This window comes from Xanthomonas sp. BRIP62418, assembly GCF_003993495.1.
Classification (GTDB): domain Bacteria; phylum Pseudomonadota; class Gammaproteobacteria; order Xanthomonadales; family Xanthomonadaceae; genus Xanthomonas; species Xanthomonas euroxanthea.
Genome location: NZ_QEZG01000039.1, coordinates 115343 through 159965, shown reverse-complemented (window position 1 = coordinate 159965; position 44623 = coordinate 115343). Strand labels below are relative to the sequence as shown.

44 protein-coding genes (1 of these 44 only partly in view) are annotated in these 44623 nt (G+C 64.4%); 21 read left to right on the top strand and 23 right to left on the bottom strand.

The annotated features are described in order from the left end of the window. Nucleotides 1-215: 215 nt before the first annotated feature. Both EO174_RS12945 and speD read right to left on the bottom strand, forming a co-directional pair. On the bottom strand, nt 216-530 hold the full coding sequence (locus EO174_RS12945) for a multidrug efflux SMR transporter (protein ID WP_003483069.1): 315 nt from the start codon (nt 528-530) through the stop codon (nt 216-218). Nucleotides 531-692: 162 nt separating this feature from the next. Beyond that, a complete protein-coding gene (gene speD / locus EO174_RS12940; protein WP_005990692.1) occupies nt 693-1487 on the bottom strand; it encodes an adenosylmethionine decarboxylase in 795 nt (264 codons plus the stop codon). A gap of 137 nt (nt 1488-1624) precedes the next feature. Here speD and crp point away from each other — a divergent pair, with 137 nt between their 5' ends. Continuing rightward, nucleotides 1625-2317 (top strand): cAMP-activated global transcriptional regulator CRP, encoded by a 693-nt coding sequence (gene crp / locus EO174_RS12935; RefSeq protein WP_024938194.1) that lies wholly within the window; start codon nt 1625-1627, stop codon nt 2315-2317. 221 nt (nt 2318-2538) lie between these two features. Here crp and EO174_RS12930 read toward each other — a convergent pair whose 3' ends face one another. From EO174_RS12930 to EO174_RS12910, 5 genes are all read right to left on the bottom strand, one after another. Then, nucleotides 2539-3255, bottom strand: a complete 717-nt coding sequence (locus EO174_RS12930; RefSeq protein ID WP_104583522.1) for a haloacid dehalogenase-like hydrolase — start codon at nt 3253-3255, stop codon at nt 2539-2541. Continuing rightward, a complete protein-coding gene (gene trpC, locus EO174_RS12925) occupies nt 3248-4045 on the bottom strand; it encodes an indole-3-glycerol phosphate synthase TrpC (protein WP_104583521.1) in 798 nt (265 codons plus the stop codon). Before trpC ends, EO174_RS12930 begins: the two co-directional genes overlap by 8 nt. 131 nt (nt 4046-4176) lie before the next feature. Further along, nucleotides 4177-5214, bottom strand: coding sequence for an anthranilate phosphoribosyltransferase (trpD, locus tag EO174_RS12920; protein ID WP_126944814.1), 1038 nt, complete (start codon nt 5212-5214; stop codon nt 4177-4179). 116 nt (nt 5215-5330) lie between these two features. Continuing rightward, nucleotides 5331-5963 (bottom strand): flavin reductase family protein, encoded by a 633-nt coding sequence (locus EO174_RS12915; RefSeq protein ID WP_126944811.1) that lies wholly within the window; start codon nt 5961-5963, stop codon nt 5331-5333. 175 nt (nt 5964-6138) lie between these two features. Continuing rightward, on the bottom strand, nt 6139-6717 hold the full coding sequence (locus tag EO174_RS12910) for an aminodeoxychorismate/anthranilate synthase component II (RefSeq protein ID WP_104583518.1): 579 nt from the start codon (nt 6715-6717) through the stop codon (nt 6139-6141). A 453-nt stretch (nt 6718-7170) separates the two neighbouring features. Here EO174_RS12910 and EO174_RS12905 point away from each other — a divergent pair, with 453 nt between their 5' ends. Continuing rightward, nucleotides 7171-8751, top strand: coding sequence for a thioredoxin family protein (locus EO174_RS12905; RefSeq protein WP_126944809.1), 1581 nt, complete (start codon nt 7171-7173; stop codon nt 8749-8751). Nucleotides 8752-8847: 96 nt separating this feature from the next. Here the strand turns inward: EO174_RS12905 and EO174_RS12900 are convergent, their stop codons facing one another. After that, entirely contained in the window at nt 8848-10011 is a 1164-nt protein-coding gene (locus EO174_RS12900) for a mandelate racemase/muconate lactonizing enzyme family protein (protein WP_104583517.1), read from the bottom strand. A gap of 28 nt (nt 10012-10039) precedes the next feature. Then, a complete protein-coding gene (gene dctA / locus EO174_RS12895) occupies nt 10040-11512 on the bottom strand; it encodes a C4-dicarboxylate transporter DctA (RefSeq protein ID WP_241240008.1) in 1473 nt (490 codons plus the stop codon). Here dctA and EO174_RS12890 point away from each other — a divergent pair. Beyond that, nucleotides 11511-12428: a LysR family transcriptional regulator gene (locus EO174_RS12890; protein WP_104583516.1), complete on the top strand. Its 918-nt coding sequence runs from the start codon at nt 11511-11513 to the stop codon at nt 12426-12428. The two genes, dctA and EO174_RS12890, sit on opposite strands and share 2 nt — an antisense overlap. A gap of 52 nt (nt 12429-12480) precedes the next feature. On the opposite strand, the gene EO174_RS12885 is transcribed toward EO174_RS12890, so the two are convergent. Beyond that, nucleotides 12481-13059, bottom strand: a complete 579-nt coding sequence (locus EO174_RS12885) for a TetR/AcrR family transcriptional regulator (protein WP_126944806.1) — start codon at nt 13057-13059, stop codon at nt 12481-12483. 111 nt (nt 13060-13170) lie between these two features. Here EO174_RS12885 and EO174_RS12880 point away from each other — a divergent pair, with 111 nt between their 5' ends. Continuing rightward, a complete protein-coding gene (locus EO174_RS12880) occupies nt 13171-13920 on the top strand; it encodes an SDR family NAD(P)-dependent oxidoreductase (protein WP_126944803.1) in 750 nt (249 codons plus the stop codon). A gap of 265 nt (nt 13921-14185) precedes the next feature. Here the strand turns inward: EO174_RS12880 and EO174_RS12875 are convergent, their stop codons facing one another. Both EO174_RS12875 and EO174_RS12870 read right to left on the bottom strand, forming a co-directional pair. Continuing rightward, nucleotides 14186-14926, bottom strand: a complete 741-nt coding sequence (locus tag EO174_RS12875) for an NAD(P)-binding domain-containing protein (RefSeq protein WP_126944800.1) — start codon at nt 14924-14926, stop codon at nt 14186-14188. Nucleotides 14927-14993: 67 nt separating this feature from the next. Then, complete coding sequence (locus tag EO174_RS12870; protein WP_104583513.1) at nt 14994-15737, bottom strand: NAD(P)-binding domain-containing protein; 744 nt, start codon at nt 15735-15737, stop codon at nt 14994-14996. A gap of 39 nt (nt 15738-15776) precedes the next feature. Here EO174_RS12870 and EO174_RS12865 point away from each other — a divergent pair, with 39 nt between their 5' ends. The 3 genes from EO174_RS12865 to EO174_RS12855 all read left to right on the top strand — a co-directional run bounded on the left by EO174_RS12865 (nt 15777) and on the right by EO174_RS12855 (nt 20966). Beyond that, nucleotides 15777-16220 carry a helix-turn-helix domain-containing protein gene (locus EO174_RS12865; protein ID WP_241240007.1) on the top strand — a complete coding sequence of 148 codons (444 nt, stop codon included), beginning with the start codon at nt 15777-15779 and terminating at the stop codon, nt 16218-16220. 406 nt (nt 16221-16626) lie between these two features. After that, nucleotides 16627-18873, top strand: coding sequence for a methyl-accepting chemotaxis protein (locus EO174_RS12860; protein ID WP_126944797.1), 2247 nt, complete (start codon nt 16627-16629; stop codon nt 18871-18873). A gap of 509 nt (nt 18874-19382) precedes the next feature. Further along, nucleotides 19383-20966, top strand: coding sequence for a thioredoxin family protein (locus tag EO174_RS12855; protein ID WP_126944794.1), 1584 nt, complete (start codon nt 19383-19385; stop codon nt 20964-20966). A gap of 224 nt (nt 20967-21190) precedes the next feature. Here EO174_RS12855 and EO174_RS12850 read toward each other — a convergent pair whose 3' ends face one another. Continuing rightward, a complete protein-coding gene (locus EO174_RS12850) occupies nt 21191-23476 on the bottom strand; it encodes a glycoside hydrolase family 3 N-terminal domain-containing protein (RefSeq protein WP_126944792.1) in 2286 nt (761 codons plus the stop codon). 807 nt (nt 23477-24283) lie between these two features. On the opposite strand from EO174_RS12850, the gene EO174_RS22955 reads away from it, so the two are divergent. Further along, the gene (locus EO174_RS22955; protein WP_206515069.1) at nt 24284-25873 is read left to right on the top strand and encodes a hypothetical protein; all 1590 of its coding nucleotides are present in this window, start codon (nt 24284-24286) and stop codon (nt 25871-25873) included. Between the two features lie 126 nt (nt 25874-25999). Here the strand turns inward: EO174_RS22955 and EO174_RS12830 are convergent, their stop codons facing one another. Next, a complete protein-coding gene (locus EO174_RS12830) occupies nt 26000-26482 on the bottom strand; it encodes a lytic transglycosylase domain-containing protein (RefSeq protein ID WP_241235895.1) in 483 nt (160 codons plus the stop codon). 467 nt (nt 26483-26949) lie between these two features. Between EO174_RS12830 and xopA the strand changes: the two genes are divergently transcribed. Continuing rightward, nucleotides 26950-27342, top strand: a complete 393-nt coding sequence (gene xopA, locus EO174_RS12825) for a XopA/Hpa1 family type III secretion system protein (protein WP_104583507.1) — start codon at nt 26950-26952, stop codon at nt 27340-27342. A 78-nt stretch (nt 27343-27420) separates the two neighbouring features. On the opposite strand, the gene sctC is transcribed toward xopA, so the two are convergent. The 9 genes from sctC to EO174_RS12780 form a co-directional block, all read right to left on the bottom strand. Then, the gene (gene sctC, locus EO174_RS12820) at nt 27421-29244 is read right to left on the bottom strand and encodes a type III secretion system outer membrane ring subunit SctC (protein WP_126944787.1); all 1824 of its coding nucleotides are present in this window, start codon (nt 29242-29244) and stop codon (nt 27421-27423) included. 175 nt (nt 29245-29419) lie between these two features. Beyond that, nucleotides 29420-30250: a type III secretion system export apparatus subunit SctT gene (sctT, locus tag EO174_RS12815; RefSeq protein ID WP_126944785.1), complete on the bottom strand. Its 831-nt coding sequence runs from the start codon at nt 30248-30250 to the stop codon at nt 29420-29422. Further along, entirely contained in the window at nt 30247-30756 is a 510-nt protein-coding gene (locus EO174_RS12810) for a type III secretion protein HrpB7 (RefSeq protein WP_126944783.1), read from the bottom strand. Before EO174_RS12810 ends, sctT begins: the two co-directional genes overlap by 4 nt. Then, nucleotides 30749-32077, bottom strand: coding sequence for a type III secretion system ATPase SctN (gene sctN, locus EO174_RS12805; protein WP_126944781.1), 1329 nt, complete (start codon nt 32075-32077; stop codon nt 30749-30751). Before sctN ends, EO174_RS12810 begins: the two co-directional genes overlap by 8 nt. Next, nucleotides 32067-32768 (bottom strand): type III secretion system stator protein SctL, encoded by a 702-nt coding sequence (sctL, locus tag EO174_RS12800; RefSeq protein ID WP_126944779.1) that lies wholly within the window; start codon nt 32766-32768, stop codon nt 32067-32069. The genes sctN and sctL overlap by 11 nt, the downstream gene beginning before the upstream one ends. Then, a complete protein-coding gene (locus EO174_RS12795) occupies nt 32753-33382 on the bottom strand; it encodes a type III secretion protein HrpB4 (RefSeq protein WP_126944777.1) in 630 nt (209 codons plus the stop codon). Before EO174_RS12795 ends, sctL begins: the two co-directional genes overlap by 16 nt. Before the next feature lie 9 nt (nt 33383-33391). Further along, a complete protein-coding gene (gene sctJ, locus EO174_RS12790; RefSeq protein ID WP_104583500.1) occupies nt 33392-34156 on the bottom strand; it encodes a type III secretion inner membrane ring lipoprotein SctJ in 765 nt (254 codons plus the stop codon). Between the two features lies 1 nt (nt 34157). After that, nucleotides 34158-34547 carry a type III secretion protein HrpB2 gene (locus EO174_RS12785; protein WP_126944775.1) on the bottom strand — a complete coding sequence of 130 codons (390 nt, stop codon included), beginning with the start codon at nt 34545-34547 and terminating at the stop codon, nt 34158-34160. Nucleotides 34548-34578: 31 nt separating this feature from the next. Continuing rightward, the gene (locus EO174_RS12780) at nt 34579-35034 is read right to left on the bottom strand and encodes an HrpB1 family type III secretion system apparatus protein (RefSeq protein ID WP_126944772.1); all 456 of its coding nucleotides are present in this window, start codon (nt 35032-35034) and stop codon (nt 34579-34581) included. Nucleotides 35035-35246: 212 nt separating this feature from the next. Between EO174_RS12780 and sctU the strand changes: the two genes are divergently transcribed. The 12 genes from sctU to EO174_RS12720 form a co-directional block, all read left to right on the top strand. Then, nucleotides 35247-36320 carry a type III secretion system export apparatus subunit SctU gene (gene sctU / locus EO174_RS12775; protein ID WP_126944769.1) on the top strand — a complete coding sequence of 358 codons (1074 nt, stop codon included), beginning with the start codon at nt 35247-35249 and terminating at the stop codon, nt 36318-36320. A gap of 8 nt (nt 36321-36328) precedes the next feature. Further along, on the top strand, nt 36329-38251 hold the full coding sequence (locus EO174_RS12770) for an FHIPEP family type III secretion protein (RefSeq protein ID WP_126944766.1): 1923 nt from the start codon (nt 36329-36331) through the stop codon (nt 38249-38251). After that, entirely contained in the window at nt 38251-38886 is a 636-nt protein-coding gene (sctP, locus tag EO174_RS12765) for a type III secretion system protein SctP (protein ID WP_164740190.1), read from the top strand. Before EO174_RS12770 ends, sctP begins: the two co-directional genes overlap by 1 nt. A 90-nt stretch (nt 38887-38976) precedes the next feature. After that, nucleotides 38977-39930, top strand: coding sequence for a type III secretion system cytoplasmic ring protein SctQ (sctQ, locus tag EO174_RS12760; protein ID WP_164740193.1), 954 nt, complete (start codon nt 38977-38979; stop codon nt 39928-39930). After that, nucleotides 39917-40561 (top strand): type III secretion system export apparatus subunit SctR, encoded by a 645-nt coding sequence (sctR, locus tag EO174_RS12755; protein ID WP_126944763.1) that lies wholly within the window; start codon nt 39917-39919, stop codon nt 40559-40561. Before sctQ ends, sctR begins: the two co-directional genes overlap by 14 nt. A 4-nt stretch (nt 40562-40565) precedes the next feature. Next, nucleotides 40566-40826 (top strand): type III secretion system export apparatus subunit SctS, encoded by a 261-nt coding sequence (gene sctS / locus EO174_RS12750; RefSeq protein ID WP_002802878.1) that lies wholly within the window; start codon nt 40566-40568, stop codon nt 40824-40826. Further along, on the top strand, nt 40823-41638 hold the full coding sequence (locus EO174_RS12745; protein WP_126944760.1) for a 4-hydroxyphenylacetate catabolism regulator HpaA: 816 nt from the start codon (nt 40823-40825) through the stop codon (nt 41636-41638). The genes sctS and EO174_RS12745 overlap by 4 nt, the downstream gene beginning before the upstream one ends. Further along, nucleotides 41635-42582, top strand: a complete 948-nt coding sequence (gene hrpD5 / locus EO174_RS12740; RefSeq protein WP_126944757.1) for an HrpD5 family protein — start codon at nt 41635-41637, stop codon at nt 42580-42582. Before EO174_RS12745 ends, hrpD5 begins: the two co-directional genes overlap by 4 nt. A 10-nt stretch (nt 42583-42592) precedes the next feature. Further along, the gene (hrpD6, locus tag EO174_RS12735; RefSeq protein WP_126944754.1) at nt 42593-42835 is read left to right on the top strand and encodes an HrpD6 family protein; all 243 of its coding nucleotides are present in this window, start codon (nt 42593-42595) and stop codon (nt 42833-42835) included. An 86-nt stretch (nt 42836-42921) separates the two neighbouring features. Then, complete coding sequence (hrpE, locus tag EO174_RS12730) at nt 42922-43194, top strand: HrpE family protein (RefSeq protein WP_104583492.1); 273 nt, start codon at nt 42922-42924, stop codon at nt 43192-43194. A 55-nt stretch (nt 43195-43249) separates the two neighbouring features. After that, nucleotides 43250-43732, top strand: coding sequence for a CesT family type III secretion system chaperone (locus EO174_RS12725; protein ID WP_126944838.1), 483 nt, complete (start codon nt 43250-43252; stop codon nt 43730-43732). Between the two features lie 174 nt (nt 43733-43906). Then, a protein-coding gene (locus EO174_RS12720) for a pectate lyase (RefSeq protein WP_164740189.1) crosses the window boundary here: on the top strand, nt 43907-44623 show its 5' portion. It continues 396 nt past the right edge of the window; only the first 717 of its 1113 coding nucleotides appear in the window; it begins with the start codon at nt 43907-43909; its stop codon lies beyond the right edge, outside the window.

The following is a 44623-nucleotide window of genomic DNA, read 5'->3' as shown; positions in this document are numbered from 1 at the left end:
CACCTCGCAATACCCACCTAGAGCAGAGCCCCCTTTGTTAAGGGGGCGCGCCGAAGGCGCGGGGATAGGATGCTACGGAGTGGGGTCCGAGGTTTGCGTAGCAAACCTTGTGGGGGCAGGCCCACGCAGTGGGACTGACTACGCGTGGGGCCCGAGGTTTGCGCAGCAAATCTTGGGGGGGGGGGGGCAGGCCTGCGAAGCAGGACTGACCACGCCTACCCCACCAGCTTCAGCCCGATCACGCCGGCCACGATCAAGCCGATGCAGGCCAGACGCGACCACGACGCGCTGTCGCCGAACAGCGCGATGCCGGCGATGGTCACGCCCAGCGCGCCGATCCCGGTCCAGATCGCATAACCGGTGCCTACCGGGATGGTCTTCAGCGCCTGGGTCAGAAACCACAGGCTGATGCCCGCCAGACCGATGGTCAGCACCGTCGGCCACAGGCGCGTGAAGCCGTCGCTGTACTTCAGGCCCATGGCAAATCCGATTTCGAACAGGCCGGCCAGCAGCAGGTAGATCCAGGGCATCGCAGTACTCCTCAGTTGAAAACGCACAAAAAAAAAGCGACCCAGTGTTTGCACACTGGGCCGCCGTCGGCTGTGGAACGCGAGGTCATCGCGTGGCGGGCCGTCCCGCCTTGGTTCTTTCGCGCGCCTGCAGGCAGCCGCGCAACAGCTCGCTCGCTGCGCTTACTCGCTCAGGTTGCGCCCGTGGAACAGCTCTTCGATCTCGCGCTTGAGCAGCGTTTCGATCTTCATGCGCTCCTTGAACGAGAGGTTCTTGGCGCGTTCCTCGAACAGGTACTGGTCCAGGTCGAAGTCCTTCAGGTGCATCTTGGTGTGGAAGATGTTTTCCTGATAGACGTTCACGTCGAACATCTCGTAGCGCGACTTCACGTTCTTGGCGAGGAAGTGCTGGATCGAGTTGATCTTGTGGTCGATGTAGTGCTTCTTGCCCTTCACATCGCGGGTGAAGCCACGGACGCGGTAGTCCATGATCACGATGTCCGATTCCAGACTCTCGATCAGGTAGTTCAGCGCCTTCAACGGCGAGATCACGCCACAGGTGGCCACGTCGATATCGGCACGGAACGTGGCGATACCCTCCTGCGGATGCGTCTCGGGGTATGTATGGACAGTGATATGACTCTTGTCCATATGAGCGACCACCGCATCGGAGATCAGCTCCTTGCCGGCCTGCTTCTTGTCGATGACGGGCTCTTCCGAGATCAGGATCGTGACCGATGCGCCCTGCGGATCGTAGTCCTGACGTGCGATATTGAGGATGTTGGCGCCAATGATCTCGGCAACATCGGTCAGGATCTGCGTCAGACGATCGGCGTCGTATTGCTCATCGATATATTCGATGTAGCGCTGACGCTCCTCTTCGGTACGCGCATAACAGACGTCGTAGATGTTGAAGCTCAACGCCTTGGTGAGGTTGTTGAACCCCTGTAGCCTCAGGCGAGGCAACGGCTTGACCACGTCGGTCTGTCCTTATGGAAGGCGGGAAAGGAAACAATTATGAGCCAAAGATCCCAGCAACGAAATGCCGACGTTAAGAATGGTTTACCTTGCATGACTCATGCCGTTAAGCTTCAGGAATTACACGCGGAACTACCATGAGCCCAGGAAACACGACGGTTGTGACTACGACGGTACGTAACGCTACCCCTTCTCTGGCGCTGGACGCGGGCACGATCGAGCGTTTCCTGGCGCACAGCCATCGCAGACGCTATCCGACCCGGACCGATGTGTTCCGGCCAGGAGACCCGGCTGGCACGCTCTACTACGTGATCAGTGGCTCGGTGAGCATCATTGCCGAGGAAGATGACGATCGTGAGTTGGTGCTGGGCTACTTCGGTAGCGGCGAGTTCGTCGGCGAGATGGGGTTGTTCATCGAATCCGATACCCGCGAGGTGATCTTGCGCACCCGCACCCAGTGCGAGCTGGCCGAGATCAGCTACGAGCGGCTGCAGCAGCTGTTCCAGACCAGTCTGTCGCCGGATGCGCCCCGCATCCTGTATGCGATTGGCGTCCAGCTGTCCAAGCGGTTGCTCGACACCACAAGGAAAGCCAGCCGCCTGGCGTTCCTGGACGTGACCGACCGCATCGTGCGCACCTTGCACGATCTGTCCAAGGAGCCGGAAGCGATGAGTCATCCGCAGGGCACCCAGCTGCGCGTGTCGCGGCAGGAACTGGCACGGCTGGTGGGCTGTTCGCGTGAAATGGCCGGGCGCGTGCTCAAGAAACTGCAGGCCGACGGCCTGTTGCATGCACGCGGAAAGACCGTCGTGCTCTACGGCACCCGCTAAGCGGCAGCGGTTGGTGCAGCCCTGCACCAACCGCAGCTCGAACCGCATGTCGCACGGCATGCGGGCTGATGTGGCCGGGTGCGCTCGGTCACCGACTGCCGGCCGTGTGCCGTGCATCGCCGACTGCTTGCCCGCCGACTCGATGGGCAAGGCCTGACCTCATCGCAGCCGTGCACTTGGCCACAGCCGCGCACGGTACGTACCGCTTTCGGCACCAGGCGCTACAGCGCCTTGCCACCGCGATCGCGACATCCCCAGTTGAGGATCGGCGTGCCTGCCGGCAGCACCTGCCGGAACAGCGCTTCGCGATTGGCCTTTGGATTGACTACCACCGGCGCGCGCGCCGCCTTCAGCAGCGGCAGATCCGCGGTGCTGTCCGAGTAGGCAATGGCGATGTCGGCGTAGCCGCGCTCGCGCAGCATGCGCATCTTCTCTTCATTGTGGCAGTGGCGTCGCGCGGTGACCGCGCCCAGGCGTGGACCGACCAGGCTGCCGATCACCGGCACGTCCTGATGCGCGACAAAGCCGAGAATCGCGCGGGCCAGTTCCGGCGGCGCGCCGGTGGCCACCACCACACGGTCGCCGGCGGCGCGGTGGTCGGTGAACACCTTCAAGGCGTGCGGCAACAAGCGCTGCCGGATCTGCGCTTCATGCTTGAGCACGTACGCATCGATGAAGCGATTGAACTCGCGCGCGCGGTGCAGGCCGAAGGTGGCGATCCACACATAACCGGACACGCCGCGGCGGCGGGTCGGCAGCATCGCCACCATCGGGCCGAGGATCGGCGAGGCCAACAGCGCCACCAGCAGACGCAACGGGTTGCGCTTAATCAGCCAGGCGAACAGGTGGCTGCCGGAGTCGCCGTCATACAGCGTGTGGTCGAAATCGAAGACCACCAGCGGTGCGTCGTCGCGCGGTACGGGATACGCCTCAGTCATGCGCGAAGAATAGCTGACGCAGCGACTCGCCGGGTTCGGGCGCGCGCATGAAGGTCTCGCCGACCAGAAACGCGTTCACGCCGTGGCCGCGCATCAACTGCACATCGGCCGGCGTCACGATGCCGCTTTCGGTCACCAGGATGCGGTCACGCGGCACGGCGGCGCGCATGTCCAGGGTGGTCTGCAGCGTCACTTCGAAGGTGCGCAGATTGCGATTGTTGATGCCCACCAGCGGCACCGGCACCTGCACCGCGCGCTCGAGCTCGTCGATGTCATGCACTTCCACCAGCACGTCCAGGCCCAGCTGCATGGCCAGGCCGGAGAGCTCGGCCAGCTGCGCGTCCTCCAGTGCCGAGACGATCAGCAGGATGCAATCGGCGCCGAGCACGCGCGCTTCGTAGACCTGGTAGGGGTCGACGGTGAAGTCCTTGCGCAGCACCGGCAGCGTGCAGGCCTCGCGCGCCTGGCGCAGATAGGCATCGGCGCCCTGGAAGAAGTCCACGTCGGTCAGCACCGACAGGCAGCTGGCGCCGCCGAATTCGTAGCTGACCGCAATGTCGGCCGGGTGGAAGTCGGGGCGGATCACGCCCTTGGAGGGGCTGGCCTTCTTCACTTCGGCGATCACCGCCGGCTCGCCGGCGGCGATGCTGGCCTGCATGGCGGCGGCAAACCCACGCGTGAGCGGCAGGTCGGCGCTGCGCGCGATCAGCTCGGCCAGCGGCACGCGCGCACTGCGCTCGGCGATTTCTTCGGCCTTGCGGGCAAGGATGGTGTTGAGGATGTCGCTCATCGTATCGGGTCCTGGCGGGCGGGCATTATCGGTCAAGACGGCCGCAACTGGCCGCGGCCACGCGCCGGCGCGCAGCATGCCAGCGGTGGCGTGAGGGTGCCGACGCGTGCCTGCCGGTGCAGTGGCGGGGGTCAGCGCTGCGCGGCAGTCTGCCGGGTGAAGGCAACATAGGCATCCAGTCTTGCACGCGCCGAGCCATCGGCCAGGACCGCACGCGCACGCACGACGCCGTCGGCGATGCTGTCGGACACCCCTGCCACGTAAAGGGCCGCACCGGCATTGAGGGCGACGATGTCCAGCGCCGGGCCGGGCACGTTGTCCAGCACCTGCAGCAGCATCGTGCGCGACTGCGCGGCATCGGCCACCTTGAGGTTGCGGCTGGCCGACATGGCGATGCCGAAATCCTCCGGATGCACCTCGTACTCGCGCACCTGGCCATCGCGCAGCTCGCCGACCAGGGTGCCGGCACCGAGCGAGAGTTCGTCCATGCCATCGCGTCCCCACACCACCAGCGCGCGCTCGGCACCGAGTTCCTGCAGCACGCGCGCCTGGATGCCGACCAGATCCGGATGGAACACGCCCATCAGGATGTTCGGCGAGCCGGCCGGGTTGGTCAGCGGGCCGAGGATGTTGAAGATGGTGCGCACGCCCATTTCGCGGCGCACCGGCGCCACCACCTTCATGGCCGGATGATGCACCGGCGCATACATGAAGCCGATACCGGTCTGCGCCAGCGAGGCGGCGACCTGCTCGGGCTGCAACTCGATCGCCGCGCCCAGTGCCTCCAGCGCGTCGGCACTGCCGGACTTGGACGAGACGCTGCGGTTGCCGTGCTTGGCGACCTTGGCGCCGCCGGCGGCAGCCACGAACATCGCGCAGGTGGAGATATTGAAGGTATGCGAACCATCGCCACCGGTGCCGACGATGTCGACCATGTGCCGGCGATCATCCACTTCCACACGACGCGAGAACTCGCGCATCACCGTGGCTGCGCCGGCGATCTCGCCGATGGTTTCCTTCTTGACCCGCAACCCGGTGAGGATGGCCGCGACCATCATGTCCGAGACCTCGCCACGCATGATCTGGCGCATCAGCTCGACCATTTCGTCATGGAAGATTTCGCGGTGTTCGATGGTGCGCTGCAGGGCTTCTTGCGGGGTGATGGGCATGGACAAGGACCGTGGCAAAACGTGGGAAAGATGTGCGGCAGTGAGCGTGATCGATCAATCCTGGCGATGCAGTCGCGCCTGGCGGCAATGCCACGCAGCACTGCGATGCGCAGCGCTCATTGACCCGGACGCCGCATGCGGAAGCGCGCCTGCGCCTGCACTTCGAAATAATCGGCGGCGCCGCCCGCACGCAGAATCGTCTGTACGGCAGCAGGATCGTAGATACCGTCCTGCAGCGCCGCGTGCGCCAGATGCACACCGACCACCTCGCCCAGGACCAGCCAGGTTTCGATGGCCTGCCCGCTTGCGCTCTGCAGCGGCAGCAGCTGGCTGAGCCGGCATTCGAAACTGACCGGGCTGGCCGCCACACGCGGGGCAGCGATCAGCCGCGACGGCGCCATTTCCAGGTCGGCCAATGCGAACTCGTCGACCTCCGCCGGCACCATCGCGGCACTGGCATTCATCGCCTCGGCCAAGGGGCGCGTGGCCAGGTTCCAGGTGAATTCGCCGGTGGCTTCGATGTTGCGCAGGCTGTCCTTGCGGCCGATGCTGGCAAAGCCGACGATCGGCGGCACGTAGTTGAACGCGTTGAAGAAGCTATAAGGCGCCAGGTTGGCGATGCCCCCGGCGCTGCGCGAGCCGATCCAGCCGATCGGTCGCGGACCGACGATGGCATTGAACGGATCGTGCGGCAGCCCGTGGCCCTGGCCTGGTTCGTAGAAGTGGAAACTGTCGCTGGCGGTGCTCATCGGGATCCGGATGCAGGTGTGGACGAAGCGAGGCGGGAAACCCGCTGCACGCTGGCGCGCAGCCGATTGCGGGCAGTGCGCGCATGGGTCGCCGATGCATCGATGGTGCCGAAGACTGCATCACGACTGAAGCAGATTGCAGTGGCCCTTGCGACGCACGCGGTACGCATTGCGATCAACGCTGCAGGAAGTTCTTCAGCAGGGCGTGACCATGCTGGGTCAGGATCGACTCGGGATGGAACTGCACGCCTTCGACCGGGAACTGGCGATGGCGCAGGCCCATGATCTCTTCGATCGAGCCATCCGGATGCTCGGTCCAGGCAGTGACTTCCAGCGCGTCGGGCAAGGTGGCCTTGTCCACCACCAGCGAGTGGTAGCGGGTGGCCTCGTAGCTGTCCGGCAGGCCGGCGAACACGCCCTTGCCCTGGTGGCGGATCGGCGAGGTCTTGCCATGCATGATGTTGTCGGCGCGGATCACATCGCCGCCGTAGACCTGACCGATGCTTTGATGCCCAAGACACACGCCCAGGATCGGCGTGGTCTGACCCAGCTGCTCGATCAACTGCAGCGAGATGCCGGCCTCGTTCGGGGTGCACGGGCCGGGCGAGATCACGATGCGCTCGGGCCTGAGCGCGGCGATCTGATCCACGCTCATCGCGTCGTTGCGCACCACCGTGACCTCGGCACCCAGGGCCTGCAGGTACTGGACGAGGTTGTAGGTGAAGCTGTCGTAGTTATCGAGCATCAGTAGCATTTCAGGCCTATCTCTTTGTTTTTAAAGGGCAATAGCCCAAAACAACTCACCGATACCCGCTCTGACACCTGTCAACCTGTCTGATACCCAAGCGGCCGGGGAGCGAGCAACACCGAAGCATATCTTCGCACGGGCTCGCTCAGCGCTCCTGTACCGAATCACCGCGATCAGCCATGCAGATGCGCGATCCATTCTGCCCCTCTCACGAACCACAGTGTTCCGACAGGTCCGGACCGGCTAGACAACTTGCACCCCTCGCGCGGAACGCCCGCTGTCTCCAGCTTGGATCCAATGTGCGCCGTCATGTGCCCTAACGATGCGTTCGGCGTGACGGCAGTTCGCATCCTCCGCTCCGGGCAAACTTGAAAGACGTGATGCTTCGAGAAATTGGCAGGCGTGGAGGTGTTTCTAGACAACCGCGCTCAGCTGAACTCCATCACGCAAAGGCTTCCCATGGCTCTGTCGTTTCGTTCGCCGTCCCCCATGCTCATCGCTCTTTCCGCGTTGCTGGCAGCGCTGACGGCCTGCGAGAGATCAACGCCGTCGGCGGCATCGGCGCCGCCCGCGGCAGCAACGCGGCCTGCAACGGCGCCCGCGATAAACTGGCATGAGGGAAATGTAGAGAAAGCCCTGGAAGAGGCCAGGAACACCGGCAAACCACTCCTGTTGTACTGGGGCGCCATCTGGTGCCCACCGTGCAACCGGCTCAAGGCCACCACGTTCAAGGACCCGGGTTTCATCGCGCAGACCCGGCAATTCGTGGCAGTGCATCTGGACGCAGACCTGCAAGAAGCCCAGACCTGGGCCGAACGCTTCGGCGTCAGGGGGTATCCCACGGTCATCCTGCTACGCCCGGATCGCAGCGAAATCACCCGGCTGGTGGGCGACAGCAGTACCGCCCAGCTTGTCGATAGCCTGCGCGTTGCAGCTCAATCCACCGCGAGTACAAAGCAGATCCTGGAGCGGGCGCTCAACGCTCCACAAACGCTAAAGCCGGACGAGTGGACTCTTCTCGGCAATTACAGCTGGTTGCAGGACGACCAACTGGTCGATGCAAAGGCTGCGCCCGACACCCTGGCTGCACTGGCGAAGGCGGCACCACAGCCGGCCTTGCAGCGTCGCTTCCAGCTGCTGGCAGTAGCTGTCACCAGGCAGAAGCCCGTCGCAAGCCCGGCGACGTACACGTTGCTGCAAACCGTGTTTTCCAATCCGTCGGAGGTGCGCAACAATCTTGATGTGCTGGTGCGTGGTGCTGCCACGCTGGTTGCTTCCGCGACGGACGATCCGGGCAAACGTGCCGCATTGTCAGGGGAGTTCAATCAGGCGTTGGCAAAGGCCTATGCCGATCCCACCTTACCCATCGTTGATCGTTTGCGGACCGGGTATGCCGAGATCGACCTTGCTCGCCTGGCACAGGGACAGCCGACCAGAGCGGAAATGAATAAGCCGCAACCTCCGCTGCCCGCAGACGTGGTCAAGACGGTGCACCAGCGCGTGCAGTGGGCGGTGACGGAAGCCAAGACCGATGAAGAGCGTCAGTCCACGATCACAAGTGCTGCCGGCTTGTTGGCGCTGGTGGGCGATAACAAGGGATCTGCGCAATTGATGCAGGCCGAGTTGACGCGTAGCAAGACACCGTCCTACTACATGCCCTACCTGGGTATCCTGGCCGAACAGCGCGGTGACACCAAGGCTGCGCTGTCATGGTTCAAGAAGGCCTACGATTCGAATGGTAGCCAGGGGACCGTGGTTGAGCGGGGCATGACCTATCTGGATGCGCTGGTCCGGCTCAGCCCGGAGGACGGTACAGGTATCGAGACGCTTGCAAGCCGAGTGATCGGCGATCTGGCGCGTCAATCCGATGGCTATCTCAAAGATAATCGCCAGCACTTCGAGGAAGTCGGCGCATCACTGAAGACGTGGAGCAAGCAGAACCCGGCAGGCAGCGCAGTCCTGGCCCGCCTGCGCCAGAAGGCGCAGACACGTTGCGCCGACGAGAACAAGCCGGCCGCCTGCGCCGACTGGCTGGGGTGAGGCGGGGCGTAGTCCTGATGCGCCTGCGAAGGTCGGCACAGGCACGCCCCGCGCAGGTGGTTCGCCCATCAGAAACGCAGCCAATGCCATCCCGTCCTATTCGGCCAGCTCACGCATGACCTTGATCAGGTCGGACTTGCCCTCGAAGCCGATACCCGGCAACTCCGGCATCACGATGTATCCGTCCTGGACCTTGACGCCATCCGGAAACCCGCCATATGGCTGGAACAGGTCCGGGTAACTCTCATTGCCGCCCAGACCCAGGCCTGCGGCGATGTTGAGCGACATCTGATGACCACCGTGCGGGATGCAACGTGCGGGCGACCAGCCGAACTGCTCCAGCACCTCCAGCGTGCGCAGATACTCGACCAGGCCATACGACAGCGCGCAGTCGAACTGCAGGTAATCGCGGTCCGGGCGCATGCCGCCGTAGCGCAGCAGGTTGCGGGCATCCTGGTGCGAGAACAGGTTTTCGCCGGTTGCCATCGGCCCCGGATAGAATTCGCTCAGGGCGGCTTGCAGCGCGTAGTCGAGCGGATCGCCGACTTCCTCATACCAGAACAGCGGATAGTCGCGCAGCATCTTGGCGTAGGCGATGCCAGTCTCCAGGTCGAAGCGCCCATTTGCATCCACCGCCAGGCGGGCCTGGCTGCCGATTTCCTCCAGCACCGACTCGATCCGGCCGCGATCCTCCTCGATGGACGCGCCACCGATCTTCATCTTGACCACGGTGTAACCACGGTCCAGATAGCCGCGCATCTCTTTGCGCAAGGCACTGTTGTCCTTGCCCGGGTAATAGTAGCCACCGGCTGCATAAACGAAGACGCGGGGATTGGCTTGCCGGCCTTTCATCTGCGCCAGATAGCGGAACAGCGGCATGCCGGCGATCTTGGCGGTCGCATCCCAGATCGCCATATCCAGCGTGCCCACTGCGACGGAACGCTCGCCGTGACCACCCGGCTTTTCGTTGGACATCATCGCCTTCCAGATCCTGGACGGATCCAGATTGTCGCCGGCGTCGTTGCACAGCGATGCACTGTCTGCCTCCAGGATGCGATCGCGAAAGCGCTCGCGTATCAGCCCTCCCTGTCCATAGCGCCCATTGGAGTTGAATCCGTAGCCGACGACCCGGCGACCGTCGCGCACCTGATCGGTGACCACCGCCACCAGACTGGCGGTCATCTTCGAAAAATCGATGTAGGCGTTACGGATCGGCGAGGAGATCGGCTTGGTGATTTCAACGACATCGATGATACGCATTGGGTGGTCTCCCGCAGGTTGGTGTGAGTTATGGATCGGTTGAGGAGGCTGCGACAGGCATGGGCTCGCCCGCTTGTTGACGACGCATGATTTCCCGGGTCTTGGACAGATCCAGCGCGCCATCCCACTTGGCAATGGCAAGCGTGGCGACACTGTTGCCGATCAGGTTGACCACTGCCCTGGCCTCGTTCATGAAGCGGTCGACGCCCAGCAGAAGCACCAGCCCTGCAACAGGCACCGTGTCGATGGTGGAAAGCGTTGCGGCCAACGCAACGAAACCCGCACCAGCGACACCAGCCGATCCTTTTGAGGTCAGCAACAACACCCCAAGCAAGGCAATCTGTTGGTAGACCGGCAGCGGCGTGTTGGTCGCTTGCGCCACAAAGATGGCTGCCATGGTCAGATAGATACAGGTGCCGTCCGCATTGAAGGTGTATCCCGTGGGCAGAACCAGGCCAACCGTCGACTTGCGCACGCCGGCCAGTTCAAGCTTCATCATCATGCGCGGCAGCACAGCTTCGGTCGAACAGGTTCCGAACGTGACAAGGAGTTCGTCCTTGATGAACCGGAGAAGTCGCAGCAACGGAAAGCCGGTCCACCGTGCGATCGCTCCCAGTACTACAAACACGAACAGTGCCGACGTCACGTAGACCGCCAACATCAAGTGCCCGAGCGACCACAGGGTGGCAAGACCATATTTGCCGATCGTGAAAGCGATGCCCGCACCGGCGCCCAGTGGCGCGAGCCGCATCACCATGTTGATCATCTTGAACAGCGCCTGCAGCCCGTTATCGATGAGATCGACCAGGGGTTTGCCGCGCTCGCCCAGCTGCAACAGCCCTACCGCAAACAACACCGACACCAGGATGACCTGCAGCATGTTGCCTTTGGCAAAGGCATCCACCAACGTGGTGGGAATGATGTTCAGCACGAAATCCACCATGCCCGCGTCGTCTTTTGCGCGATCGACATACTGCCCGATCGCGCTGCTGTCGATCGATGTGGCATCGATGTTCATGCCATCCCCCGGCCGGATGATGTTCACCACGACAAGACCGATCGCCAGCGCCAGTGTCGACACGATCTCGAAGTAGACCAGCGCCTTGATGCCGGTTTTTCCGACCTCTCTGATGCTTCCCATCTTGGCGATCCCGACCACGACCGTCCCAAAAATGATCGGCGCCAATAACATCTTGATGAGTTTGATGAAACCCTCTGCAACAGGTTGCATGACCACGCCCAGATGCGGCCAGACATAGCCCACCAGGCCGCCAATGACGATGGCGATCAGCACCTGCACGTAAAGCTGGCCAAGCACCTGTCTTATGCCACCTCGTTTCTGCATGATCGCCCGCTCCCGTCGACATGCGAACCCACCGGAATTGCCGCTTGCTGGACAACCTGCCTGTGGAGGCGTTGCAAGCTCGAGTCGGAGCGTAAGTGCCAGCGCCCAAGCGCTGCCAATGCCTTTTTTATCCGCTTGATGCACAATCGGCATCATGGAACTGACATGGCTCGAAGACTGCTTGGCGCTGGCTGAGACCCTGAATTTCTCGCGCGCCGCACAACGTCGCTTTGTCACCCAGCCGGCCTTCAGTCGGCGCATTCATGCCCTCGAAGAATGGTTGGGCACGCCGCTGTTCACGCGCTCGCGCAAGGAAGTGCTGATGACGCCGGCGGGCGAAGCGTTCGTTCGCAAAGCATCCGGGTTGGTCTCGGGCATTTACGCTGCGCGGCAGGAAACACTGGAAGTGGCCGGGCGACACCGGCCTGCGTTGGCGTTCCTCGCCACCCATGTTCTTTCTTTCACGTTCTTTCCGGCATTTGTCAGGCGCATCGAATCAAACACAGGTATCGGTGCGTTTCAGCTGGTCTCGGACACGCTCAGGGCGTGCGAAAAATTGATGCTGCAAGGGGCAGCGCAATTCCTGCTCTGCCACCATCATCCGCGGATGCGTCTTGGGCTGGACACGGAACAGTTCGAGCGGGTTGTGGTCGGCAACGATGTGCTTCAGCCCTTCAGTGCGCCGAAGGAAACTGGCGACGGCAGCCCGCGTTGGTCGCTCGCCTCAACCGATGCAATGCCCTTGCTGTCCTACAGTGCAGATTCCGGCCTGGGCCGCATCATCGCCGGGCATCCAGCGTTCAAGGATGTGGAACCGCGCCTGACACCTGCGCTCACTTCCGATCTTGCAGCGACCTTGCTGGCCATGTGCCGTTCCGGCGCCGGGATCGCGTGGCTGCCGCGCACACTGGTGGAAGAGGACCTCGCCAAAGGGCTGCTGGCCCATGCAGCGCCCGGCGACACGCACTGGGATATCGGCATGGAGATCTGCCTGCTACGTCACACCGGCGGCTTACCCCAGCAAGCCGAAGACATGTGGGAAAAGCTCAAGCAAGGCAAGCTGGAGACCTAGCGGGTGCGGCATGCGCGCTGCTGCGCGCTTGGAATCCGGGCGCTTGCCGCCGCTATCCGCCTGCGGGCCGTCCTGGCGCTCCCGCGCACAATCCTTCCATCACCGTCTCCATGAGCCAGGCCAGGCGTGGCTGCCAGTTCTCTGTGGCGTCGATCTGCCAGATCCCTGCGATCGCCAGGAAAAACTTGTCCGTGGTGATCCCTGGACGAATCGTTCCGGCATTCTCGTTGGCATCCAGCAGCAGTTGGGCGGCAGCGATCACGGGGGCATAGCCTGCGTTGCCTGCGCACTCTTTCGCGTTGGCGACAACCCGAAGCGCATCCGCCAGGCCCGCCTTGGTAATGGCGTATTCGGCCAGACGGTTCATCCACTCGCGTAGCGCCTGCTCCGGCGGACGCGTCTTCAGCAACTGCTCGGCGAACCCGGTCACCTGCAGCATTTCATGGCGATAGACCTCTACCACCAAGGCCTCCCGCGTCGGGAAGTGGCGGTAGAAGGTCCCTTGCCCGACGCCCGCCTTCTTGGCGATCGCGCTCAGTGGCACATCGGCCGAGCGCACCAGCTCCGCAAGCGCCACGGACAGGATGCGCTCGCGATTTTGCAGTGCATCGGATCGCGTTGGCTTTTCCATACGCTGTTCCTCACTGAATTATTGACAAACGGACAGTTGTCCGCCAACGTCTCAGGGCAAGCGGACTGTTGTCCGTTTGTATTCTACCCCTTCCGTACCCAGGAAACATCCATGAAGAACAGCGGCAACATCATCCTCATTACCGGCTCGACCTCTGGCATCGGCCTCGGACTGGCGCTGCGGCTCCAGCAGGCTGGCAACATGGTCATCGTGTCAGGGCGAAAGAAAGCGCTGCTGGATCAGATCACTGCCGAGCATCCAGGCATCGAGGCAATCGAAATCGACGTTGCGGACGCGGACTCTATCGTCCAGGCCAGCCGCGTGGCGGCCGAGCGCTACCCCGCCTTGAATGTGGTGATCAACAATGCCGGCATCATGCCGAGCGAGAACGTCTTCAAGCCAGAGTCCTTGCAGGCTGCCGAAGAGGCGATTGCCATCAACCTACTCGGCACCATCCGCATGACCTATGCATTCTTGCCGCAACTTGCCGGCAACAACGACAGCGTCATCATCAATGTCAGTTCCGCGCTGGGCTTTGTGCCGTTCCCGGCTGCAATGACCTACAGCGCCAGCAAGGCAGCAGTGCACTCATTCACCGAAGCCTTGCGTGTGCAGCTGGCCGACAGCAACGTACAAGTCATCGAGCTGGTGCCTCCGGGCGTTCGCACCAAACTGTACGGCCAAGGCAACGACGAACATGCCATGCCCCTGGAGGAATTCCTCGACGAAGCACTGGCGCTGCTGCATGCAGAAAACACCCCGAAGGAGATTGTCGTGGAACGCGCCAGGTTCCTTCGCGATGCGGCGGCCAATGGCAGCTACGACGAGATGCTGGGAATGCTTTCTACCGTCAAGTTCTAGGGCTGGCGCAGAACATCCAACTCGTCAGCACGGCGCCACTGCCGTGCTGACGCCGGTCATTCACCCGTGGGCGCATTAATGGCTGCAAGGCCGCGACCGCGAGATGCGCAGGCATGTTCGCCGCGCGCATCCAGTGCTTACAGGTGAGCGCCTTCGACACCTTTGCAGCGCGCAGACCATCCCGGTGCGATGTGCAACCGGCTGGATCCATTCGGTTTGGCACCCGCTCCTCACGAAGGTTCTTCCGATCCCCTGGAATCGGATCTCAGCGGGGCGCGGTCACTGCCCGGTTGCGCGTAACGATCGTCTCGTGACTTGGCGGTGCGTCGGCCCCAAGGAACTCGGCCATCAGTGCATCGCGATGACCCGGTGCATCACCCTTCACTGCGGCCTTGAGCGCTGACGCCAGCTCAGCGGTCGGAAGCTCGGTGCAATACGCAGGCGTGCCTGGCTGCTGCCGCCATGAATCTGCAAGATTTCCCGCGTCGACCGAGTCGAACCCGGCAGCGTCGAGCAGTTGCTGCGCGATCGCCTTGCCGGCCGGACTGTCGCCTGCCACCGGGATGGCGATCCGGTTCTGCGTGCCTGCGGGCTTGCCGCGCTCAGCCAGTGTCCTGGCGAGCACGGCGTTGAATGCCTTGATGATGGGCCGGCCAAGCTGCTCGCTGGACCAGACACTCTCCAGCTTGCCGCCGTCGACTTCCGGGATCCTGGTGCCGAGCTGCGGGTAGTAGTTCGAGGTATCGATCACCGCCACCTCCGCAGGCACGGTCGAAAACAAGCCGGCAACCTCGGGAATCCTGGCGAACGGGATCGACAGCACGATCACCTCCACCCCCGTGACCGCTTGTTCCGCCGTGACAGGCTCGGCGCCGATCTTGTCGGCCAGTTCGCGAATGCTGTCGGGTCCTCTGGATCCGGCCAGTTTGACGAAGTGTCCGGCTGCGACGAATTTGCGCGCCAACGCGCCACCGATATTGCCTGCGCCAATAATGCCGATGTTCATGTTCACTCCTTTCCAGGACATGTGAGCCGTGTTGCTCAGGCCCGCGTGCCGTTGCCCGGTACGCGGCTCACATGAAAATCGCGCGATTGATGCGCACCAGATAATTGCCATCCGGGGAGCCGGCCTGGCCGATCCGTTCGGCCAAAACGTCCAGGACCAGGTCCCTGCGTTTCGGAAGGCGAGCCTTCTCAGCCGCGGCCAACGCCTGCAGGATCTCCTGGCGAGTCAAGTCGGTGCAATAGACCGGACTGCCAGGCTGCTGCCGCCAGGACTCGGATAGGCTGCCGGCGTCGACCGCGTCCAGGCCGGTGTCGTTGACGAGCGCCATGGTGACGCGCAGGTCTTCTTGACGATCGGCAGCAACCGGGATCGCAATGCGTTGCGGATCGCCGGCCGGCTTATCCCTGTCTGCAAAGGACGCCGCGCCGATTGCATTCCAGGCCTTGGCGATCGGACGGCCAAGCTGCGCTGCAACCCAGAGACTTTCCACCTTTCCTTGATCGATGTCCTGGATCAAGCCGTCCCGTGTGGGGTAATAGTTGGAGGTGTCGATCACCACCGTCTCGGCGGGGATGGAGGAAAGCAGCGGGCTTGCTGCCGGAATACGGTTCAACGGGATGGAAAGGATGACAACCTCAACATCGACTATCGCCTCTTGCGCGGTGACTGCATGGCCGCCGTTGACGAACGTGTCGCGCTGAATCGTGTCGGGCCCGCGCGAGTTGGCGACCTTCACGTCATGCCCTACCGCAGCAAGCCTGCGGACGAGTGTCTTGCCAATGTGGCCAGTGCCCAAGATGCCGATCTTCAATGTAACTCCTCGCAATTTTTGTGAGGAAACAAGCTAGTAGTGAACGGTAAGATCAGCAAGAACCCACCAAATGGTGGGGTACTCACCAGAGGTAAGCCAATGGCTCAGGACCCGCCTTGTCAGGATCCCAAACAGCAGCGTGCGTGGGCCGCCACTGCAGCCCGCGCTCTTCGCGTTTTCGAGGGCAAATGGAAGATTGTCATCATCGTCCATCTTCTCGCGGCGGACGGGCCGTTGCGCTTCTCAGAATTGGAACGTCGGATACCGGACGTCACCCAGAAAATGCTTATCCAGCAACTTAAAGCATTGGAAGGGGATGGGATCGTCATCCGCACGCTTTATCCCCAGGTACCCCCCAAGGTGGAATACACCCTAAGCGCACTGGGACGTGCGCTCGGCCCGTCATTCGAGGCGCTAGTGCAATGGGCCGAATTGACAGAAAGCCGTCTTGCTACGGCCGACGACGTGCGTCGGGGAGTCTAAACCCAACCTTGCCGAGCCCACTACGCGTCCGCGCATCAGCGCTGCGCGCGATGGCAGCAGTTCCTACGAGCTTGTGCTGTCGCGGGACGTTGGACCGGCCGGAGGCATCAGGCATCAGGCATCAGGTCGAGCCCGTCATTACACAGAGTCGCATCCAGTCCATCGAGATAGCTTTGCTGCCCTGTTGCTATCAGACAATCAAAATATCTCTTATGTGTTGCGACATCGATTCGCTGCGGCTTTCGCTGCATCAAGGTTTTGTGATGACCGCCGCTAAGGAAGGACAGGGCAAGCAATCTCTACCGATCTGAACAGGTCCGCTGCCAGGGCGTCGCGTCAGGCTCCCTTGCCGTCCCGCCCATCCCATCGGTTTCCCCACCCCCTCAGCTGCATCACCAGGCCCGTCATGCTAACCACGATCAAGAGCAAATTCTTATTGGCATTGTTGGGAACGCTGATCCCGAGCATCCTGCTGTGCCTGTTCCTACTGAACAGCCTGCACACCTCCAAGAACAATGTCGGCACGCTCTACAACCGGGACTTCATCGGCTCTGCGCTTGCCAGCAGCATCGACGGCCAGCTGACGCGCGTCGACATCAACATCTTGCGCATGATTGCCATCGGCACGCCGGAGCTGATTACGCAGTGGAAACAGGAAAACGAGAAGCGATTCACCCAGGCGGCCGCCAGCATCGTGGAACTGGAGCAGATGCTGCACAACGAAAAGCAGCACGCGGCCCAGTTGCAGAAGATCAAGACGAGCTACGCGGCCATGCAGGCCGGCATGCAGCGCCAGATCGAGTTGATCGAGGCAGGAGATGTCGCGGGCGGCGCGGAAGTCAACCGCACCCAGGTCAAGGACAACGCGAACGCCACATTCGCCGGGCTGGCCACCTTGCGCGATGAGCTGGCCAGCTCCGCCAAGCTGCGTTACCAGCAGCAGCAAGCCACCAACACGCGCGCGATGACCCTGTCGGCGATCGCCCTGGGCCTGATCGCACTGGCCGGCGTCAGCCTCGCACTGATCCTGGGCAACGCGATCTCCGCCTCGATTCGGCGGGCGGTGGCCGCCGTTGAGCAACTGTCGCGCGGCGTGCTGGATGTCGATATCAAGGTCAGCGGCAAGGACGAAACCGTACAACTTGCCAGCGCGGTCTACCGCATCCGCGATCGTCTGCAGGGAGTCATCGCGGCGCAGCTGGAAATGGCGCGTCGACACGACGCTGGCGAAATGAGCTACCGCATGGACGAGGGCGCATTTCCCGGAGAGTATGGCCACATGGTGCGCGATGCCAACGCGCTGGTGAGTTCGCACATCGCGGTGACGATGCGCCTGACCCAGATCATCGGGCGCTACGCGATTGGCGATCTCTCCGACGAGATGGACCGCCTGCCGGGCGAAAAGGCCGTGCTTACCCGGACCATGGACGAGGTCAAGGCCAATCTGACCGCGATGAATGACCAGATCAAGCAGCTCGCACAGGCCGCCGCCAGTGGCGATTTCACCGCGCGCGGCGACGCCGACCGTTTCCAGTACGATTTCCACGTGATGGTCGACAGCCTGAACCAGCTGATGGCCACCGCCGATGGCAACCTGCAGTCGCTGTCGTCGCTGCTGCAATCCATCGCCGCCGGCGACCTGACCGCGCGCATGCGCGGCGACTTCAATGGCGTGTTCGCGCAGATGCGCGACGATGCCAACACCACCGCCGCGCAGCTTGCAGACATCGTCGGACGCATCCAGCACTCGGCGATCTCCATCAACTCGGCCGCCAGCGAGATCGCCGCCGGCAACCAGGACCTGTCGCAGCGCACCGAACAGCAGGCCGCCAACCTGGAAGAAACCGCCGCCTCGATGGAAGAGCTGACGTCCACGGTCAGGCAGAATGCCGAGCACGCGCGTCAGGCCAATCAACTGGCGATCGGCGCGGCAAGCGTGGCATCGCAGGGCGGGGAGATCGTCAGCAAGGTCGTCGGCACCATGGCCGGCATCGAAGCCTCGTCCAGGAAGATCGCCGACATCATTTCGGTCATCGACGGCATCTCTTTCCAGACCAATATCCTGGCGCTCAATGCCGCCGTGGAAGCGGCGCGTGCCGGCGAACAGGGCCGTGGCTTCGCCGTGGTCGCCTCGGAAGTGCGCACCCTGGCCCAGCGCTCCACCGCGGCGGCCAAGGAGATCAAGGGATTGATCGACGACTCGGTGCAGCGCGTTGCCGAAGGCTCGACGCTGGTGCATACCGCGGGCTCCACGATGGCGGAGATCGTGGCCAGCGTGCAGCGCGTGACCGACATCATGGGCGAGATCTCGGCCGCCTCGCAGGAACAGTCCGCAGGCATCGAGCAGGTCAACCTCACCGTGACCCAGATGGACGAAACCACCCAGCAGAACGCCGCGCTGGTGGAAGAAGCCACCGCCGCGGCGCGTTCGATGGAAGAACAGGCCGGGCAACTCACGCAGGCGGTCGCGGTGTTCAAGATAGAAGAGGCCAAGGTCCGCACCGCGCACGCCCCGGCGCGGGCAACAGCAGCCCATAACGTCGCCCAGGGGAAAAACCCGGCACCTGGCAAGACGCCGACACGCCGGGCGGTTGCGCCACAAAAGCCGACCGCTCCCACCGCCATGGACGCAGCCAACTGGCGGGAATTTTAGTCCTCAGGCAACCAGAGGCCCGGCGATCCGGGCTCTCTTGCGTGTGAGGTTGCTGGCTGAAGCAAGAAGCGCTGCCGCCGGGCCGGCGATGCCATGCACATCGCTGATGCGTTGACCGTCCATGACTGGATGGTGACACCCCGATCGCGGCTATCCGGAGACGGTCAACACACCTGCAGCACCAGGCCTATCGATGGATCCGCGGCCCTCCACGCAGGCGATGCCGAGCGCTGCGATGCACCGGCACCTGCCGGCGAAGGAGCGCGCAATGCTGGGCGATCGTACCCGTTTTCATTTCCGTTGATCGGACCTTCGCGCACGACGGGCGCCATGCCCCGTGCGTCGTCGAGACCTTGACTCGCATCACTGCGCTGGCGCCAACGCCACTTCGCATCCAGTGACGCTGCCGGATTGCCGGCAGCGCTAAATAGGGCGTGACGTCATCGAGCGCAGGCGCAATGCCGCGCGCTCAGTCATTCGATCCTCCCCGCTCTCACTGGTGATTTCTCATGCTGCTGTCATTCCAGCGCCCTTGGCCCCTATCGATCGCGCTGTTGGCGGTGCTGGCAAGCCTGACCGGCTGCGGCAAGCCGGACACACCAGCACCACCGGCGCAGACCCGGACCGCTGCCCCAGCTGCCGCCAGCACCGGCATCGCCTGGCGCGAAGGGGACGTCGAGGGTGCCTTTGCCGAGGCCAAGGAGAGCGGCAAGCCACTGATGCTTTATTGGGGCGCCATCTGGTGCCCACCGTGCAACCGGCTGCAGGCCACCTTGTTCAAGGATCCTGCCTTCATCGCATTGACGCACAAATTCGTGGTGGTGCATCTGAATGCGGACCTTGCAGATGCCCAGAAGTGGGGCGATCACTTTAGCGTCAAGGCATATCCAACCATCATCGTGCTGCGCCCGGATCGCAGCCAGATCACGCGCCTGGCCGGTTATAGCGACAATGCCCGCCTGACCGACGCGCTGCGGGTGGCTGCCACACGGACCACGACCTCGGAGCAGCTGCTCGAGCGGGCATTGCAGACGCCGAAGGAACTGAGCGCCGACGACTGGACCCTGCTGGCCGGCTACGAGTGGTGGGGCATGGCGCGCGAGCCGGCAAGAACGCACAGTGCAAGCGAGGTGCTTGAGCATTTGGCTGCCTCCGCGCCGCAGCCCGCATTGCAGCGCAGGTTCGCGCTGCTGGCGCTGTCCATTGCACCAACGCCGCCGGTGACCAGCCCGGCACATCTGGCGTTGTTGAAGGCGGTGCTGGCCGACCCGGCGGAAGTGCGCGCCAATCGCAGTGAGCTGAGCCGCTTTGCGCCGCGCCTGGTGGTGGCGTCCACCAATGATCCTGGCGAGCGCGCTGCCCTCTCCCTGGCGCTGAATCAGGCGCTGGACACGGTCTACGCCGACGCCACGCTTCCGATCGCGGACAGGATGATCACGGCCTCCACACAGGTCGATCTCGCTCGCCTGGCACAAGGTCAAACATCCGACAGCGCGCCACAGAAGCCGCAACCACCGCTGCCGGCAGCGGTGCTCGACACCGTTCGCCAGCGCGTGCAATGGGCTGTGCAGGCGGCAAAGACCGACGAAGAACGCGAGTCCGTCATCGCCGGAGCCGCCGAACTGCTGGACGCAACAGGCGACAACGCCGGTGCAGAACAACTGCTGCTGGGCGAACTGACGCGTAGCAAGACGCCTTATCACTACATGCAGTTCCTGGCCTATCTCGCCGAGGAACGCAACGATCCGAAGACGGCGGTGACGTGGTTGAAAAAGTCCTACGAAGGTTCACAAGGCCCTGCAACGCGTGTGGAGTCGGCGTTGCGGTATGCCGATGGAGTGCTCCGGCTCACCCCGCAGGACACCGCTGCCGTCGAATCCGCCGGCGCGCAGGTGATCGCCGAAGTGGCAGGCCAACCGGATCGCTACGGTCGGCGTAACCGTCAGGGCATCCAGGCGCTGGGCAGCGCGCTCAAGACCTGGAGCAGGCAGCATCGCCAGGAAGGCGGCGCGGTGCTGGCGCGCCTGCAGCAGAAGATGCAGGCCAGCTGCGACGGCAAGACCACCAGCACCTGCAGCAGCTGGCTGAGCTGAGCGGGGACGCACCGGCAGGCAGCTGCAGGGCGGCGATGGCGCTGTCTCAGGTGCCTGCCGCCGCCCTCACCGCCCGCGCACCCGATTCCGGCGCCATCATTCGTTAGGGATCCTCCTGCGCCAACATGGAACGTGGCCCGGCGACATCATGCTCCGGCAGATATCCCCGGCCGCGCTCCTCGGACCACGTCTGCCTGGGTGCGTAGGCAATACCGCACGCCGGTTCACCCCACCAATTCGAAGCTCGCCGTCACGCCTGCAGCTTCGGCCGACGGCGCCACCCACACATCGAACACCCCCGGCTCCACCGTCGGTTTCAACGCCTGGCCGATGAACAACAGGTCCGCACGCCGCAGCACGAACTCCACCGGCGCACTGCCGCCTGCAGGCACCCTGAGCTTGCGGAAATCCTTCAGCTCGCGCACCGGCCGGGTGACGCTGGCGCTGCGGTCGCGGACATACAGTTGCACCACTTCGTCCGCATCGCGCGTGCCGTGGTTGTAGATGCGTGCGCTGATGCGCAGGCTGCCGTCGGCTGGCAGGCGCGCATCGCTCAAGCTCAGCTCGGCATAGGCGATGCGCCCATAGGTGAGCCCGTGGCCAAACGGGAACAGCGCCGCATTGGGCGCCGTCCGGTAATGCGTGGTGTAAGGCTCCAGGTCGTCCGGCTGCGGAGTGGGACGGCCGGTGGGTGGGTGGGCATAGGTGTACGGCACTTGCCCGACCGCATGCGGAAAACTCACCGGCAAACGGCCGGACGGTGCCTGTGCACCGAACAGGATGTCGGCCAGTGCAACGCTGGCGGCCGAGCCCAGAAACCAGGTCACCAGGATCGCCGCGCAGCCAAGCAGCGGGCCTTCCAGCGCAAGCGCGCGACCGGTGCTCAGCAGGACCACGACAGGCGTGCCGGTGGCGACAACTGCCGCCAGCAACTGCCGCTGCGGCTCGGGGATGCAGATCTCACTGCGCGACTGCGCTTCGCCCGAGTAGCTCAACGGTTCGCCGATCGCCAGCAGCGCGACATCGGCACGCCTGGCGGCCGCCTCCGCGGCCTGCACGCCGCCCGACAGTGCCTGGTCAAAGTCGCAGCCGTCCACCACCTGCAGTAACTGCGGATCCTGCAGCGCATTCGCCAGTGCGGCGGCCAGCGTATTGCGCCTGTCCTCCTCGTCGAACAGGCTCCATGGCCCGGCGTGATTGATCCAGTCGCGCGCCATGGGCCCGATCAAGGCAATGCGCTGCCCGCTGCGGCGCAATGGCAGCAGCTCGCCGTCGTTCTTCAGCAATACCACCGATTTGCAGGCGGCTTCGCGGGCCAGTGCCAAGGTGTCGGTGGTGCGCTGCGATGACTGCGCCCGTGCGGGCCGGATGCGCCGGAACGGGTCGTCGAACAGCCCCAGCGCCGCCTTGAACGCCAGCACGCGTCTTACCGACGCATCCAGCCGTGCCATCGGCACATCACCTGCGGCAACCAGGGCCGGCAGGTGCTGCAGATACAGGCCGCTTTCCATGCTGATATCCACCCCGGCCAGGAAGGCCAGCCTTGCCGCGTCACGCCTATCGACCGCAACGCCGTGCGCAATCAGTTCCTGGTCGGCCTGGAAGTCGGACACCACCAGGCCGGGATAGCCCCATTCCTGGCGCAACGTCGTATCCAGCAGCCATGCGTTGGCCGTGGCGGGAATGCCCGACAGTTCGTTGAAGGCGGCCATGGTCGTGACCGCGCCGGCGGCAAACGCTGCCTGGAACGGCGGGAAATACACCTCGCGCAGGGTCCGTTCGGACACATCCACGCGGTTGTAATCCAGCCCACCCTCGGCCGCACCATAGGCGGCGAAGTGTTTGGGGCAGGCAGCCATCGCCTCGGGATGGGCCAGCCCCGCATCGCCCTGAAAGCCGCGTACCCGTGCCTGCGCAAACAGCCGTGCCAGCAGCACGTCTTCGCCGGCGCCTTCCACGCCACGGCCCCAGCGTGCATCGCGGGCGATATCCACCATGGGCGCGAAGGTCCAGTCCAGCCCGACCGCACTGGCCTCCCTCGCCGCGGCACGCGCAGTGCGCTGTGCCAGCGCCGGCTCGAAGCTGGCTGCTTCGGCCAACGGCACCGGGAACACGGTGGTGTAGCCGTGGATCACATCGGCGGCGAACAACAGCGGAATCCGCAACCGGCTCTGCAGCGCAGCCTGCTGCAGTTGCTGATGCCAGCGTACGTTGGAACCGTTGAACACTCCGGTCAGCCGTCCGGCGCGGGCGGCAGCCAGTTGCGCGCTCCCGTCGGCAGTGCGCGTGAGTGGATTGGCGACGATCGCCTTGCCATCCTGCTGCGCCGAACTGAACAGGCTGAGCTGGCCCGCTTTTTCCTCCACGCTCATGCGTGCGACCAATGCATCGATGAAGCCGGGCGGCCGTGCCGGACCGGCCGGCAATGCCCAGCCCGCGGGAATGCGCGCGAGCAAGGCAAGTGTGCCCGCGCCACGCAGCAGCTGGCGTCGAGTGGTGCATACGGACATAAGGATGAAGCTCGGCGGCGTCAGCCAACGCTACAGGAGTGGCAAGCCCGGGCGCAGATCCCGCGTTCGCATTTGCGGCGCGTCCTTCGGGATATCTCCATCCTGCTGATTTGAATAACCAACTGGAGAACATGCAGGAGCAACCCCATCAGTCGCCGCACTCCTGCAGTGAGCATTCAAGATATCTGCCGCACTACCGAGCCATCCGCACCGATGGGTATGGGCGCGAAGGCCCATCATTGGCGCCCTGCCAACATGCGTGACACTGCAGCAGCGGCGATCCGAATCACGCCGGCCTTTTTCTGGAGAATTCAATTCGACGGTGGTCGTCGCTGCGAGCACGACGATGTGCTCGGGTAGGCGAAGGCACGGCCAACGGCAGACACATTTCATCGGCACAAGGAATGCTTTATTCCGTTGCGGAATGATCATTTCGCAGTTGAAGCGTCCCCGATCTTCGGCTTGATGTCATTTTCGAGTCACTGACGACGATGACGCATGCCACACACGGTGGCCGTGGATGCCGGGGCGCGTCCAAGCACTGCGATTGCACGCTGGAAAGTTCGCACTGTCGTTGACCGGACCGTTGATGACGGCACGTGCGCCAGACCGTGTCTGCGTGCCGCGCGTTTGCCGGGCGACACCTCGATCGACGCGTCGCCGGCCACCGGCGCCGCCTGCGCTGCAACCGAGGCCGGCACCGCCATGCGTCCGTCGAATGATGTGCTGGCTGTCAACGCCGCACGTCGGCAGCCCAGCAAGCCCGGCGGCAGCGCGCCGCCCTTCCCCCCACAGCGAGGACATGCCGTGATGAAGATCCCCTCAGCCAGTGCTTCCCAGCCGCCGCAATCGACGCATAAAGACGTTGTGATTGACATGCCGCCGCTGCACCAGCGCAACCAGACGCCAGCAACGACGGCAGACCCTGCACTGGCGGGCCTGCCTCGCAGGCCGTCTGGACGACGCAGCAACTCGCAACGCAGCACCGGATCTGGCAGCGCTGCGGACGGAACCCAGCACACCGGCAAGAGCCCGCTGCTGCATGCCGCTAGCGCATCGATACTGCATGGCGAAGAAAGCACCAGCGAGCACTTCTTCGACGCCGACGACTCCTTTGCACCACCAGACCCGTCCTCCATCCCCCACCAACAGGCTGCACCACACGATCCGCCGGAGCACACATCCGCAGCCACCGCCGCAACGACGCGCAGCGAGCGCCTGGGTGCGCTGGCTGCATCGATCGGGACCGGTGCAGTGCGTGGCGCAAGCACCGTCCTTGGACCGACCGCCACCGCGGTGGCGGCGGCAGCGCGCGGCATACTCCCGATCAAATTCGACGGACAGTACCTGGGTGCTGCGCTGGGGCATCTGGTGCACCAGGCCAGCTCCGTGGGACCGACCACATTTGCGCGTGAGTTGCTGGGCGAGGGATTGTTTGCCGCTCTTCGCCAGCTTCCACCAGAGGCGGTGGTCGCCATGCAGGCCGTCTCCGGCACGCTGCAGATGGCGCTACATACGCTGCGGAGCAACCGCGAGAAGCGCAACCCCGACGCGGCTGCGCGAGGCTTCCACAATCTCAGTCTCGAACAGTGGGATGCCTTATCCAGCGACGAACAGGAGAACAAGAGAACCGAGCAGCAACATTACTCGGATCTGGTCACCCGGCTCGCGCTGGGCGGCATCCTGAGCAACATCGCCGTGGGTGCGGCCGGCAAGGCATCCGGCCAACCGGAGATGGCGGCCAGGCTGCTGGCCAGCGACCTGAAGATCGCCGCGTATGCCGCAGCCCGCGACACCATCCAGGCCACCTTCAAGATGGTGGGGATGCAGCACCCGGCCCGCTCCAATGGTGGCATCAGCGATCCGCACATCACCAGCGCCGGCAGGTTCTACGGCATGGCCAACGTGCTGGCCAACCTGGCGTCGAACGAGCTGGCGTCGCCGGACTTTGCAGCGGCCCGGCAGCGCTGGGCCGGCCTGAACTCGCCTTTCACCCAAGGCGAGGCGACCCGCATCATCTTGCGTCAATCGGCGATGACGGCGGCCCTGAATGTCGGCCTGGAAACGGCGGACTGGATCAATGTCACCCAGCACGAAGCCGACCAGGCCGGGACGAAGCAGATCTGGGAGCCCGAATGGAAAGGCAAGCGCGAGGATTATGAGCGGGTCATGGATCACTCGATCGCACGCACGGCCGCCATCAATTCCAATATCGCGCTTGGTACCGCCATCAACATGATTGGCGCCTGGGTCGGGCTGTCGCCCGCACGCAGCGGCCTGCTCTCCAATACGGTGTCCGGCGTGGCCGCCGGCATGCAGTACAAGACCATCGGCGCCACCTGGCAGGCCGAGGGAGCAGTTCGCGCAGCCGAGGCGGCTCGCTCGCAGGCCGGGTAAGCACGGCGATCAAACCACCGCGCTCGCCATCCGGCGGGCGTGGTGTGTCTGCCCACGGCACTTCCTTTTGGGCACGCGATGCGGGCAGACCAGCAACGCAGTGCGCCACCGCCGCGTGCAATAGCGTTACTCGGCAACCACCCCGCGCCTGGTCAGAATCGCGTGAATGGCATGCGCATACTTGTCGCGCTCGGCGGGCGTTTCGGAATGATAGGCGCCGACGGCAGCCCAGGTATTTCCATATTTATTGGTCATCTCGCGCAGCCGCCAGGCCGCCACATACACGCTGACGCACGGCTGCATCAACGCATCCCTGGAGATGCCGTAGCTGGAAAGACGCCGCAGATGGATCGAATTGATCTGCATTTTTCCATAATCAATGGTGCCGTTGTTGTTGCGGTGGATCGCGTCGGCACGGCCCCGGGATTCCTGCCACGCAATGGCGCGCAACACCCAGGGATTGACGTGTTGATAACCGGCGGCTTCTTCAAAACAGTCTGCGCGTGCGAGCGGCGCGGCGCACAGCAACGCCGCCGCAAGCCACGCGCATCGCCGAGGCGCGACAGCACGGCTGGCCTGGAGCGCGCACCATCGCTCGTCTGCGGGCATGTTGCTGGAGAGCGTGGCCCAATGCCGTGGATGCCACATCCCCGTGCCGTGCGCAGACGCACACGTGGTCGGCGTATCGGTCTCTGTCATCTCTGTCACCTGATCGTCGTTGATTCCAGCAACGCGGCGGAGTGGATACGCATCCCCGGTTGATCCAACGTCCCCCGCTCGATCGCGCCACCATAACGGTGCTGTGCACACGCCGGCACATGCTGGACGAAGCGTCTATGACATAAGCGAAAGCACCGCGTGCAGCGTTGCAACGCAGCTGTTTTCCAGCGGTTTCCCAAGATTTGGCTGCCATCACGTTCGCAAGCAAAAGCGCGCTTTCGCGTCCTGGCAGATGCATCGCGCTTGCCTCTTCTACCTTGCCGACGGGGCAACACAGCGTCCCTGTTGCGAGCTTGCCGTTGCAGCTTTCCGGCAACCGCGATGTACCCAGTCAACCACATGAGACGGGAACCACCATGGACTCATCTATCGGAACCAACTTTTCGAATTTCAGCAACGTGCAGACGATGGGCGTCGGGCCCCAGCAAACGCAGAACTCCGGTCAGCGCGCGTCCTCGGCTGGCTCCGAGCAGCAGCTGGATCAATTGCTCGCCATGTTCATCATGATGATGCTTCAACAGAGCCAGGGCAGCGATGCCAATCAGGAATGCGGAAACGACCAGCCGCAGGACGGTCAGCAGGGCCTGAGTCCGTTGACGCAGATGCTGATGCAGATCGTGATGCAGCTGATGCAGAACCAGGGCGGCGCCGGCATGGGCGGTGGCGGTTCGCTAGGCAGCAGCCTGGGCGGCAACAGTCTGGGTGGCGGTTTCAATGCCAACCTGTCGAGCATTACCGGCCAGGCCTGATGGGCAACGCGTGCAGGCTGCCGGTCCACGCGGCAGCCTGCACGTTTCAACAGCATCGGCAGCCCCTCAAGGCGCTGCTCAGGGCGAGACGATATGCGGGGTCAGCAGGAACAAGCGCTGCAGCCGCGACCCGCTCTGCTGGCGATGCTTGAACAGGTTGCCGACCAGTGGAATCTTGGACAACCCGGGCACCTTGTTCAGATCGGTCTGGTCGCTATCGGAAGCATAACCGGCGATCAGCAGGCTCTGCCCCTCGTTGACGAATGCCTGCGTGGTGATCTCGCTGGAGGTGATGACGGGGATGCCATCGACGGTGTTGGCGCCCAGCTGCCCGTCTTCGATGCGCACATCCAGGCGCATCTGTCCGTTGGCCGAGCCCGGCACCACACTTGGCAGAACGCGTAACGACACACCGGCGGACAGGTTGTAGAGGTCCGCGGATGCGTAGCCGCTGACACGCACGAATGCCTGCTGCTTGTGATCCATCACCGCTTCCACGTTGTCCAGCGTCGCCACCTGCGGGGTAGAGACGATCTTGGCCTTGTTGGTCTGCTCCAGCGCCGACACACGCGTCATCAGGTAACGTCCCGCATCTCCCAGAACCGCCGTCAAGGTGCCGCCCAACGGAGCGCTGGCACCTGCCGCCGCCGCACCGCTCAGGGTGCCATCGTAGCCAAGCTGGCCGCCACGCCCGTCGCCGGTCTGCACGTCGACACGCCGGCTGTGAAAACGCCAGTCCACGCCCAGATCCTGCATGGCGCCATCGCGGATCTCGATGATGGTGGCATCGATCTGCAGCAGCTTGGGGCGGTTGTCGAGCTGCTGGATCAACGTGCCATAGGCGGCCATCCGCTCGGGGCGGTCGCGAATCAGAATGGCGTTGGTGCGCGGGTCGGCCTCGATCACCGGCGCGTCGGCGGCCAGCTCGCCGCCGCTGCCTGCATCCACCGCCAGCGGCGTGTCGCGCCGGGCCTGGCTCATCTCCGGCCAGACGCTGGCCGGCGCATTGGTGCCAGTGCCCGGCAACGGCGGGCTGACCGGCACCCGATCGGACGGCGCGCCACCGCCGAACCACGACGCAGGCAAACCGAGAATGCCGTTGTTACCACTGCCGCCGCCATTCTGGCCCTGAGCACTGTTGCCGAACGTATTGGACGAGCCGCCGCCGATCGGTTGCACCCGCCCGAAATTGGCGCCCGGCCCGGGCAGCGCCGCGGTGGGAGCGCCACGCACGCCGTACATGCTGCGCAACAGGCTGGCCATGCCCGGCACCTGGACGTCCTGCCCACCGATGCGGGTGCTGTGATCGGCGGCCTGCGCATAATGCAGCTGGAACACCTGCACCTCGGTGGCGTCGCGTTGGCGTGCGCCCTGCTCGACCTGTTTGGCGATCGCGGCGACGGTATCCACATATCCCGGCGGGCCGGACACCACCGCCACGTGCGCCGCCTCGTCGTAACGGACCGGAAAGCGCGGATCGTCCAGGCGCATGCGCGCAAGCGCATCGCGCAGGGCACTGGTCGATGCAGCGCCCAGATTCAAGGTTGCGTTCTTGGTTTCATTGGCGCCCCAGATCCTGAGCACCGCACCGTCGTAATACCAGACGAAGCCGAATGTCGCAGACAAATCGTCGAGGAATTTCTGCGGGCTGGCCTCGAACTTGCCACTGAGCGTGCCGGTCACTTCCGGTGAAATCCAGGTGGTGATGGATTGGCTGGCGGACAGGTCGCGCAGCACTTCCTTGAGATCCTTGTGGTCGGCGACGTATTTGAAGCTGCGCGAATGCCACGGCACCTGCGCGGCATCGGCATGCGGCGGCAGCAACGGCAGCAGGCTGAGCAACAACGCGGCGGCCAATGGCGCACGTCGATGGCGGTGAACTGGAGGACAGGCATATGCCATGGCGTTCCCTCTGCGAGGCAAGTGAAAGAAGTCGATGGGGTGGCGCCCGGCAGGCAGGCGTCGGCCGGGATTGCGTGCCGCGTGCAGCCGGGCTGCAGACACGGCGTCGGGCAGTGCATCGGTGGCGCGTGCGGTCAGTGTAGGCAGCGCACGGCGGTGGATGTCTCAACAATGATCAATTCGCGGCGCCCCCTTTGCCGCCGATGTTGGCGGCATCGTGCAACTGCTGCTGGAAGTGGAGGAAGCCGAGTGCGTCACCGGATTGCGTAATGAACACGCTGGTCAGCAATGCGAGCAGCAGCAATGCCAGTACCCCACGGATCGGCTGGCTCAGGTTCGATGGTTCCAGCTTGTCGGCGGCGCGGGCCACAAAGCCGATGGCCAGATCCACCAGCACCAGCACCAGCATCACCGGCGCAGACAGCTTGACCATTGCGGTCATCATGTCGTCGGTCTGCTGGATGACGAAGGACTCGGCGACCGCTCCCATGTCCGGCGTGAGCTGGCTCAGCGGCCACCAGCGGAACGATTCGAACAGCGCACCGAGCAGCATCAGCATGCCGCCCAGCGCGTAGAAGGACACGATCGCCAGCTGCATCAACACCGTGGACACCGGCGTACTCTGCTCGCCGCTCAGCGGGTTGGTCATCTGGACGTTGTTGTAGCCGGACACATCGTCGATGAGCAGGCCCACGCTCTCGGCAACCCAGAACACCGTGGATGCGGCAAACCCGATCAGCAGGCCGATGAAGGCTTCCTTGAATACCAGGCCCACCAGGCCGGTCGCTTCGATCCTGGCCAGCGCATCGGCCGGCTGTCCGTAGGCGATGAAGGAACTGAGCACATAGATCACGCCGTTGCGCGCCATTCCCGAAAGGCTGTCCTGCGCCGTGGCCGGCAGCACGAAGAACATCACGAACACGCGCACTCCGCACAACGCCAGCAGGGTCAGCAGCGACACGCCCTGGGATGACAGCGCCAGCAGCGCGGTGGCGGTGTCGTTCATTGCCGCACTCCGCGCGCGGCACGATGCCGGCGCAGCCCGACCAACGCCTCGATCGCGTCTTCCTCCTCGGCCGCTTCGCGTTGGGCTTGCCAGGCACGCTGCGCGCTGGCGGCGTTTTCCGCATACATCTGCGCCTGCGCCTGCAGCTTGCTCACGGCCTGTTGCACCGCTGCGGCCTCGTCGCGTGCGTTCTGCAACGCCTGCGTCGCTGCGACCAGCGCCTGCTCTGCGGCGCGGCAGCGCTCTTCCAGCACGGCGCGGAAGCGCTGGTGCTGCAGGATCGCCTCGATGCCGATCGGCTCACCCGCGCCGGCCCTGTCGGCCAGCGTGGCATCGAACGCGGCCAGACGCGCGGTGCAGGCGCCGGCCTCCTGACTGCAACTGGCGCATTCGCGGTCGCACTGCGCCAGCGCACGCCTGCAGTCGCCCAGACGGTCCTGCATCCGTTCATGACGGCGCGTCTTCAGCTGCTGCAACGTGGTCCAGGTGCTGGCTCGCTCACGCATCGTCGATCACGCAGGCAAGCTGCTCCAGGGTGGTGTCATAGTCGCTGAGCTGATCGGTGGGCTGGCTGAGGAAGTCGCGAATGGCATCGATCCTGGCGATCGCCTCGTCGGCGACAGCGTCGCTGCCCTGGCGGTATTCGCCGACCTGCAGCAAGGTTTCCACTTCGTTGTACTTGGCCAGCAGACGCCGCAGCTGGCCGGCGTACTGGCGTTGCTCGGCAGACACGATCTGACTCATCACCCGGCTCAGGCTTCCCAGCACATCGATGGCCGGGTACTGGTTCTTGGCGGCGATCTCGCGCGACAGAATCAGATGGCCATCCAGGATGCCGCGCACTTCTTCGGCGATTGGATCGCTGCCGGTATCGTCCTCGGCCAGCACGGTGTAAAACGCGGTGATCGAGCCGGTCTCGCCCATGCCGGCACGTTCGAGCAGGCGGGGCAGCTCGGCGAACACCGATGGCGGAAATCCACGACGCGTGGGCGGCTCGCCGGCGGCCAGACCGATCTCGCGTTGCGCGCGGGCAAAGCGCGTCAGCGAGTCCATCATCAGCAGAACGCGCATGCCCTGATCGCGAAAATACTCGGCGATGGCGGTGCCGACATAGGCGGCCTTGGCGCGCTCGATGGAGGAGCGATCGGAGGTGGCGCACACCACCACGCTGCGCGCCAGACCATCCTGGCCAAGAGTCATCTCGATGAATTCACGCACTTCGCGTCCGCGTTCGCCGATCAGCACGATCACGTTGACATCGCACTGCGTGCCGCGCGCGAACATGCCCATCAAGGTGCTCTTGCCGACGCCTGCCGCGGCGAAAATGCCCATGCGCTGGCCTTCGCCCAGCGTCATCAGGCCATCGACGATGCGCACACCGGTCGGCATCGGTTGTTCGATCAGGCGCCGGCGCATCGGATCCGGCGCCTGCGCCTGGATCTGCACCCAGCCGTCGCCGGCGAGCGGCCCCTGGCCGTCGGCCGGCTCGCCCAGGCCATCGAGCACGCGTCCCAGCAACGCCGACCCGACCGGCACCGCCAATGGGTGGCCCGATCCGATCACGCGCGTCTCGCGCGACAAGCCCACCAGTTCGCCAAACGGCGCCAGCAAGGCGAGATTGCGGCTGAAGCCCACCACCTCGGCACGCTGCAGCAGCCTGCCGTCGCGCTGGCGCAACTCGCACACCTCGCCCAGGCTGACCTGCACCCCGGCGACCTTGAGCATGGTGCCGATCACCTCGACCACCTTGCCGTAGCGACGACCGAAGGCCAGCGCAGCCAGTTCGCGCTCGAGCGTTTCCTCCAGCAGCGGCATCTCAACCGTCATCTTGCACCGCCTGCGGCGCGGCCAGGACGCGGCGGATCACCCGCTGGATGCTGCGGAGCTGATCGTGCAGATCGGCCTCGAACACGCCGGTATCCCATTCGCACACACAGGCGCCCAGGGCCAGACCCGCATCACCGCACAGTTCCACCGGCATGGGCCAGCCTGCGGCCGCCGCGGCCGTATCGAAGGCGCGCCGCGCGTCGTCCAGCGCATCCGGATGCACGCTCACCCTTAAGGCCCTGGCCTCGTCCAGGGCGCCGTCCAGCGCCTGGGCGGCGCGTGCGTACAGCGCAGCGGGATCGTGACCGTGCAGGACCTGTGCGCAGGCATGCGCGACGATCCCGGCCAGACGCTCGCGTGCGCGCCGTGCGGCGTCCTCGGCCGCGAAGGCATGCCGCACGCCGCGCTCGTTCCACGTGTCGAGCTGACGGCGCAGGCCGGCGGCATAGCCCAGTCGTGCGCTGCGCTCGGCCTTGTCCCGGGCATCGTTGAGGATCGCCTCGGCCTGCTGCCGGGCGTCGTCGATCAGCGCCTGCGCACGCGTCTGGGCGTCCGCCAGCGTCTGCGCGCACCGCGCGTGCACCTGTGCAGCCGCGGCGTCCAGTGCCAGCACACGGGCCAATGCCTCACGGGGGATGACGTCGCCGTCCAGGCCGACCGCCTCCGGCGTGGACCTCAGCCACAGGCGCATGGCAGCTCCGGCAACAAGGTGGGAAGCGCCTGCAGGAATGCATCGCTCGCGCCATCTGCAGCGATGGGCGCCACCTGGGCAGCGCCCAGCGGCAAGGACAGCGCGATCACCTTGGCGATGCACGGGTCGGGCCAGGCCCCATCGGCCGCCAACCGACGCCAGCCATCGCCGACCCATGCCGCCTGGTCGGCATCGCGCGGCAACAGTGGCGCTGTCATGCCGGTGACCGCGCGATGGCGCACATGCTCAAGTACCGCCGGCCCCACCCGCTGCTCGAACCAGCTCAGGCGCTCGCGCTCGATGCAGCGGCGCAGCGCCAGTGCGCGCGAAAACAACGCGCGGCTCATCAATACCTTGACGAGCAGGTCGGGCGCCAGCACCACCAGCCGGTTGGCCGGGGAATCCAGCGCAGAGACCTGCATGCGCCAGCATCCCGACCAGGCCTGGATCACGCGCACACGGCGCTGCGCAGGCGCGCGTTCCCAGCCCAACGCAGCGACCGGACCCAGCCAGTGCGCCACCCGCTCTGCCTCCAGCGATTGCGCCAGGGCGGACACCACCGCCGTCCATCGTTGAAGCCACCGTGCCGCGTTGTCGATGCGTGCCCTGTCCATCGGCCGGCCTCACCCAGCAGGTTTTCTGGACAACGCGCGCAGGCGCTGCCAGCCGCCCCAGCGGCGTGCATCGGCGCTCGGCCACCAGTACAGCGCTGCTGCACCGACCGCCACGCACAGCGCCAGCGCGCATCCGGCCAGCCATGGCCACGCCCAGGCACGTGGAGGCGCCGATGCGGAGAGCTGCGCATCGCTTTCCGCCCCGCCTGGCACCAGCGTGACGCTGACGTTCTCGTAGGTCAGTCCTTCCACGCTGTGCATCACCAGCGTCTTGATGCTGGGCACCAGGCTGGTCAGATCGCTACCGACGCGAAACTTGATGAACACCGCGGCGCTGGAGGGTTTGACCGAGGTGGACAGCGGGTCGTTGTTGGGAAGCACGATCTCCACATCGGCCGCGATCACGCCATCGATATTCGACAGGGTCTGCGACAGCTGCTGCGACACGCCGTAGATGAAGCGCACGCGTTCTTCGGTGGGTGTGGAAATCAGGCCGTCCTTCTTGAACATCTCGCCGAGATTGGCGTGCCGCGCGTGCGGCATGCCATGCGCGCGCAGCACCTGCAACGCGTACGCCACCTGGTCATGCGGCGCGTTGATCGCCCAGGTCTTGCCGTCGTCGGGCGTGCGCTTTTCCGCATCCACATCGGCGGTCAGCAGCACGGCGAGCATCTCGTTGGCGTCGTTCTCGGTCAGCCCGGAATACAGCTGCTGGTCGCAGCCAGACAGCAGCAGTGCCAGCAGCAACACCACCAGATATCTGAGCATTCGCATGCTATTGGTTCTTGAACAAAGTTTGCACGGCGTTCTTGCCCGACTGCGCCACGCCGACGCTGACATTGAGGTTGAAGCCGACCATGGTCAGCTCGTGCATCAGCTTCATTTGTTGCGAGGCCATTTCCTGCAGGCCCATGGTCGGCGCCTGCATGCTGAAGGCATCGATATGCTCGGCGATGGTGCGCACGCCATCGTTCTGCACGTCGACCATCCGGCTCACCATGCTGGGCTCTCCCACGCGCTGCATGGCAGGCGGCAGCGGGCTGGAGGATTGCATCAGCGCCTGGAAGCGGTTGACGAGCGCCTGGTTCGGCGCTGCCGTCGGCGATATCGCGGGCGTGGACAGGCCGGAACTGGCAGTGATCGGGGCAGGAGGAATGAGCGTCATGGCATGTTCCGCAGGCTGGGTAACGTCCGGGTCAGGCGCGCAGATACTGCGCGTTGGGAACTTCCATCGGCGCGGCGGATTCGGTTGCCGATTCCGCCTGCATGGGTGCCGGCGTGTAGCGTCCTGACAGCGCCTTGACCAGGCCAACGGCGTCGGCATCGGCGTCCTCTTCGATCAGGCTGTCTGCAATGCCGTGCCACGAAGCGTCGCCCACCGCAAACAGGCAGCACGCGTACAAGGCCTTGCATAGTGGCTTGGAGCCGGCATCGGCCTCCAGCTCACGCAACAGGCGCGCACCCTCCAGATAACTGCCGCGCTTGATCGCGATCCAGGCATCGAAGGTGTCCAGCGCCTTCAGCTCCGGCCGCAGCACCCGCACCGCGGCCAGTACCGCTGCGGCCTCTTCGAGTTTCTCGTGCGTCAGCCCCACCGTGATCAGTTCGATCAGCCCACTCACGACCGAACCGGGACATTCCATCTTTTCCATACCGCACCTCGTCATTCAATGGCTGTGGACAGCATGCGTGCGTAACGTACGCGTCGGCGCCAACCAAGGCTCTTCAGAAGCGAACATCGGAATACCATCGCGAACAAACACAGCGTGCTTCGTCCACCCATGCACACGTTCGCCCTGGAAGCCGATCGCCTGGCGATGGCTCAACCAGAATCGGCGTGCAGCAACCGCGGCCGGAGATCGCCATGTCGGATGAGAAGACCGAGAAGCCGACAGAAAAAAAACTGCAGGATGCGCGCAGGGATGGGGAAGTGCCGGTCAGCCCGGACGTCACTGCCGCAGCCGTGCTGCTGGCCGCGTTGTTGGTGATGAAACTGGCGGGCGGTTATTTCGTCGAACACCTGCGCGCCTTGATGTCGATCGGCTTCGATTTCAGCGCCAATACACGCGATGCCACCGCGTTGCACCGCGCACTCGGTCGCATCGGCGTCCAGGGAGTGTGGCTGACGCTGCCCTTCGTGGTCGCATGCCTGGCTGCCGGATTGATCGGCAGCTTTCTGCAGACCGGGCTCAATGCCTCGCTCAAACCGGTCACGCCCAAGTTCGATTCGCTCAATCCCGTGAACGGCGTCAAAAAACTCTTTTCGTTGCGAAGTCTCATCAACCTGATGAAATTGGGCATCAAGGCCGCGGTGATCGGCGTGGTGCTGTGGTACGGCCTGCGCGCACTGATGCCGACGATCATCGGGCTCGCCTACCAGCCAACGGCCGACATCGCCCAGATCGGCTGGCGTGCGCTGGGCATCCTGTGCGCCCTGGCGGTGCTGGTATTCGTGCTGGTCGGCGCGGCGGACTGGAGCGTGCAGCACTGGCTGTTCATTCGCGACAAACGCATGAGCAAGGACGAGCAGAAACGCGAACACAAGGACAGCGAAGGCGATCCGGAACTAAAGGGAAAGCGCAAGGAATTTGCCAAGGAACTGGTCTTCGGCGACCCGCGCGAGCGCCTCGCCAAGGCCAAGGTGATGGTGGTCAACCCGACCCATTACGCCGTCGCGCTGGCCTACGAACCGGACGGCTTCGGTCTGCCGCAAGTGGTGGCCAAGGGTGTGGACGACGGTGCGCTGGAACTGCGTGCCTACGCGCACAACCAGGGCATTCCGATCGTGGCGAACCCGCCATTGGCGCGTGCGCTGCATCAGGTCGAACTGGGCGGGGCGGTTCCCGAATCACTGTTCGAAACGGTGGCGGTGGTGCTGCGCTGGGTCGACGAGCTGGGCCGCGACAACGATGACGGCAGCGGCCCGCTGCCCTGCTAGGAGATCGCATGCGCCTGACACGGTATTTCGCATACACCGGTGAAGTGGCGATCGCCGCCTTGGTGGTGGCGGTCATCGGCTTGATGATCCTGCCGCTGCCCACCCCGCTCATCGACACGCTGCTGGGCATCAACATCACCCTGAGCGTGGTGTTGCTGATGGTCACGATGTATGTACCCGACTCGATCTCGCTGTCGTCGTTTCCCTCGTTGCTGCTGTTCACCACGCTGCTGCGGCTGTCGTTGAACATCGCGTCGACAAAATCGATCCTGCTGCATGCCGAGGCCGGCCACATCATCGAGAGCTTTGGCGAGCTGGTGGTGGGCGGCAACCTGGTGGTGGGCCTGGTGGTGTTCCTGATCATCACCACGGTGCAGTTCATCGTGATCGCCAAGGGTTCCGAGCGCGTGGCGGAGGTCGGTGCGCGCTTCACCCTGGACGCGATGCCCGGCAAGCAGATGAGCATCGATGCCGACCTGCGCGGCGGCAACCTGAGCGCAGACGAAGCACGCAGCAAACGCGCGCGGCTGGCGATCGAGAGTCAGCTGCACGGTGGCATGGATGGCGCCATGAAATTCGTCAAGGGCGACGCCATCGCCGGCCTGGTGATCACCATGGTGAACATCCTGGCCGGCATCGTGGTGGGCGTGACCTATCACGGCATGAGCGCAGGCGAGGCGGCCAACCGCTTTGCAATCCTGTCGGTGGGCGATGCGATGGTCTCGCAGATCGCCTCGCTGCTGATCTCGGTGGCAGCCGGCGTCATGATCACCCGCGTGGCCAACGAGAACGAGGCCAAGACCAGCTCGCTCGGGCTCGAGATCGGACGCCAGCTCACCGGCAATGCGCGCGCCTTGATGGCGGCGAGCGTGCTGCTGGCCTGCTTTGCGTTCGTTCCGGGATTTCCTGCGGTGCTGTTCCTGCTGCTGGCGGCGGCAGTTGGCGCAGGCGGCTATACGATCTGGCGCAAGCAACGCGATGTCAGCGGCAGCGATCAGCCCACGCTGCCATCCACCAGCCGTAAGGGGGCCAAGGGCGATGCACCGCACATCCGCAAGAGCGCGCCGGATTTCGCCTCGCCCCTGTCGATGCGGCTGTCGCCGCAACTGGCTGCGCGGCTCGACCCGGCACTGCTGGACCAGGCGATCGAGAGCGAACGCCGGCAGTTGGTGGAACTGCTGGGCCTGCCGTTTCCGGGCATTGCGATCTGGCAAAGCGACGCCCTGCAGGACCTGCAGTACGAAGTACTGATCCACGACGTCCCGGAAACCCGCAGTGCCTTGAGCGATACCGCAGACCTGCAGAAGGCGCTGGCCCAACAGGCGATCGCGCCGCTGCGTGCACGCGCGCATCTGTTCGTCGGCATCCAGGAAACACAGTGGATGCTGGAACAGGTGAGCGCGGACTATCCCGGGCTGGTTGCAGAGGTCAACAAGGCCATGCCCGCCCAGCGCATCGCCGATGTGTTGCGGCGGCTGCTGGAAGAACGCATCCCGGTGCGCAACATCAAGAGCATCCTGGAGAGCCTGGTGGTGTGGGGACCGAAGGAAAAGGACCTGCTGATGCTGACCGAGTATGTGCGCTGCGATCTCGGCCGCTATCTTGCGCACACTGCGACCGCAGGCACCGGGCAGCTGCCTGCGGTGATGCTCGACCACGCGGTGGAACAGTTGATCCGGCAGTCGATTCGCGCCACACCGGCAGGCAATTTCCTGGCCCTGCCACCGGAGCAGGCCAACCAGCTGGTCGAGCAGGTGGAGCGCATCGTCGCAGATCAGGCACAGCATCCACTGGCGGTGGTCGCATCGATGGACGTGCGGCGTTATGTGCGCCGCATGATCGAGGCGCGCCTGAACTGGCTGGAGGTCTATTCGTTCCAGGAACTGGGCGCAGAGGTGCAGCTGCAGCCGATCGGCAGAGTGGTGGCCTGATGCGCAAGCCACCGGTCCGCCACGTGCGCATCCTGCCGATCGCCGGTGCACCGTTGCCGCCGCACGCAGCGCCCACACCGGCGCGTGCGACGCAGCGTGTCAGCTTCATGCAACTGCGCCGACGCCTGAGCAGCGTGCTGCGCGGATTGCCGGACATGGTGGTGCCGGAGGATGGCGACGACGCTCCGCCGCTGCCAGACGCTGCGGATGCTGCCAGCGACGGTCACGACGCTGCGCCGCTGCCAGGCGCGCCCCCCTGCCTGGATGACGGCAATCGTGGACAGATCGCCCGAGGCGACGACAGCGACGCCTTGGGTCGGCAGATCGCCGCCGAGTGGATCCGCACCCAACGCGCGCAGATGGCCATCCACCACATCGCGCTGCGGGTGGCCGAATTCTGCAATGCCACGCCGGTGCGCGGCGCAGGGATCTGGGAGGCGTGGCTGGAGATCAACCACGACATCCTGCCGCAGACCACGCTGTTCTTGCGGCTTTCGCCAGACCAGCTATCGCTTCGCTTCGACAGCGGCTCGCCCGAGACGCGCGAGGTACTTTGCAATGGAAGAAAGCGTCTGGATACCGCATTGAAGGCCGCGCTCAGCGACACGCTGCAGATCAGCATCGAGGTCGTCTAGCGCCGCACATGCAGAACAGCCATATCGAGGGACCCCGCTTTGTCAACCGAGCCGAGCCCGACGCCAACGGCACGCGACTTGTCGCAAGCGCTGACCCACGTGCCTGCTGCGCGCGCGCAGCTCGGCAGAATCCTGTGCGACCCGCGTACCACACGCCGCTGCGGCTTTGCCGCGCAACGCCGCGGCATCCGGGCCGCGGAAGCGGCGCGCCTGCAGCTGCAGTTCGATAGCGGCACCCTGGAGTTGCGGATCGCCGCACGCGACGGCCTGGCGCTGCTGTTGAACGAAGCCGATGCCGCTCTGCGCACCGCGACCGCCGGTGTACTGTTGAGCGATGCGCTGCGCGCCTTCGCACCGCTTGGACTGGGCGCTGCCGAGGTCGTCGCCTTCGAGCGCTGCGCGGACGCGGCCAATTGCCTCGACATCGGCATCGCCCTGGGCGACATCGACGCGATCGCGGAGACCGCCAGCCCATTGCTGCTTGCCGCGCTGCACACCGCGACCGCTGCGCTGGCGACACCATCGCCACTGCCGGCCTGGCTGAGCGCACTGCGGCTGAGCACGCGCCTGCGCATTGGCCAGCGCACGGCGGCGGCGACGCTGCTGCAGTCGCTACGCCCGGGCGATGTGCTGCTGCACGCGCTTGGCCCGGCTCCGGTGCGCAGCGGCGAGTTGCTCTGGGGCATCCCCGGAGGTGCGGTGTTGCGCGCACCGGTGCACCTGAAGCCGCAACAGATGATTCTGGAGACCGCCCCCGCCATGCAGTACGATACGCCCGAGTCCGATCCCTCGCAGCCCACCACCGATGTGGCGGCACTAGAGCTGCCTGTCCAACTGGAAGTGGACCAACTTGCGCTCTCGCTGTCGGTGCTGTCGGGCCTGCAGCCCGGCCAGATCCTCGAACTGTCGGTGCCGGTGGACCAGGCCGACATCCGTCTTGTCGTCTATGGCCAGACCATCGGCATCGGCAGGCTGCTGGCGGTGGGCGAACATCTCGGCGTGCAGATCCTCAGCATGTCGGAGACTCCACATGCAGATGCCTGATGTCGGCTCGCTGCTGCTGGTGGTCATCATGCTGGGCTTGCTGCCCTTCGCAGCGATGGTGGTCACCTCCTACACCAAGATCGTGGTCGTGCTCGGCTTGCTGCGCAATGCCATCGGTGTGCAGCAGGTGCCGCCCAACATGGTGCTCAACGGTGTTGCGTTGCTGGTGTCGTGCTTTGTGATGGCGCCAGTAGGCATGGAGGCGTTCAAGGCCGCGCAGAACTACAGTCCCGGTGCCGACAACAGCCGCGTGGTGGTGCTGCTCGACGCCTGCCGCGAACCGTTTCGGCAGTTCCTGCTCAAGCACACGCGCGAGCGCGAAAAGGCTTTTTTCATGCGCTCGGCGCAGCAGATATGGCCCAAGGACAAGGCCGACACGCTCAAGCCGGACGATATGCTCGTGCTGGCGCCGGCGTTCACGCTCAGCGAGCTGACCGAGGCGTTCCGCATCGGATTCCTGCTGTATCTGGTCTTCATCGTGATCGATCTGGTGGTGGCCAATGCGTTGATGGCAATGGGTCTGTCGCAGGTGACGCCGACCAACGTGGCCATTCCGTTCAAATTGCTGCTGTTCGTGGCGCTGGATGGCTGGTCCATGCTGATCCACGGCCTGGTCTTGAGTTATCGGTGACGCCATGGACCATGACGATCTGGTGCGGTTCACCTCCGAAGCCTTGTTGCTGTGCCTCAAGGTGTCGTTGCCCGTGGTCGGCGTCGCCGCGCTTGCCGGCTTGCTGATTGCCTTCATCCAGGCAGTGATGTCATTGCAGGATGCGTCGATTTCGTTTGCGCTCAAGCTGGTGGTGGTGGTGGCAGCCATTGCGGTCACCGCGCCCTGGGGCGCCTCGGCGATCATGCAGTTCGGCCAGGCGCTGATGCAGGCGGCCTTCCCATGATCCGGCGCATTTCCCCAGGCGTTGTGCCGCCGTCGCTGCCGACCACGCCCGGCGCCCCGCATCACCATGCCGATGTGCCGGGAGCTGGCGCGCAGCCGCTGGCGGACACGCCGCATCATGCCCCCCGTCTGCGCCCCGCTCCGCCACGCAGGCGGCGACGTGGCATGCGGTCGCTGGATGGCATGGACGACGAGCTCGATGCCACCGACCAGGAAGATGCCGAAGCGGCGCGCGTGTCGGCGCTACGCGGCCGCGTCAGCATCGCAGTCGCTCAGCCCCAGGAGCAGGGACAACGTCAGGACGATCAGCATGGCGCCGGTGGTCGCGCACATGCCGGCGATCCGCACGCAGTGACGTGGCCAAGCGCCTCGCCGGTACACTGGGACGAGGATGTGCGTGCGGGTGTCCAGGCCGTCATCGATCGCTATGCGGCAACGCGCGCCGCCGACCAGACGGTCAGACAGCACGCCCTCACCGCCGCGTTCGTGGAGTTGCGTGACATCGGCATTGCCCATCCGGTCGCCGCATCGCTGACCACCATGGTCTGGATGTTGATGCGCGAGCACCTGCAATCGGCCCAGGCGAGCACCTTGCCCGAAAGCGTCGACACCCTGCGCAAACGCCTGGCGGAGATGGTGCGCGCGCAACCGGAGCCCACACCGGCGCTGCGCAGCTACAACCTGCTGCTGCCGCTGATGCTGATCAGCGCGGGAAAGCCGCGCAGACCCGCTGATTGTGCGCGTGGCATCACACGTTTGAACACGCTACTGATGGAACACCAAGACGGGGCCGCTCAGGGGATTCGTGCATGATCATGCAACTTCGCATACTGACGGGAATACACGCCGGCGCGCGATTAGATTTGCAGCCAGGCAGCTACACGTTAGGCGCCGATCCCCAGGCCGAGATCCGGATCGAAGACTGGCCTGATGGCCCGCTCATCATCGAGGTGGATGCAGATGGTCAAGCTCGTTATCGCAGCGACGCGTTGCCAACGACACCGTTTGTTGCGCTGCATCCAGTGCGTTTTGGTCCGTTGGTGCTGTGCGTCGGCGAGGCTGCAGCCGAGTGGCCGGACGATGTGGCGCTGCTGGAGCGGTTGCTGTCTCCAGCCGCGACGCCGGCAACACCCCCACCACGCAAGTCCAGGCGCACTGCGCTGCGCGCAGTGGTGGGCGCCATGTTAGCGCTGGCCGCCGCAGCGCTGCTGCCCTCCCTGCTACCGGCATTTCTCTCCGATGCCGCTCCCGCGCGCAGCCAGGACAACCAGCTCAACCAGGTCCGGTCCGTGCTGAAACGGCTGGGCTTGCGCGAAGCGCGCGTGGAACAGGTCGGTACGCGCGTGCGCGTCGAGGGTTTGGTGGCGAGCAGCGCGGATGCGGCACGCCTGCGCGTACAACTGCACCGGTACCAACATGCGGTCACGGTCGATGTGCTGGTGGTGGATGAGGTGCTGGCAACCCTGCGCGATACTTTGGCCGACCGCGATCTGAACGTTCGCTACGACGGTCAAGGCGTGTTCTCCATCGCCGGCAGCAGCGACAACGCGGAGCGTGCAATCCGAAGAATCGCCGATCTACGCAGCGATCTGGGCCCGGAGGTCCGCAAGCTGCATGTGGACATCACCCAGCAGGACCCGTCGGTAAAACCGCCCGCCAATTACGACGCCGCGCTGCTCGCCGACGGGTTGCATTACGTCGAGACCCCGGACGGCACCAAGCACCTGACTTCCCTGCCGCAGCACGCGGCGCCATGAGAACCGCACCATGTTCGATGCCATGACCCACACGGTCACCCAGGATATGAGCAAGATCTTGCAGACCAAGGCGGAGGATCTCTCCGGTGAGCGACTGCGCAACATCGATGCAGCGCTGCACACGACAGCGCAACAACTCCGTGTGCACTGGTCTGCAGCGAGCGATCAGGCTACGCGCAACAATTTCACCGTCTTGCACGACGGCATCAACGCCGCACGCGACATCGTCGCGCACATTGCCAGCATGCCTTGATCATCGAGTTCCTTGGCCACGTTGGTCAAGCAAAACGCGCCGACAGGCGCTCCACGTTACTTCATCTTTAGCTGAGGAGTATTTATATGTCGGATTTACAATCGATTGGGCCGCGATTGGGCCAGGGCGGGGATCTGTTTAAATCGGACTTTTCAAGCAGATACGACAACCATATGAGCAGCCAGACTTCAGACAATCAGATGGATAGTCTGATGGGTGGCATTGGCCATTCAGCCTCCGCACAGGAGCGCATGAACAACTACCTGACCGAGAAGAAGAACGAACTTGACTTCAACGTAGCGCTCAACAAATTCATCGGCAAGGCTGGCGACAACGCGAAGCAGCTGGTTGGCCAGTAATGGGCCCTGACATGACGCAGGGCCGATGCATGGCCCTGCGCATGTCGTACGACAGATGAGCAGCACCCGATTCGAAGCGATCGTCCAGCAGATGTGCGAAGCACTGGACCTGCCGGATGTGCAGACGGTGCTCAGCAAACGCGTGCTGTGGGTGGACGGGTTTGAAGTCTATCTGCACATGCCTGCAGCCCAGACCGACGATGAAGCACAGCAAGCGCCGGAAGAAGAAGCGCTGTATCTACGCATCTGCTACGGCCTTGCTCCTGCGGGACGCAGCTTGACGGTCTTCCGGCTATTGCTGGAAGCCAACCTCTCGGTGTACGCGCAGGACCAGGCGCAACTGGGATTGAACGATGCCGGCGTGATCGTGCTGATCGTGCGCGTTCCGCTGGACGACGACGTCGACGGCGCATGGATCTGCGATCTGCTCGCCCACTACGCCGAGCATGGCCGTTACTGGAACAACAATATCTTCATTGCACACGACGAAATGTTTGAAGGAATCGCGACGGGGAATTATCTGTGGCTACGCGCCTGAGGTGCTCGGCCGTGCATGCAAGCTGATGCCTGCAGCGAGGCAGGCACGACTCAGCAGCACGCTGATCGGAGCCTTGCGCATCCGCTGCGCTGGGTCACATCGCCACGCTGTCGCGCCGTCATTCCATCTCGCAGGATTTCTTACGCCATTCATCACTCGCAAGGACACTCGCCAATGAATCTCGCCATCCCCTCACACACCACTGCGAGCTTGCAGCCGTCCTCGTTCTCCCTGTCGCAGCAACAAGCCCTTACCGCGGTGATCATGAGCATGCTGGCGTACTGCATGCAACGCGTGCTTAGCGACATGCTGCAGTCACAGGATCAGCCATCCAGTGACGGTCAGTCACCGACCACCCCCAATCCGACGCCCTCGATGCCGCCATCGAACCCGCCGAGTTCCACCAACCCCGGCGGACAACACGGCAGCGGGACTGGCAATGGCAGCGGCGGCGATGGCAGCAACACCAACAAGGGCAACGGAAGCACCAGCGGAACAGGAGCCGGCAACGGCGCATCCCACAGCAACCCGGGTCAACCGGCAACGCCGCCTGGCACCGGCCAGCCGGTAACGCCCAGCCCCAACGGCACGCAAGCACCCCTGCCTCCCGGCAAGGTCGTCACCGCACCGCCCGGCGTACAGAACAAGCCCATCGTGGTGCATAAGGGCGAGGTGTTCGACGGCAAGAATCAGACCTATATCGGCGGCCCCTGCCTGGGCAAAGGCGATCAGGACGAGCACCAGCAACCGTTGTTCGTCGTCGAGGACGGCGGCTGCCTCTGCAACGTCAACATGACGGGCGGCGGCGACGGGGTGCATTTCATGGGCAGCGGCAAGATGGTCAACTGCGTCAACGAAGATGTCAGCGAGGATGCGGTCACCATCGATGGC

Excerpts from the sequence above, each read along its gene's own strand:
- hrpE (WP_104583492.1), top strand. The coding sequence starts at position 42,922 with ATGTCGGATTTACAATCGATTGGGCCGCGATTGGGCCAGGGCGGGGAT.
- EO174_RS12945 (WP_003483069.1), bottom strand. The coding sequence starts at position 530 with ATGCCCTGGATCTACCTGCTGCTGGCCGGCCTGTTCGAAATCGGATTT.
- EO174_RS12880 (WP_126944803.1), top strand. The coding sequence starts at position 13,171 with ATGAAGAACAGCGGCAACATCATCCTCATTACCGGCTCGACCTCTGGC.
- EO174_RS12770 (WP_126944766.1), top strand. The coding sequence starts at position 36,329 with ATGCGCCTGACACGGTATTTCGCATACACCGGTGAAGTGGCGATCGCC.
- dctA (WP_241240008.1), bottom strand. The coding sequence starts at position 11,512 with ATGATGCCGATTGTGCATCAAGCGGATAAAAAAGGCATTGGCAGCGCT.
- EO174_RS12900 (WP_104583517.1), bottom strand. The coding sequence starts at position 10,011 with ATGCGTATCATCGATGTCGTTGAAATCACCAAGCCGATCTCCTCGCCG.
- EO174_RS12855 (WP_126944794.1), top strand. The coding sequence starts at position 19,383 with ATGCTGCTGTCATTCCAGCGCCCTTGGCCCCTATCGATCGCGCTGTTG.
- xopA (WP_104583507.1), top strand. The coding sequence starts at position 26,950 with ATGGACTCATCTATCGGAACCAACTTTTCGAATTTCAGCAACGTGCAG.
- EO174_RS12930 (WP_104583522.1), bottom strand. The coding sequence starts at position 3,255 with ATGACTGAGGCGTATCCCGTACCGCGCGACGACGCACCGCTGGTGGTC.
- sctJ (WP_104583500.1), bottom strand. The coding sequence starts at position 34,156 with ATGCGAATGCTCAGATATCTGGTGGTGTTGCTGCTGGCACTGCTGCTG.
- EO174_RS12860 (WP_126944797.1), top strand. The coding sequence starts at position 16,627 with ATGCTAACCACGATCAAGAGCAAATTCTTATTGGCATTGTTGGGAACG.
- sctP (WP_164740190.1), top strand. The coding sequence starts at position 38,251 with ATGCGCAAGCCACCGGTCCGCCACGTGCGCATCCTGCCGATCGCCGGT.
- EO174_RS12910 (WP_104583518.1), bottom strand. The coding sequence starts at position 6,717 with ATGCTACTGATGCTCGATAACTACGACAGCTTCACCTACAACCTCGTC.
- EO174_RS12890 (WP_104583516.1), top strand. The coding sequence starts at position 11,511 with ATGGAACTGACATGGCTCGAAGACTGCTTGGCGCTGGCTGAGACCCTG.
- EO174_RS12745 (WP_126944760.1), top strand. The coding sequence starts at position 40,823 with ATGATCCGGCGCATTTCCCCAGGCGTTGTGCCGCCGTCGCTGCCGACC.
- EO174_RS12795 (WP_126944777.1), bottom strand. The coding sequence starts at position 33,382 with ATGGACAGGGCACGCATCGACAACGCGGCACGGTGGCTTCAACGATGG.
- sctS (WP_002802878.1), top strand. The coding sequence starts at position 40,566 with ATGGACCATGACGATCTGGTGCGGTTCACCTCCGAAGCCTTGTTGCTG.
- sctC (WP_126944787.1), bottom strand. The coding sequence starts at position 29,244 with ATGGCATATGCCTGTCCTCCAGTTCACCGCCATCGACGTGCGCCATTG.
- hrpD6 (WP_126944754.1), top strand. The coding sequence starts at position 42,593 with ATGTTCGATGCCATGACCCACACGGTCACCCAGGATATGAGCAAGATC.
- EO174_RS12850 (WP_126944792.1), bottom strand. The coding sequence starts at position 23,476 with ATGTCCGTATGCACCACTCGACGCCAGCTGCTGCGTGGCGCGGGCACA.
- sctL (WP_126944779.1), bottom strand. The coding sequence starts at position 32,768 with ATGCGCCTGTGGCTGAGGTCCACGCCGGAGGCGGTCGGCCTGGACGGC.
- EO174_RS12830 (WP_241235895.1), bottom strand. The coding sequence starts at position 26,482 with ATGCCCGCAGACGAGCGATGGTGCGCGCTCCAGGCCAGCCGTGCTGTC.
- EO174_RS12915 (WP_126944811.1), bottom strand. The coding sequence starts at position 5,963 with ATGAGCACCGCCAGCGACAGTTTCCACTTCTACGAACCAGGCCAGGGC.
- crp (WP_024938194.1), top strand. The coding sequence starts at position 1,625 with ATGAGCCCAGGAAACACGACGGTTGTGACTACGACGGTACGTAACGCT.
- sctU (WP_126944769.1), top strand. The coding sequence starts at position 35,247 with ATGTCGGATGAGAAGACCGAGAAGCCGACAGAAAAAAAACTGCAGGAT.
- EO174_RS12785 (WP_126944775.1), bottom strand. The coding sequence starts at position 34,547 with ATGACGCTCATTCCTCCTGCCCCGATCACTGCCAGTTCCGGCCTGTCC.
- trpC (WP_104583521.1), bottom strand. The coding sequence starts at position 4,045 with ATGAGCGACATCCTCAACACCATCCTTGCCCGCAAGGCCGAAGAAATC.
- EO174_RS12780 (WP_126944772.1), bottom strand. The coding sequence starts at position 35,034 with ATGGAAAAGATGGAATGTCCCGGTTCGGTCGTGAGTGGGCTGATCGAA.
- trpD (WP_126944814.1), bottom strand. The coding sequence starts at position 5,214 with ATGCCCATCACCCCGCAAGAAGCCCTGCAGCGCACCATCGAACACCGC.
- EO174_RS12905 (WP_126944809.1), top strand. The coding sequence starts at position 7,171 with ATGGCTCTGTCGTTTCGTTCGCCGTCCCCCATGCTCATCGCTCTTTCC.
- sctN (WP_126944781.1), bottom strand. The coding sequence starts at position 32,077 with ATGACGGTTGAGATGCCGCTGCTGGAGGAAACGCTCGAGCGCGAACTG.
- hrpD5 (WP_126944757.1), top strand. The coding sequence starts at position 41,635 with ATGATCATGCAACTTCGCATACTGACGGGAATACACGCCGGCGCGCGA.
- EO174_RS12810 (WP_126944783.1), bottom strand. The coding sequence starts at position 30,756 with ATGCGTGAGCGAGCCAGCACCTGGACCACGTTGCAGCAGCTGAAGACG.
- EO174_RS12875 (WP_126944800.1), bottom strand. The coding sequence starts at position 14,926 with ATGAACATCGGCATTATTGGCGCAGGCAATATCGGTGGCGCGTTGGCG.
- EO174_RS12885 (WP_126944806.1), bottom strand. The coding sequence starts at position 13,059 with ATGGAAAAGCCAACGCGATCCGATGCACTGCAAAATCGCGAGCGCATC.
- sctT (WP_126944785.1), bottom strand. The coding sequence starts at position 30,250 with ATGAACGACACCGCCACCGCGCTGCTGGCGCTGTCATCCCAGGGCGTG.
- sctR (WP_126944763.1), top strand. The coding sequence starts at position 39,917 with ATGCAGATGCCTGATGTCGGCTCGCTGCTGCTGGTGGTCATCATGCTG.
- EO174_RS12725 (WP_126944838.1), top strand. The coding sequence starts at position 43,250 with ATGAGCAGCACCCGATTCGAAGCGATCGTCCAGCAGATGTGCGAAGCA.